The sequence below is a fragment of the Treponema socranskii subsp. socranskii VPI DR56BR1116 = ATCC 35536 genome (assembly GCF_000468115.1).
In the GTDB taxonomy this organism is placed as follows: Bacteria; Spirochaetota; Spirochaetia; order Treponematales; family Treponemataceae; genus Treponema_D; species Treponema_D socranskii.
This window is the reverse complement of sequence record NZ_AVQI01000006.1, coordinates 56,968-103,039: the sequence shown is the minus strand read 5'-3', so window position 1 is coordinate 103,039 and position 46,072 is coordinate 56,968. Positions and strand designations below refer to the sequence as shown.

Here is a 46,072-nt window from a genome sequence, read left to right as displayed (position 1 = left end):
AAAAAATCCTGCGCACTGCTCGGATTTTTTCGCTCTTGTCTTAACACCCTCAATCATATAAAATCGAAAACGTATTTTTGAAAATATGATTTTAATAATTAAGGATGACGTATGAACAGCACGCTTGCCGAATTGAAAGCGCGGGGATTTTATTCTCAATGTACCGATATCGATTCTCTTTCTTCCCGCATGGACTCAAGTCCCATTACTTTTTACGTCGGCTGCGATCCGACGGGGCCGAGTCTCCACATCGGGCACATGGTTCCGTTTTTTGCGCTGCGGCATTTGCGTTCTGCGGGAAATATCGGCATCGCTCTCATCGGTGGCGGGACTGCGCGCATAGGGGATCCGAGCGGCAAAACGGAAATGCGTAAAATGCTTTCGTATGAAGAGCTCGACAAAAACGTCGCGCGCATAGAAAAGCAGCTCGACGCCTTTATCGGTTTCGACGGCAAGACGGCGTTTTCGGACAACAATAAAAATTGGCTTGCGGATTTGAACTATATCGATTTTTTACGCGATATCGGTTCCTGTTTTTCCGTCAACAAAATGCTGTCGTTCGAAGCCTACAAAATGCGGCTCGAGCGGGGGCTTTCGTTTATCGAATTCAATTATCAGCTTTTGCAGAGTTACGACTTTCTCATGCTGCACAAACGGCACGGCTGTATTTTGCAGATCGGAGGCGATGACCAGTGGGGCAATATCACTGCGGGTGTCGATTTGATCAGGAGAAAGCTCGGCGGCACGACGGAAAAAAATATCGAGCACGAATGCTTCGGTTTGACCTTTCCGCTCATCATGCGTGCGGACGGACAAAAGATGGGCAAGAGCGAACACGGCGCGGTATTCCTCGACGCTTCGCTCACGAGCGTGTACGATTTTTTCCAATATTGGCGGAATGTCGCCGATGCGGACGTGCGCAAATTCCTTTTGCTGTTTACGTTTTTGAGTATCGAAGAAATCGATAAAATCTGCGCAGGCAATATCAACGAAGCGAAGGAGCGGCTCGCATACGAAGCGACCGCCGTAATTCACGGCAAAGCCGAAGCCGACAAAGCGCTTTCAGGCGCAAAGGCCGCATTCGGAGGTGAAGGCGATAAAGCGCACATGCCGACGGCGGAAATCGCAAAGCAGGCGATCGAAGAGGGGATCGGAATTGTAGATCTCTTTGCAATCGCACAGCCCAGTACGTCGAAGAGCGACAACCGCCGCCTCGTCGAGCAGGGGGGCGCGCAGGTAAACGGACGAGTCGTAAAAGACATTCATACGGTCATCACGATGAAAGAAGCGGATGAGGACGGCGAGTTTATTTTGAAAGCGGGCAAAAAGAGGATCATCCGTGTCATCGTAAAATAAAGCGACGAGGAGCGGAACGTGCGAACGCCGCGCGATGTTAAAACAGCATCAACTGTGCGCTTGTTTGTTTATTTTCAAAAGCCAACAAATGCGAAAATATTTTATCGGGATTCATTTCGATGCCGTTTGCTTTACACCGCGTATAGCATTCGCTTCGCGAATCGCAATAAATACACCCGTGCGTACAGCCGCGGTATAAGTTCATTCCGTTTTTAGCCGATAAAATTCCTTTTGCTTGAACAAAGTGCATTTGCTGTTCCTGAAAATCCGGTCGCAGGGTATTTCATTTTTCTCTGTATTTTTTCAGCGCCTTTTTTAAGCACTTGATTGCCCAGTCGCAAATAAAAGCCGGTTTGTTATGTGTAAATCGGTTCTCTAAGCGGTAGAAGGGAGTCGCCTTCCGGTCGCGTGCCTCCTGCACGCTCCCTACAGGCCGGCTCATTCGCTTTCGGCGGCATCCCTGCCGTCTTTTCGCGGCACCTGCCGCTGGAAGTCGGAAGGTGAAAAACGCTACAAGCGTTTTTCTTGCATAATGGAACTCGCAAATCCTGTGCACTGCTCGGATTTGCGAGTTCTTCGCGCCTTGCTCGGCGCTCATTCGCTTCGACTCCCTTATCTAAAAAACGTACATTATATTTAAAACAAAAAAGAGTCTGCAACTCGCAAACTCTTTTCTTCAGCGGTAGAAGGGAGTCGAACCCTCGTCTCCAGCTTGGAAGGCTGGGGTAATGAGCCGTTATACGACTACCGCAAAAGTGATACCACTATATCGAAAACGGCGGATCGTGTCAACGGCGCGTGTTTATGTGTGTCGAATCGCCTCCGATTCTGCACGACAACTTTTCGTCTGTACTCGCGGCTGTCAAAACGCTGCGCTTACGCCAAATGAGACGTAAGCCACGATTTGAACGCTTCGTAATCGTTTTCCATCGGGACGGCGTTGTCGGGGAGCTGCATCACTTGCATGAGCCTGTCGGGCATGGGCGGCTCCCTGCCGCAGGCTTTGGCGACGGTTTCGCTGAACTTTGCGGGATCGGCGGTTTCGAGGACGATGCCGACACTCTTTTTTTCCGCAACGAAGCGCGCCCAATCGGGGACGTTCGGCGTGAGGCCGGGCTTTTCGCTCGAGCCTTTGAGGCCGCCCATGAGATTTTTCATGGAGCCGCTTCTAATGTCATCCCACGCTTTCCATGCGATAGCTCCGTGCGGATCGGTGATGTAACCCGTTTTCGCATGGCATGAGCGGATAGCGTTCATAATACCGTCGTTATCGAGCCAGTAGGACGCAAAGAGGCGGCGCACTTCTTCGAGCGGATACATTGCGGCGATGCGCTCGTAATTGCTCGGAGCGCCGACGTCCATCGCGTTTGCGTACGTTTCGACGGACGCTCGTGCGTGGTACTCGCCGGTGGCAATCCAGTCGGGAATCGTGTGATTCGTATTCGTCGCAGCGACGAAACCGGTAATCGGCGCTCCCATTTCGCGTGCGATAAGACCTGACGTGAGATTTCCAAAATTGCCCGACGGAACGGAGACGATGACGGCAGGGTCATCGATTTTGTTGTCAAGCTTCGCCCTATCGCGTGCGGCAAGCGAGGCGTACATATAATAAAAACTCTGCGGCAAAAGGCGCGCGATGTTTATAGAATTTGCCGAAGAGAGCCGAAATGTTTTTCGCAATTCGGCATCGGTAAAGGCTGTTTTGACGAGCTTTTGGCAATCGTCGAAAGTACCGTGCACTTTGAGCGCGCGCACGTTTCCGGTAAAAGTCGAAAGCTGTTTTTCCTGCAGAGCACTCACTTTTCCTTCGGGGTAGAGAATCGTCACGTCGAGGCCGACTACGTTGTGAAATGCGCTTCCGACGGCGCTTCCCGTATCGCCCGAAGTCGCGACGAGAATGTGGAGCGCGCCGTTTTCGGTTTTATTAAAAAACGACATCACGCGCGCCATAAAACGCGCACCGAAATCTTTAAACGCGCATGTCGGTCCGTGAAAGAGTTCGAGGACATACGTGATTGAATCGAGGGGGACGAGTTTCGGCGAAAACGGATATGCATCTTCGATGATGCCTTGCAGCTCGTCGTCGGGAATTTCACCTTCGACGTAGGGTTTTGCCATATTGAATGCGATATCGCGGAAACACGGGGCGGGCGTTTTATTGATAAGCGCCCGATCGATGTGCGGAAACGCTTCGGGCATATAGAGGCCGCCCGTTACGGGATTCATGCCGCTCATGACGGCGGTTCGAAAATCTACTCTGAGGCTTGTATCTCGCGTATCAGTGTACTGCATACCATCTCCTATAAAAAAATTGCATGATGTTTCAACATCCGAATAAAAATTAATAATAGGGCATCTTTAAACGATGAAGTTTTTAGAACTGCCCGCTATCGATTTTACCTTCACATTCCGTAGAGTATCGCATGCACGGTTTGCGAAGCGATTTTTTTACGGCACGCTTCCGCGGCGAGAGATTGCGATGCTCCGGTTTCTGACGCCCGCTGCTGCGTTTTATACAGTACCTCTCCGTTTTGCATGTCGATGCACGCAACGTCCGCGACGAGCGTGCACACGTATGTGCCGTCATCTTTACGTTCCGAAGGCGCGGTGAATTTTATCGAACCCGATACCATAAAACCTGCCGTATTTCCGACGATGGCGCGCGTCGCTTTATAAAGAGACGCGATGTTTTGATTCAAGTAATTCGGAGAGGAAATGGGAGAGTTTCCCGATCGGACGCCGGAATTGATAAAATCTCTCAGAATGTAGCGCGAATTGGTAAGCGCACGGCCTTTATCGTCGAAATCGAACACGTAGAGAATGCCGCTTTTTTTTGCCAAATCGGTTCGGACTTTGTAAGGTGCCGTAACGCTCGCGGCACGGGCGGCTTTGACGGTTTCGGGATTCGAATTGACGGGCGTCGGATAAAAGGTTACGGCTTCGTCGAATGAAAACGCCGGCACGCCGGGCATAAATTCGACGTGTCCGTTTTCGTCAGTCGTCAAAACGATTTCATCGTAGACGATCGAATCGTCCGTACGCGATGCGGGGTATGAAACCGTAATCGGCATACCGGAAACTCCTTTTTCCGCGGCGTCTTTTACGAAGAGCGTATACGCCGACGAAAACGGGGAGTGTTTTACGGTTTGCTTGGGAAAAGAAACGACGTTCAAAGCGATGTCGGAAATTTTCGTTAAAAATTCGTTTTGTTCGATATCGGCCGGATCCGGCGTTTCCGCCTCTTGCGCGGTCGGTGCGGGAAAATGTTTGTCCGCCGTTTTTACGGATTTGGCCGATGCGTGTGCGCTCGATAAAAACGCCGAAAAAAACACCGCAACGGCGAAACTCTTGTTTTTTAAAATAACCATAGGGTTCCTTATTGAAATTATTAATTTAAAATCGAATGCACAATATATCTGAAAACAGAATTTCGTTCAAAAAGCTTGACCGCAACCAAGCGGACGGGCTATCGCCGATTATGAACTGATAATTTCAAAACTTGTCATTCATCTGTATAGTATATCGTTTTTTTGAAAAAATCTCAAGTTTCGCATCTTATCGCATCGCATCCACATTGTATCTTGTAAAATCCAACCGTATTTTTAAAAGTGTCCCCTTGCCTAAAACGTTCCGGCTATCTACAATGAGTATACTATGAGAAGCACGCGCGCGGTCGTCTATAAAAACAATCTGATACACAACCTTTCCGTCATTCAATCGTTTATTAAAGACAGCAATACGAAAATCTGCGCTGCGGTCAAAGCGAACGGCTACGGCTCCGGTGCGGTGTTTGCGGCAAAGACGGCGCTCGCTTCAGGCGCATCGTTTTGTGCGGTTGCGACCGTCGACGAAGGGATCGAACTCCGTGAAAGCGGTATCGCTTCTCCGATTTTGCTTTTGAGTCTATGCACGCCGGACGAAATGAAAGACGCCGTTTTGTACAAGCTTACCCCTCTCGTGTGCGATGAAGCGTATGCGGAACTTTTCAACGCAGCCGGCGGAAAATACGCTTCGGGAAAATTTTCCGTGCACATTGCAGTCGATACCGGCATGCGCCGCATAGGATGCTCCGTCGATGAAGCTTCGCTCTTTGCAAAGCGCATCGTAAACTTGCCCCACCTTGCACTCGGAGGAGTGTGCACGCATTTTTCTTCGGCCGATGAAACGGATGAGGTATCTCGACGATATACGGATGAGCAATTTTCGGATTTTATGCGCGCCGTCAAATCGATCGAAGACGAAGGCATCGATCCGGGCATCAGGCACTGTGCGGCGTCTGCGGCATTGCTCGATCGGCCGGAAATGCAGCTCGACATGGTGCGGCCGGGGATCCTCATGTACGGCTATTTTGACGGAAGCGTTGACGGCGCTTACTGCGCCTCTCGGGGAAAGCCGTGTACGCTCGAACCCGTGATGGCTCTTGAAAGCGAAGTCGTTGCAATCAAATCGATAAAAAAGGGGGAGGCGGTTTCGTATAACCGTACGTGGACGGCCGAATGCGATACCGTCCTTGCAACGCTTCCGATCGGCTACGCCGACGGATTGCCGCGGAGGTTGTTTCCCGGACTGTGCGTCGCGATCAGCGGAAAAAATTATCCCGTCGTCGGACGCATCTGCATGGATCAGTGTATGGTCGATGTCGGCTCCGACGGCGTGCATCGTTGGGATAAAGCCGTCATATTCGGCCCTGAAAATTCCGGTGCGCTGCAGACGGCAGCGGACATCGCAAAAATTTCCGGCACGATCTCGTATGAGATTTTGACGGGCATCGCAAAACGCGTGCCGCGCGTAGAAGTGTAGCGCGGAAAATCTTGTTTGTGTACACGATTATGGTGTATACTGATAACGGCGGAGGATGCGGAAGGTGTTATCATTTGAGTGGGATCCGGATAAAGAAAAGCACAACATTGAAAAACATAACGGGATCTCATTCCGAATAGCGGTTAAAGTTTTTTCCGACAACAAACGTATTGAAAAATATGATTCACAGCATTCAACATTCGATGAAGAGCGATGGAATGTAATCGGTATGGTTGATGATATTCTTCTTGTTGTTTATACGGAAGTGGATGAAAATAGAGTCAGAATTATTTCTGCGCGTCCTGCGGAAAAGGAGGAAATCGATGAATACTTTAATAACTATGACACTCGATGAAGTGAAAAAAAATCCGCTTACCGAAGAGGAAAAGAATGTTATCCGCCGCGCAGCAGCGCAGGTTCGTGCCGGTACTGCAGAAGACGATCCTGATTGCCCGAAGCAGACTAAAGAGGAACTCGCAAAATTTCGTCCATGGTATGAAGTTCATCCCGAATGGTGCGAAGCGAAAAAAAACGGAAATTCATTTGCAGATCGATACCGATGTTCTCGAATGGTACAAATCGCAGGGCAGGGGATACCAAACAAAGATGAATGATGTTTTGCGTGCTCATGCGTTTTTACAAAGAGGTGCGGAACATTAACAAAGATTCATAACGCGCTTCGCATCGGCGGCAAGGTAAAAAGAGCCTGAAACGAGCAGGACGGCGGAAGCGGCTTCGGCTTTTTCGAATGCGCTTTGTACCGCTTTTTCAAAATCGATTTCACAAGTGAACGAAAGGTGCGCGCTTTTACAGGCGGCCTCTGCGCGCTCTATGTCGCCGTGTTTTGTAAATCCCGGTTTTGTCAACGTAATCGAATGAAATGTGCCGCGGAAAAGGCCGGCGATCGCTTCGACATTTTTGTCGGCTGCAAGCGCAAAAAGCAGATGGCGGGGGCGGGACGGAAAAAGAGCGATAAGGGTTTGCATCGTGTTTTCCATACTTGCAACCGTATGCGCTCCGTCAAAGACGACGGTCATACTGCGGTAAGTGAGGATTTCAAAGCGTGCGGGGAGGCTTGCGTTTGCGAGCCCTTTTTCGATAGCCGCTTCGCCGACGGCGGGCAGTGCCGTTTTCATCGCGAGAGCGGCTTGAGCCGCATTTTGTGCCTGTACCGAACCGAGCATGCGCAATGTCGTCTGCACGGGGCGGGAAAACAGCGGGCTTTCGAAACATAGGTTCATGCGGTAATCATTCGTGTACGAAATTTCTCGAAATCGTATCATATCGTCTACAAAAGTGCACGATGTACCAATGTTTTGAGCGGTTTTTTGAAACACTCGGTAGACAGAATGCGTCGTTTGATGCGAAACGATGACGGGGATGCGCGGCTTTATGATGCCCGCTTTTTCGGCGGCGATTTTTTCAATCGTGTCACCGAGATATTCGGTGTGTTCGAGTTCGATCGGCGTAATGCAGCAGAGTTTCGGCGTGACGACGTTTGTCGCGTCGAGCCTCCCGCCCAATCCGACTTCAAATACGTTCCAATCGGTGCGCGCACGGCGAAAGCACAAAAACGCGTAGAGTGTCGCAAGTTCGAACCACGTAAGGGTACGCGGGATTTTTTTTTCGTGTTCGGCCGACTGCACTGCATGCATCAGTTCCGCTGCAGCGTCACTGTAGACGGCATCGTCGAAAAAGCCGCCGGGTGTCGCGATGCGTTCGCGGAAATCGCTCACGTGCGGAGAAGTGTAGAGGCCGACGGAAAAGCCGGCTTCCTGCAAAATGCATGCGATCATCTTTGAAACGGAGCCTTTACCTTTTGAACCGGCTATGTGAAAGCACGGGGATGAGGCTTCGGGATGGCCGAGACGTTCGCAAAAAAAATGCATGGTGTCGAGCCAAAACATATTTTTTTGCGGAAGTTTTTCGAAATTGATAAATGAATCGAGCCACTTTTCAAAGCTGCGCGTCGCGGGTGCATTTTCCATGACGGCGAGTATAGCACGGATTTGTCCGAGAGCACAGGGGCTGTCTCAAAAGTCGGTTACTTTTAAAGTGAAATCGTCCGAAACGTCTCGATCTCGCGGTTTGCAAAACGCGAGATTTGTGCTATTGTTGTTTTACTATGAAATTATGCATACACAATGCGACGGTGCTGAACGGCATTTCGCAGATGGGCGACTGCGCCGTTTTAATCGACGGCGGAAAGATCGCCGATATATTTTCCGAAACCCGTTTTCGTCAAAAGACATTCGATAAAGACGTCGCCCTTATCGACGCGCACGGCATGTACATCGCACCCGGTTTAATCGACACGCATATACACGGATTTAAAGGGCACGGTACGGACGATTGTACGACCGAATGCATGCTCCGTATGTCGGACGACCTCGCAGACTACGGCGTCACCGCTTTTAATCCGACGATGTATCCTTCCGACGAAGCGACGATGATTTCCTCGATCAAAGCGATCGTGCGCGCTATGGGAAAGGAAAGGGGCGCGAAGATTATGGGTATCCATCTCGAAGGCCCCTTTATTTCGCCGTATAAACTCGGCGTACAGCGTCCCGAAACGGTAAGGAGCGTAGACCTCGATTTGATGGAGCGTTTGTGGAAAGCGTCCGAAGGGCACATCGTCAATATGACCGTCGCCCCGGAATTGAAAGATATGCGGCGCCTCGCGCTTATGTGCATCGACAAGGGGATCGTGCTGCAAGCGGGACACACCGACGCCGCTTACAGCAATATGGTCGAAGGTATGCAGGCGGGTATTTTTCACGCGACGCATTTTTTCAACGCAATGAGCCAAATGCATCACCGGAACCCGGGCGCGGTCGGCGCGGTGCTTATTCATCAGGAAATGACATGCGAAATCATCGCCGACGGCGTGCACGTACACCCCGACCTTTTTAAGCTTTTGCAAAAAGATAAAACGAGCGATCAGATTGTCCTCGTTACGGACGCACTCACTCCGACTGAAGAGACGGGAGAGCATCTTACGGCGAACGGCGAAGAAGTCGTTTTCAAAGACGGCTGCTTTCATCGAAAGTCGGACGACGTTATCGCCGGTTCCGCGCTCACGATGATACGCGGGTTGAAAAACCTCGTATCTTTCGGCTTTCCTTTGAGTGATGCGGTAAAGTGCGCATCGACGAATCCCGCACGCATTATGAAGTATGCAAAAAAAGGCATGCTCGTTCCCGGTTACGACAGCGACGTCATCGTCTTCGATAAGGATTTTTCGCTGCGATTCGTGATGGTGCAGGGACGTACGGTAAAGAATGTATTTTAAGGTATTAATTTTTAATAATCAATAATAGGAGCTTAGTATGCGTGTTATCATCAAAAAAGATTACGATGCGTGTTCGGCGTGGGTTGCGCAGCACATTGCGCGGCGCATTGTCGATTATAATCCGAGCGAATCGAATCCCTTTGTGCTCGGGCTTCCGACGGGCAGTACGCCTATCGGAACCTATCGGGCGCTTATCGAATTATATAAAGCGGGAAAGGTTTCGTTTAAAAACGTCGTCACGTTCAATATGGACGAATACGTCGGTCTCGACGACAAACATCCGCAAAGCTATCATTATTTTATGTTCGACAATTTTTTTAATCACGTCGATATCGATAAAAAAAATATTCACATATTGAACGGGACGGCACAGGACAAAGAAGCCGAATGCGCCGCTTATGAAAAAGCGATCGAAGCTGCCGGCGGTATACGTCTTTTTTTCGGCGGTATCGGAAGCGACGGACACATTGCGTTTAACGAACCGGGTTCCTCCCTCGCATCGCGTACGCACGTGGCGACGCTGACGAAAGAAACGGTCGGTGCGAACGCGCGGTTTTTCGGCGGTGATCTTTCGAAAGTTCCGACGCAGGCGCTGAGCGTCGGTGTCGGAACTATCTGCGATGCGGATGAAGTCGTCATCATGGCGACGGGAAGGGTAAAAGCTTCAGCGGTCGCGCAGGGCGTCGAAGGGGCGATTTCTCACCAATGGGCGGTAACGGCGCTTCAGCTGCATAAAGATGCCGTGATCGTCTGCGACGATGAAGCGGGCGAAGAGCTGAAAGTGAAAACCGTGCGCTATTTTGCGGAAATCGAATCGCATATCGAAGAGAAGGCGCTGTGACGGATTTGTGCGTTGCGCCGTTTTTGGAACGCTTCGGATTTTCGCTTACGATGTTGAAAAATCACGTGCAATCTCCTTGCCGTATGTGTCTTTGCAGCGACTTGACTCGGATATTTACCGACAACGGCTGATTGTATGGGACGCAGTTCATTGACGAGATGCCGCTGATTTTCTACGGCTGTCAGTGGCTGATTTTACCGTTGACAGCAAGTGCGTATTTCTTTATACTCGAAAAATACGCGGACGATTAGCTCAGCCGGTTAGAGTACCTGGTTTACACCCAGGGTGTCGGGGGTCCGAATCCCTCATCGTCCAAACACTGACCGTTTAGGTCTATCCGAGATCTGCCGTTTTCGGACAGTTTTTTTATAGGGCAAGCTTCAGCACTTCGATACATTCTTTCGCATCAAGCCCTGTATAGTGTCCGACTTTTACCGTATCGCCCTTTGTTGCACGAAGAGCCATCTCTTCAAAGTGCGTATCGCCTATATCGAATTCGCTCAATCTCGTTCTGAGTTTCATCGATTTGAAAAACGCTTCAAATTCATCGGCTAATATATACGCCGCTTCGGTCGAATCGTAATCATAGCGGTCGACGCCGAATACCCTTTGAGCAAGCTGCGCCGGTTTTTCGGGCTTTTTTTTCGCCATATAGCGTATATACGCCGTCAATACGAGCGCCATGCCTTCGCCGTGCGTAATATCGTACTGCGCGCTCAGCTCGTGTTCGATTCTGTGCGACGCCCAATCCGACAGACGTCCGAGTTCGAGAAAACCGTTGTGAGCGACGCTTGCAAGCAGCTGCACTTCGCTTCGTGCATGTATGTCGTGCGGATTTTTTACGAGCCGCCGTGCATTCAGCAGCAACGCTTTTAAAGCGCCTTCTATCATATAATCGGTCGCATCGACGTGATCGACGGAAGTAAAATACCGTTCGACGAGGTGCGAAAGGATATCCGCACAGCCTGCGGCTGTTTGAAAGGGGGGAAGATCGAGGGTGTATTCGGGATTCATAAAAGCGAATTTCGGTATGAGTATGTCGCTTTCGACGCCAAGCTTCAACAAGCCGTTCGACAAAATAGCGGCATTCGACGTTTCCGAACCGCTTGCGGGAATAGTCGTAATGACGCCTATCGGAAGCGCTTTTTCGGGCTGCGCTTTTCCTGAAAAAAAATCCCAGCAGTCGCCGTCATACGGGATACCGAGGGCGATCGCTTTTGCCGTATCGATTGCGCTTCCTCCACCTACTGCGAGTATAAAATCGATCGAGCGCTTTTTGCCGAAGTCGGAAAATTCCCTTACGAGCTCTATTTTCGGATTCGGCACGACACGCGGACATTCGAAAAGCTCAGCTCCGATTTTCCGGCACGCGCTTTCGACGATGTCGTATATGCCGAGCGCTTTCGGCAATCTTCCTCCCGAAACGAGCAAAAGAGATGTCACTCGATACTCATGCAAAAGAGAGAGCATTTTTTCTTCGTTCGTTTCGCCGAAAATCATCCTTGCAGGATTTTTCCAATCAAAACCGATCATATTCGCATCCTGAAAATCACTGTGTCGTACGGCAATAATGCACGTCGATATTATGCGACTGCAAAATCTGTTTCCATTCGTTCGGAAGCGGCACGTCTGCGACGACCGCATTCAAACTCGCGAGGTCGGCTATGATATAGTCCGCGCTGTCCGAGAATTTCGTATGATCGGCTAAAAGATAATGCAGACGCGATTGTTTGATGAACATTTTGCGTACTTGGCATTCGTTGGAGCTGTTGTCTACAAGACCGTGCTGCGCATCGACGGCGGAACTGCTGATAAAGCATTTGTCGGCGAGATAGTGCGATACGGAGTCGGTCGCTTCATAGCCGACGAACGAACACGCCCGTTTTCGGTAATTGCCGCCGATACCGATAAGCTTGGTTTCCAAACTGGGATATTCGTTATAAGCGCTGAAGATGAGGAGAGAATTCGTTATGATCGTTACGGGCATATCGGCATCGAAAAGCTTTTTTGCAAATGTAACGCAGGTTGTGCTGCTGTCGAGCATTATCGTATCGTTTTCACTTATAAAATGCGAAAATGCATAGTCGGCGATATCCTGCTTTTCTTTTAAAAGCAAAGTTTGGCGGATGCGGATCGGAAGCCCTCTGTCGTCGAGCGACGAAAGATAGGCGCCGCCGTGTATTCTTTTTATTTTACCGTCCGTTTCCAAATCTTTCAGATCCCGCCGTATCGTTTCTTCGCTGCAGTCCAGTTTTTTGCTCATTTCGGAAACGAGGATCGAACCGGATTGCAGAATTTCGGCTTTTATTATTTCTTTTCGTTCAAAAGCAAGCATATATCTATAATACCACATATAACCATACAAATCAATAAAATCGGAGCAAATTTACGTGCGATTTTTTTTGATAAGAGCGGCATTTATCGGATAACATCGCTATTTTTCGACAAAAAACAATAAAATCAAAAAAAATAAAATATTTTTGTTGCTATTTTGTGATTTAGGATATAAAATATCGGTAAAAGCGGTAATTAATAATGTAATTACCACAAAAAACAACATACAGCCGCAGGAAACGATTGTATGAAAGGAGGTTTCTTTATGGATAATTCGGAAAGGAAAGGCAGCTTTATCGGATTGCTGCCGCTCGTAATTTTCCTCGTGATGTATTTTATCATGGGGATTGCAACGGGGAGTTTCGACAATTTTCCGCTTATGATCGGTATTTTTATCGCGAGCGCCATCGCGTTGTACTTAAAGAGCCCCGCAGCAAAACCGATGTCCTTTGCGGACAGAGTGCTTCTCTTTTGTAAAGGAGGCGGCGAAAGCACTTTGATTTTGATGGTCGTCATCTATATGCTCGCCGGTGCATTTTACGGAGTGGCAGGAGCCATGCACGCGACCGATACCGTAACGAATATCGGTATTTCGATTCTTCCGCCGCGGATGATTTTGCCGGGTCTTTTCGTTATCGGCTGTATTTTAAGTTTTGCGATGGGTACTTCTATGGGGACGGTGGCCGCTCTTATGCCGATCGGTGTCGACATCGCCCAAAAGACGGACGTTTCGATCCCTCTCGTGTGCGGTATCGTCGTCGGAGGAGCCATGTTCGGTGACAACCTCTCGTTCATCTCCGATACGACGATCGCGGCGACGATCACGCAGGAAGTTCCGATGCGTGCGAAATTCAAAGCGAATATCATCATGGTTTTGCCGGCGGTCATCATCACGATCATCGCTTTGGCACTTTATCCGATCGATGCGGCAAACATCGCCGTTCCGGGAAAAATCAACGTTATCAATCTTATCCCCTACGTTTTGATCATTGCGCTGTCGCTCGCCGGAATGCATGTCGCTCCGGCTATGACCATTTCCGTTCTTTCAGGCGTTATCATCGGTATCTTCCATAAAGATTTTACGTTCGTCAAATCTTTCGGCATCGTTCATACGGGCATGACGTGGATGCAGGATATGGCCGTCATCGCAGTCTTTGTCGGAGGTCTCGTCGAAATCATGAAATATTTGGGCGGTATCGATTGGCTCCTCGATAAATTCTCAAAGAGCATGAAATCGAAAAAAGGCGGGGAATTGAGTATCGCCGCTCTCGTAACGCTCGTCGACATAACTACGACAAACAATACCATTTCCATCATCGCGTGCGGACCGATCGCAAAAGACATATCGAAAAAATTCGACATACATCCCGAGCGGACGGCGAGTATTCTCGATATCTTTTCGTCGGCAGGCAACGGTATTACCCCGTATGCGGGACAGCTTCTTACTGCCGGTGCAATCGCGGGTATTTCACCGGTTTCAATAATACCGTTTGCATGGTATCCTCTGTTGATGTTTGTTTTCGGCGTCGTCTTTATCATACTCGGAATCGGAGAGCCGAAAGCGAAAAGGGTATAAAAACATTACGAGGCGATTGAAACGCTGGTTAAACGCGCTTTCGCTTTAATCGGCGTTCTCGAAAATGCGCCTCGCGTTTTACGCGCGAGCTCGGATAAAAGAGTACGCGCATGAGAGGTTCGAATGGCGGAAAAATACGCAAAACATTTTTTACTCGACGTACGGACGGCAATCGAATATGCGCGAGAGGTGCTCGACTATTTTGAAGCGGACGAAGAGCTCGGCTGCACGGAAATCGGTGACGGCAATATCAACTACGTGTTCAAAGTGTTCGGAAAAACGAGCGGCAAGTCTCTCATCATAAAACAGGCGGACACGCTGCTCCGCTCATCCGGCCGTCCGCTCGATATGCACCGGAACAAAATCGAAGCGGAGATTTTGAAAATCGAAAAATCGCTTGCGCCCGGCTTCGTGCCCGAAATCTATCACTATGACGAAGCGATGTTCGCGCTAGCCATGGAAGATATTTCGGCGTATAAGAATTTGCGCAAAGAGCTTGCCGCGGGGAAAATTTTTTCGGCATTGAGCGATGAGCTTTCGACCTTTCTTGCGGATACGCTCCTTCCGACGACGGATTTGGTTATAGGACGGGATGAAAAAAAAGAGCGCGTCAAGCTTTTTACGAATCCCGAGCTCTGCGATATTTCCGAAGATTTGGTGTTTACCGAACCGTATTGGGATTATAAAAAGCGTAACGTCGTCATACCGGAAAATGCGCATTTCGTAGAAAAAGCGCTGTACGAGGACAAAGCGCTGCACGCGTGCGTCGCGCGCCTCAGGGACGATTTTATGAATCACGCGCAGGCGCTCGTTCACGGAGACTTGCATTCCGGTTCCATCTTCGTAAATGAAGGCGGCATAAAAGTAATCGATCCGGAATTTGCGTTTTACGGACCCATGGGTTACGATGTCGGAAACGTCATCGGTAATCTCTTTTTCGCGTATGCGAACGCGTATTGGACGAAGCCTGAAAATGCGGAATTTTTGTCGTGGCTGCAAAAGACGATTGCGGACGTTTTCGATTCGTTTAAAACGAAGTTTGAAAAAAAATACGATGAGCTTGTCGAATTCCCTCTGTATAAAAACGAGCGCTTTAAAAAAACGTATACGGAAAGCTTGCTTGCCGATTCGGCGGGCTATGCGGGAACGGAGATCATCAGGAGAGTCGTCGGGGACGCGAAAGTGTCGGAAGTGACTTCCGTGACGGATATCGCGCTGAAAGTACCTCTTGAAAGGAGTCTCATCCTGCTCGGAAAAACCTTTATAAAGCGGACGGACGATATGAAATCGGGAAGCGATCTTGTGCAGGCGGCAAACGATATCTTCAACTGCGCGAAACGAGGTGAACTATGAAGCGGTGCGATTTCGATTTGCCCTTTTTGCTGAGATACGAAAACGTCGCGTGGTACGAAAACGGAAAAGTGCGCATATTGGACAGACGCATCTATCCTACGGAAATAAAATTCGTCGAATGCGCTTCGTATCGGGAAGTTGCACAGGCGATCGCCGATATGGTTACGCAGAGCGCAGGCCCCTATACGGCAGCCGGCATGGGTATGGCGCTTGCGGCTTACGAAGTAAAAGACAAAAACGCCGCTTCTCAGCTCAATTTTTTGCGCCAAGCGGCGCACGACATATCGCATGCAAGACCGACGACGGCAAACAGGATGAGTATCGTCACGGATGGCTGCCTCAAAGCGGCCGAAAGCGCTCTTGCGGGCGGAAAAAACGTGTGTGAGGCGATCTTCGAGCGGACAATCGATTCGCTTGAGCGCCGCTACGGCACGATGGAAAAAGTCGGCGAATACCTCGCTTCTCTTTTTCCGAAAGGCGGAACGGTACTTACGCAGTGTTTCGGCGAAACGATCGTCGGTATGATGCTGCGTGCGGCGAAAAAAAGCGGCAATGAGTTGAAACTCTACTGTGCGGAAACGCGGCCCTACCTGCAGGGTGCGCGCCTTACGTCGAGCTGCTGTTATGAAATGGGTTTCGATACGACGGTCATCACGGATAATATGGTCGCCTACGCGATGCAAAAAAAAGGCATCGACGTCTTTACGTCGGCGGCAGACACCATCGCTCGCGACGGACACATTGCAAATAAAATCGGCACGTTTCAAATCGCGATTTTGGCAAAGCACTTCGGCATTCCGTATTTTGTGACGGGCATACCGGACGCGGATAAAATGACGATGCGCGATATCGTCATCGAAGAGAGAGACCCGTCCCTTGTGCTGAGTTCGGGCGGAAAGGCGAATACGCTTTCGGGCGTCAAAGGGATCTACCCTTCGTTCGACATCACGCCTCCGCATTTGATAAGCGGCGTCGTAACCGATAAAGGCGTCTTTACGCCCTATACGCTGAACGACTATTTCAACACGAAAACGGATGAGTATTATTGATTAGTAAAAATGCGCGCCGCAGTCGGCGGAAGCAGGGAGATTTATATGAAAATTCTAATACGGGTACCGTTTGCACAAAAAAAAATCGATGAACTGCGGGCGTATTTCGATGAAATCGTTCTCGATCCATGGACAAAAACCGGCGAACGATTTTATGAAGATAAAATGCTGGAAACGCTTTTGTCCGTAAAACCGGATGCACTTATAACCGAGCTCGACAGGATTACCGAAAAAGTGCTCACCGGTTACGGTGGTCTTGCGTTTATCGGCGACTGCCGCGCATCTCCTGCAAATGTGGATATCGAAGCTTGTACGCGTCATAAAATACCCGTTATCTGTACACCCGCCCGAAACGCACAAGCGGTTGCCGAAATGCTTGTCGGTTTGCTGATTACGTATTTTCGAAACATCATTCCGTCGGTTCAATGGATAAAAGACGGAAAATGGATGACAGGCACGACTCCGTATTATCTGTGGATGGGAAACGAATTGTGCGGAAAAAAAATAGGATTTGTCGGTTTCGGTGCCGTCGGTAAAAGCGCCGCAAAAATTTTAGAAGCTTTCGGCTGCGATATTTCGTTTTACGATCCGTATGTCGATGCTGCCGAACAAAATTATACAAAATGCGATTTGGATGCGATATTTGCAAATTCGGATATCGTATCGATTCATTTGCCTGTTCTCGACAGCACTAAAGGTATGATAGACGCGCGATTGTTTTCCGAAATGAAATCGAATGCCGTCTTTGTCAATACGGCGCGGAGTGCGGTAGTCGATGAAAAAGCGCTGAAATGCGTTTTACGTGAAAAGAAAATACGGGGAGCGATACTCGATGTACTCGCGCAAGAACCGCCCGGAGACGAAATCCCCGAGTTTGCAACATTCGATAACGTTTTGCTGACGCCGCATATCTGCGGAGCGACCTATGAGGTATCCGATCATCAAGCGGATATCATAACCGAAAGAATTATCAAATGGTTTCGAAAAGAAGATTTGAACAGGATCGTGTTCAATAAAAGCGTTTTGCAAAAAGAGGGATAGCCCATGCCGGAAAAAAATTATGTAATCGTCGATATCGGTACGGGGAATTCCCGAGTCGCCCTTGTCTCGCAAGACGGAACAATTTATGATTTAATTTCATTTGAGAACAAGTATTATAAAGACCTCCTGTATGACGATGCACGATATTTTAATCCCGCAGAATGGAAAGCGCATATACTCGGTGCATGTAAAACGCTTTTAAAAAAACACGATAATTTGACTATAGCGGCCGTATCGTCGTCGGGTGCAAGAGAGAGCATCGTATGTTACGATGAAAACGCAAATGCTTTTTTGGGCTTGCCGAATATCGACAATCGCGGCCGTAAATGGATGGATGAAATACCCGATAAAGCGTATATTTATAAAAAAACGGGAAGATGGGTAACGGAAGATTTTCCCGCGGCAAAGATCATGGGCGTCAAAAAGATGCACGAAGATGTATTTGCCCGAATAAAAAAAATAACAAGCGTTTCCGAGTGGATCGCCGAAATTTTTACGGATAAAATCCTCATCGAACCGTCGCAGGCATGCGAAACGCAGCTGTATGATTTGGACGAAAAGCGGTGGTCGGAAAAGCTTTGCGCGCTCTATAAAATTCCGAAATCGATTTTGCCGGAAATTCGTTTTGCGGGAACAAGTCTCGGTACCGTTTCCGAAAAGATACAAAAGGAATTGGGCATTGCTTGCGATGTCGAATTCATCGTCGGAGGAGCGGATACGCAGATCGCAGCAAAAGCGGCGGGTATTTTCGCCGACGATGTCTGCATAGTATCGGGAACGACGTCGCCGATTATACGGATGACGGCGGAAAAATATCACGATGAAAAAGAGCGCTGCTGGACAAATGCGAATCTCGGCGGTGAAACGTACATAGTCGAAACGAATCCCGGCGTTACCGGCAACAATTATCAACGTTTTAAAAATATGATGTTCCCCGAACTTTCGTATGAGAAATTGGATGAACTGATGTCGGAGAAAAAGCAATTTTTGTGTACGGCTTCGTTTTCATCGCTGGCGTTTTCTCAAAAAAGATCGCTGAAAAAAGGAGGTTTCGTATCGAGAGCGCCTTTCGATGCGCATTTGGATAAAATCGATTTATGCTATGCGGTACTTGCCGATATCGCCTGTTCGATCTGCGAACAATACCGAAACCTATGCGAAATAATTCCGCATAAAAAAGATTATATACTCGGCTGCGGCGGAGGTTTCCGTTCCGAGCTTTTGCGACGAATGATTTCGGGGCTGACGGAAAAAAAATTGGTTTTGCACAAAGGCTTTGCACAGGCGACCGTACTCGGATGCGTTGCATTGTGCAATGAATATTTCGGCACGGAAAATATACACGATAAAAACGACATTTCGGTTTTCGATCCGGCTGCTTTCAATACCGAAACGATACGGCGATATTACGAAGCGTGGAAGGTAAACAGAGATCAGCTCAATCCGTCTGATTGAGTTAATTAAATATATTATTTATGGAGGTATGACAGATATGTATGACAAAGAGCGCAAAGCCATCGTCGACTTCGGTAAGCGTTTGATTACGGAGCATCTCACATCGGGGACGAGCGGGAATATAAGCATTTTCGATCCGGGAAAAAAACTCATGATCATCAGTCCGTCGGGTATTCCGTATTTCGATACGAAAGAAAGCGATATCGTCGTAGTCGACCTCGGCGGAAAAATCGTCGAAGGGAACAAAAAGCCGTCGAGCGAATGGGCGCTGCATGCGGCAATGTACGAGGCGAAACCCGAAGCGGGGGCTGTCGTGCACACGCATTCGATGTACTGCACCGTACTTGCGTGTCTTCATGAGCCGATCCGCGCAGTGCACTATGTCGTCGCGGACGCGGGTACTTCGGAAGTTCCGTGCGCTCCGTACCGAACCTTCGGTACGATCGAATTGGCAAAAGCTGCAAAAGACGCGATCGGAAAAAGCGACGCGGTTCTTTTGGCAAATCACGGGATGCTCGCCGTCGGAAAAGATTTGCCCGCCGCTTTCGGTTTGGCGCGCGGCATGGAATTTTGCGCCGAAGTGCAGTACCGAGCGATGTGTGCGGGAAAACCCTTCGTGCTGCCGGACGACGAAATGGAGCGGGTGATCGAAAAATTCAAAGGTTACGGACAGGTAAAAAACAGATAGGTTCAAGGCTCTGTCCGAAACGAAAACTTTCGAACGGAACCGGACAAAACAGACGCGGAAACGCGCGGTACGGGTTCTCCCGCTTTCATCGGCGTTTCCCGATCACTCCATCGGATTTTTTACGTCGCTTCGAAATAAAAAGAGATCCTGTATTTTCAGCGAATACGAAGTGCTTGCTTCGTTGCGCTGTTCGGCTTCGCTTACGAGCGGAATGCTGAATGCGTGACTTGCAGGCGTGTAACCGTTTGCACTTACTTCCACAGTAAACGTAAAGTATTTGCTTTCGCCGACTTTGTCTGCTTTAAAAGGTTTGACCCAAAACGAATACGATCCGTTTGTCGCCGCGTATGTTTTGCACGGATTTGACCACGTTTTGTCGATCATATCGGCGTTGCGCTCTTCGTATTTGAGCGTGATCGTACAATCGATAAGCGGCTCAAAAGACGCGCCGTCGAAAACGATTCCCGAAAAAATGGGAAAATTGAACGAAATCTCAGGCTTTTCCGAACGTGCGTTCGGCACAAGATCTTTGTGATACGGGCGTTTTACGGAATTGATTGCGCGCATGGCTTCGATAGTGAGCGCGTCGATATCGGCTTTTATCTGCGGCATCGGGATGTTCATCGTATGTACGATACCGCGTCCCGAAACGACGTAGCGCGGAGGAATGCGGTTGAGCACATAGCTTACGACATCGATTCGGCAATCTTCGCAGTCGCAGGTAAGCCATGACGGCTTCGTTTCATTGAGCCGCTCGTACATGAGATTGACGCGCGATGTTATCAATTCTTCCATTACGTTGTGAACTTTCATATTTCTCCCGTATTTTAAAAATCGTATTTCATTTTATTAATATTAATTTCCGCCTTTACGGGTATAGGATGCAAGTCCTCCCGAAAGCAGAATCGCGCGGCTGCGCTTGCTTAAATCGTTTACGCCGTTGATTTTTTTTCCGTTAACGGCTATGTCGAACGGACAGCCGGTTTTCAGCGCTTCGGCGATATTTCCGATTTCAAGCGTATCGCTCTGTTTGATTATATCATAATCGGCGGGATTTGCAAATTCCATCGGAATGATACCGTAGTTTACGAGATTCGCTTTATGGATCCGCGCAAAGCTTTTTACGATGACCGCGCGCACTCCGAGGTACATGGGGCCGAGGGCTGCGTGTTCGCGGGAAGAACCCTGTCCGTAATTTTCGCCCGCGACGATAAAGCAGCCGGAAAAACGCATACGTTCGGCACGCTCGTAAAAAGTTTCATCGATGCGCGAAAAAGTGAATTTGCTTATCTCGGGGATATTCGAACGGAACGGAAGCACTTTCGTTCCCGCCGGCATGATGTCGTCGGTCGAAATATTGTCGCCCGCTTTCAGCAGCACCGGCAATTTGAGAGAAGGTGCGCACGGAGGGCAGGGCGGACATTTTTTTATGTTCGGCCCGCGGAGCACTTCGACTTTTTCCGCTTGTTCCTGAGGAAGCGGGGGGATGAGAAGCCCCTCGTCTTTCGCCGCTTTTTTAATAATTTTTGCATCGAGCCGCGCGTCGTTTCCGTCGAGAAGGCTTACGCGGCGAGAGTGCACGTAGGCGCGGTCGGTATATGAAAGCGTTTCGGCTTCGGTAAACACGCCTGTAACCGCGGAAGCGGCGGCGGTTTCGGGGGAGACAAGGTAGAGCTTTGCATCGGCCGTTCCGCTTCTGCCTTTAAAATTGCGGTTGAACGTGCGAAGCGATACGCCTCCGCTGTTCGGTGCAAATCCCATACCGATGCACGGACCGCACGCGCTTTCGAGGATGCGGAAGCCCGCTTCGATGAGCGTACCGAGAATACCCGCTTTTTCAGCCATCATGAGCGTCGCACGGCTTCCCGGCGCTATGCCCGCTTCGACTCCGGGTGCTATATGTTTGCCTTTGACGATCGCTGCGACCGTTTCCAAATCATCGAGGGAGCTGTTCGTACATGAACCGATGACGACCTGCGTTACCGGTTTTCCCGAAAGATTTTTTACCGGAACGACGGCGTCAGGAGAATGCGGCTGGGCGGTGAGCGCGGACAGTTTTGTCAAATCGATTTGGATGATTTTATCGTATTCGGCGCCGATGTCGGCTTCGAGCTTTGTCCAATCTTTTGCTCTGCCCATCGATGCAAGAAAGGTTTTCGTCTTTGCGTCCGACGGAAAAACGGAACAAGTTGCGCCGAGTTCCGCGCCCATATTCGTAATCGTCGCGCGCTGCGGAACGGTGAGCGTTTCGACGCCCGAACCGAAATATTCGTAAACCGCACCGACTCCTCCTTTTACCGTTTCCCGCCTCAGCACTTCGAGGATGATGTCTTTTGCGCTGACTCCTTTTCGAAGGCATCCGGTAAGCTGCACGCCGAAGATTTTCGGCATCGCCAAGTGAAAGGCGCCGCCCCCCATTGCGACGGCGACGTCGAGTCCGCCCGCTCCGATCGCTATCATGCCGATACCGCCACCGGTCGGCGTGTGGCTGTCGCTGCCGAGCAGCGTTTTACCCGGCTTTCCGAAACGCTCCAGGTGTACTTGATGGCAGATGCCGTTTCCCGGCCGTGAAAAATAAAGACCGTATTTTTCGGCGACGCTCTGCAGGTAGCGGTGGTCGTCCATATTTTTAAAATCGGTTTGCAGCGTATTGTGGTCGACGTAGGAAACGGAGAGTTCCGTTTTGACGCGGGGAACGCCGATCGTTTCGAATTGGAGGTAAGTCATCGTTCCCGTCGCATCCTGCGTCAGCGTTTGATCGATGCGGATCGCGATATCGTCTCCCCGTCGTATCGCCTCTCCCGGTACGAATCTCGTGTCGGGACATGCGTCGGGAATGATGTGCGCCTGCAATAATTTTTCCGTGAGTGTTAAGGACATAGCGTTACCTCGATATTTTTACACGGGACGTATTTTAGCAAATTTCGTAGTTCTGTTCAACGAGGCGCTTTTACATTGTGTTTTATCTCAAACAATAGTATAATTGAGCAGTTTCCGTGTTCCGCACGCGGCTTGTATTCAATACCGTATTAGGAAAAAGTGTGCATGAAAAAGACAAAGAAAAATGTTTTGCAAAAAGAACAAAAGCTGCAAAAAATTCTTGAGCTTGAAAAAAAACTTGAAGAAATCCAAGATATCGATGTGCTGCTCGAACGTATTCTCACCGAAACGCGCGCTATCGTCCGAGCGGACGCGGGTTCCATCTACGAAATCGAAGACGATAAACTGCGCATAAAATATGCGCAAAACGATACGCAGCTGAAAAAACTCAAGCCGGGAGAAAAGCTTCCGTATCTCTCCTTTTCCGTTCCGATCAATGAAAAGTCGATTTCCGGCTACGTTGCGCTGTCGGGAGAGCCGGTCAATATTCAGGATGCCTATCAAATTCCTTCCGACAAACCTTTCGTCTTTAATAAAAAAACCGATATTTCGACCGGATATCACACAAAATCAATCTATACGCTGCCCCTTAAAATGCAGTCGGGAAAACTGCTCGGCGTCATGCAGCTCATAAACGCACAGGACGAATCGGGAAAGCTCATCGGCTTCGATGAAGATGCAGTGCTCTATATTACGCACTTTGCATCGAACGTTCGCCAAGCGCTGCAAAATACGTATCAGACGAATTTGATGGTGCAGCGTATGCTTAAGATGGCGGAGTTCCGCGATCCGAAAGAAACCTATCCGCACGTTATGCGCGTCGCGGAAAACTCGCTCGAAATATACGACCGCTGGGCATTCAATCACAATGTTCCCGAACACGAAAAACATCGTTTCCGTGACTGTTTAAAAATCGCCGCGAAATTTCACGACATCGGCAAAGTCGGCATTCCCGATGCGGTGCTCCACAGTCCGAAGCGCTACGGCCCCGATGACGAAAACCGCGCCATATTGAAAGGGCACACGTGCATCGGAGCGCAAATTTTCGGCGACGGCTCATCCATGCTCGACTTGATGTGCCGTGACGTTGCACTGCACCATCACGAAGCGTGGAACAAATCGAGCGCGGGTTACCCCGGCAATATCGATTACCACGCGTATAAAATCGGAGAACCGCTTTTTCCTGCCGATGCTTTGGGAGGGGATGCGATCCCGCTCGCCGCGCGCATCATAAGCGTCGCCGACGTGTTCGATGCGCTCAGCCATCGCCGATCGTATAAAGACGCGTGGCCGATCGAAAAAGCGTTTGAAGAGATCGAAAAAGGAGCGGGCACGCAGTTCGACCCCGAAATCGTCGCCGCATTTTTACAGGTAAAAAGCCGTATTTCTGCGATCCTGCTCGCTTATCCCGACGAAGACTCGTGTCCTGAAGAGCACGGCAAATCGGTTTGAAAATATCCGGCAGCGGAACGCCGTAAAATCGAACACAATGCCCGCTGCAAAACGCATGAGATGTCATTTTTGCAAATACTTTGCGAAAGAGCCGTATCGTTTACGGATGCGAGTGCGATCGTTCGCGGATCAATTCGATTATCTTTTTATCGAAGCACGCGGCAAAGAGCGCGAATTCTTTTTTGCCGTAGACGTTTTTTTTATTGCCCGTAAGACCCGCCTCTGCAAGCTGCATATTGAAATTCCTGTCGGCAAGTTTTTTTTTCGCACTCTCTTTTGTATAGCACGTACCGCGGTCGTTTAAAACGCACAAGCCCCGTTCGGTAAGCTTTGCTGCAAGCGGAATGTCTCGCGTGACGATCATGTCGCCGTGTTCCGCACGCGAAGCGATACAATCGTCGGCCGCTCCGGGCGTGTTTTCACAAGTGAGCATTTCGAAAGACGATTTTTTATTAATTAATAATTTTTCATCGACGGGAACGGTGCGGTTCGCAACGAAAGTAACGGCAAACGAAAGAGATGCCGCTTTTTTTATGATGTAATCGCGTACCGATCGAGGGCAGGAGTCGGCATCCACCCACACGCGCACAACTTTCACTTGAGCGCCTTATCGATCCTGTCTATCATGCGGAGCGTAAGGCGTTCGGCTTCTTCATCGTCCGCCGAATCGCCGCCGTTTAAGAGTTTCGCGTTTTTTGATTTTTCTTTATATAATTCATCGACGAGCGTGATGCCGCTCATAATCGCTATTTCGACAGGTTTCGTCAAACCGCCCGTTTTTTTTATTTCTTCGGTGATGCGTTTATAATAGCCGAGCAGTTTTTCAAGGTAGGCCGATTCTTCGTTCGCCTTGATTGCAAAAGAAGAACCGAGCAAGTCGATTTGAAGGGAACCCATTTAGAAAATATCGAACTGTCCGTCATCTTCCGCTTTTTTCGGTTCGGCGGCACGGACGGGCGCGCTCTGGGGCGCTTTCGGACTTTGCGGCGATTTTGCAGCGGAGGCTGCGCTTCCGGCTCTCAGTACGGAATTTTCGATGGAATTGAGCCGGTCGAGCGCTTTTAATATGCCGTTTTCGATCTTGCTCTGATCCTGTTCGATAGAGGAAAGCCGCTCCGATTTGTCGGCAAGCGCATTTGTGAGCTCGGTACACTTGGTGCGCAGAGCATCGTTTTCCGACTGCAGCTGTGAGATTTTTTCCACAGCGCTTTCCACTTTTCGTTCAAGAAGAAGAATCTGATCGAGCGATATCATATTATGCCTTCAGTGCGTTCTTTGCGATGTCCACAACGGCTTTGAACGCCGCGGGATCTTCGATTGCCATATTTGCAAGTGCTTTTCGGTTGAGCGCAACTCCGGCTTTGGTACAACCGTCGATAAAGCGGGAGTACGAAAGCCCTTCATCGCGGACAGCCGCGTTGATACGTGCAATCCACAGCGCGCGGAAATTGCCCTTTCTGTCGCGTCTGTCGACGTAGGCATGGCGCAGCGCTTTTACGACCGCGTCTTTTGCGGCTTTGAAATTCGATTTTCTGTCGCCTCTGAAACCCTTTGCAAGCTTGAGGATTTTGATGCGGCGATTTTTACGTTTTGATCCGTCTATTGCTCTTGACATGTTTTAACTCCTGAAAATCAGCCGTACGGCAGCATCTGCTTTCTTACTTTTTTTGCAGAGTCTTCGGCCATAATTCCGGCAGCACGGAGCTGGCGTTTCCGTTTTGAAGAACGCTTGGTGAGAATATGGCGGAGGTTCATTTTTTTGTACTTGACTTTTCCGCTGCCCGTAAGCGAATAGCGCTTGGCGGCGGATTTTTTCGTCTTCATCTTAGGCATTCGATTTTACCTCACTTGTTGTTTTGGCTTTTCCCGAAATGGTCATCGACATAAACTTGCCTTCCATAGCGGCCGGTTTTTCGACGACGTATGCGGAAGTAAGCCTTTTCAGAACTTCCTGCAGGACTCCGTATCCGAGCTCGGTATGAGCCAATTCGCGGCCGCGGAAGCGGATCGTGATTTTGACTTTATTGCCTTCGTCGAGGAATTCCTGCACATGCTTGGCTTTCGTGTCAAGGTCACCCGGGCCGATTTTCGGCTGCATACGGATTTCCTTGAGCTTCAATACCTTTTGGTTTTTCTTGGAGTCGCGGAGCTTTTTTTCCATTTCAAACCGGTATTTGCCGAAGTCGAGTATTTTGCAGACCGGCGGATTCGCGTTTGGCGAAACTTCAACAAGGTCGAGGTCCTCATCCCTAGCCATTCTGAGCGCATCAATCGTAGGTACGATTCCTTTTTGATTACCCTCATCATCTATTAACCTGATTTCCCGTACGCGGATTTGTTCGTTAATCCGTAAACCCTTATTGTTGTTAGTATAGGCCAACTATCCTCCTTGTGTCTGAAAACACGTCTACCATGTAATGTAAGCACTATTATATAATAATTTATATCGAAATGTCTAGTGCTCGATTGCGCCGTATCGGATGCCGAAAAGCGCGGATCCACGTCCTCGCACCGAAAAGCGAGCCAAGCGATCCACAGCGTATTGCCGTTTTTACCGGTACCGTACGGTTGCGCATTTTTTTTAAACGATGTATGCTATCGTCATGTATCTTTTTTTGATTATGTTTATGTCCGTATCGCTTTTATGGTATCTTATACATGAAAAAGATAAAGCGGTTATCCCCGTTGCGCTCGGCGGTGCGCTTTCGGCGATTGTGTTTTGCGCATTCAAAGCGTTTTTTTCTTTTTCATACCGTACGCCGCGCGCGGGATTTTTCGTAAACTACGCGTATATTCTGCTCGCCTATACGCTCATCCCCGTTGCCGCCGTCTATCTTATCTTTTTAGTAATTTCGAAAGACGACAATGCGTTCCTCGCAAAATCTTATTTTCCGCTTTTATGCGCTTTTTTTTCGGTCTATTTGCCGTATACGGTGCTCGCCGGCAGCCGTTCGGCGTATTCGGCGTTCGAGCTTTTTTGCAAGCCCGTGCTGTACACGGCGATGCTTGCCTCGTCGGCGGTTTGCGTTTCGTTTCTTTATCGGACGAGTGCGGATGAAAAAAGGCTTCGAACATTGCTGGCGACGCTCATCGGTTTTCTCTTTGTACCGAGTGCGATCGAGACGGCATGGTTTGTCGGGTTTTCGTTTTTCGCATGGCTGCCGTTTTTTGTCCTGTACGTATTTTTTTCAGCTTGCGGAGCGGTGCGCTTTTTGCACGGCGATTTTCCGGAAAAAACCGTTTCGATTTTTTTGCCGAAAAAATCATCCGTCACAACTATAGTCGGCGGCGATTTGTGTGTAAGATTCGGTCGGCATCGTAAATAACGAAAAAGGCGTGCAAAACTTTTATGCTTTGCGCGCCTTTTTTCAAAAATTGATAATCCAAATGAAGCCTCAAAAGATTGAAATTTTTCGAGGCGCTCGATTATTATTTTTCTTTACCGTCACATTATTGTGCAGCTTTGATCGCATTCATCGCTTCGATCGCGTGTCCCGCGCTGCCGAGCACGTTTTTGTTTTTGTGGGCATACATCGCTTTCAATTCGTCGCGTGCCGGTCCGAGATAGAGGCGCGGATCGAACACTGTAGGATCTTCGGCGAGCACACGTCTGACCGCCGCCGTCATCGCAAGCCGTCCGTCCGAATCGATATTGATTTTGCATACGGCGGATTTTGCCGCTTTGCGCAGCTGCTCTTCGGGAATGCCGACGGAGTCGGGAATCTTACCGCCGTATTTTTCGATCTCTTTGACATACTGCACCGGAACGGACGATGCGCCGTGAAGCACGATCGGAAATCCGGGAAGTTTTTTTTCAATCGCTTCGAGTACATCGAATGCGAGCGGCGGCGGAATCAAAACACCGTCAGCAGTGCGCGTACACTGTTCGGGCGTGAATTTGCATCTGCCGTGACTCGTACCGATTGAAATGGCAAGCGAATCGACACCGGTTTTGCCGACGAAATCCTGTACTTCTTCGGGCTTCGTATAGTGGCTTTCGGCAGCGCTCACTTCGTCTTCGACACCGGCCAATACGCCGAGCTCACCTTCGACGGTGACGTAGTCTTTTTGTGCGTGTGCGAAATCGCACACTTGCTTTGTTAATTTTACGTTTTCATCGTAGGGAAGCGCGGAACCGTCGATCATTACGGATGAAAACCCGCTTTCGATACAGTCTTTTGCGACTTCGAACGACGGACCGTGATCGAGGTGGAGCACGATCGGAATGTCGCAGCCGAGTTCGTGCGCGTATTCGACCGCACCTGCTGCAAGATGGCGGAGCATGTATTTATCGGCGTATGCGCGAGCGCCTTTTGAAACCTGCAGAATAACGGGCGACCGGGTTTCAACGCAAGCTTGGATGATCGCCTGCAGCTGTTCCATATTGTTGAAATTGTATGCCGGAAGCGCATAGTGTCCGGCCATCGCCTGCTGGAACAGCACTTTCGTGTTGACCAGTCCGATTTCTTTGTAACTGTGCATAGAAGACTCCTATATTTGCATATTCTTATAATATCGTCGTACTATTGTAAACGTTTTTAGGACGGGTGACAAGCGATTTTTTGACTTGTTGAAATAAGGTGCTATAATCTAAATGACGGTTGCTATTCACGGTTGTTGACTTTAAAAGTATAAAGTATACGATAACAGTTTATGCATTGCCTTGTTTTTGTTATAATCGATCGGATTAAATGAGGAATATGTATGACACAAAATGAACGGCGCGTTTTTTTAATAGACTGTCTTTTAAAGGAAAACCCCGGTTATCGCTCCGCGCGGATACCGGATGACGAGCGGGAACAAAAGAATTTGCTCCGTTCCCTCATGAACGTCCGACCGCCGCAAGATACGAGCGAAGAATTCCTGCGCATACAGGACGAGTATTTACGGGAAGCGATCCGAGAGAGCGGCATTACCGACCTTGCGCAGTTAAAGCCTCTCGGCGCACAAGGGAACGGAACTTTTTATCTGTGGCAGGGCGACATTACACGGCTCAAAGTCGACGCGATCGTAAACGCGGCAAACAGCGCTATGACCGGCTGCTGGCAGCCCTGTCACCTATGTATTGACAATTGCATCCATACATTCGCAGGCGTGCAGCTGCGCGCGGTGTGCGCCGACATTATGCGAAAGCAGGGACACGAAGAACCGACGGGAAGCGCAAAAATCACGAGCGCGTTCAACCTGCCGTGCAAATATGTGATCCACACCGTAGGGCCTATTGTGCAGGGGCGATTACAAAGAAAACACGAAGAAGAACTCGCGTCCTGCTACCGTTCCTGTCTTGAGCTTGCCGAAGCGCACAACGTAAAAAGTATCGCTTTTTGCTGTATTTCGACCGGAGTCTTTATGTTTCCGAATCGGCGCGCGGCGGAAATTGCGGTAGCAACCGTCCGAAAATACATCGAGCAAACCGGAAGCGGGATGAAAGTCGTGTTTAACGTATTCAACGACGAAGATTTTGCAATTTACAGCCTATATTTACAGCGGACGAATTGACAAAAGGAACAGCCGGATGATTTTGGAAACAAAGAGATTGACGCTTAGTCCGTGGAGAGAATCGGATGCACAAGACCTGTTTTACTATGCAAGTCATCCCGACGTGGGGCCGACAGCCGGATGGGCTGTCCATACGAGTGTTGAAAACAGCAGAACCGTCATCAGTAATATCCTCTCCGTACCGGAGTCATACGCGGTCGTACTCAAAGAGACGGGACAGCCTGTAGGCAGTATCGCCTTAATGATCGGCAAGTTAAGCAATATCGGCCTTCCCGATACGGAAGGTGAAATAGGGTTTTGGATCGGCGTACCGTATTGGGGACAAGGACTTATTCCGGAGGCGGTTCGCGAGCTGATGCGGCACGGCTTCGAAGATTTGAAACTCGAAAAACTGTGGTGCGGATATTTTGACGGAAACGATAAATCGAAACGGGCGCAGGAAAAATGCAGCTTCCGATATCATCATACGAAAGAAAACGTTCCCTGTGCTTTAAAAGGGGTTCTGCGGACGGAGCACTTTACCTGTATATCGAAAGAAGCGTGGTTGTTACAGGAGTAAAAAACATAATAACAGTTTGCCGAACATTCAAATTATTGTCTGCAAAATGCCGGCCGCCGAACCCGCTTTTTGGATTCCGACAGCAACATACTCATCGATAAGCGCGAAAAAAAAGTGCAAACCGAAACAGACTTGATTGCGGAATTGAACGGTTGGAAATCCGAAATTCGGATTTTATAAATTAAAGCCGAAATATATCTTTACCGCCGTAATTGTTTTTGCACTGATAGTCGGCTGCTCCATAAAGATCTCTGCTTCGAAAAACTTTTCTATTTTCTTACTCAAGCCACTGTATAAATGCCGTTTTATCCTCGCTGTTGTACCCTGCATTTTTATAGAAATTCAATGTGCTTTCTTTTTTTGTACCCGTCAAAAGCATCATCTTATAGCAATTGTTTTTAATCGCTATCTCCTTTGCATAATTGAGACATTCCGTTGCATATCCTTTTCCGCAGTATTCTTCATTCGTAACGACATTTTCAATAAACGCATACGGGCGCACATCCCTCGTCAAATTCGGAATGATCACACAAACACAGGACGACAGTATTTTACCGTTTATTTCATTGACGATGATATGATGATTCTTATCTTCAATAATTGTTTTCCATGTGTTTTCCAGACGGCTTGAATTTTCCGGAATATCTTTTTCATGTAAAAACAGATATAGGTTCAATAATTCATATAAATCTTCTTTAACCGCTTCTCTTACCATAATCACAACTCCCAAGCCGCTCTTCAGCCCGCCCCAAACGCAGTGAGGGAAACATCCGGAGAAAAAAAACGATGAACAATGACTTTCTTTTTATAATGGAGTCCCACAATAGTAATCCAAATGAATTCCCTTGGTTTCTAAATTCTTGAGACAGTCACGATAATAGCAATCATCATGTTCGGTATATATGGGATTGGGTACTTCAATGACCGCTAAATTATTATATGCCGGACATCTCCTGCCGCGATAGTCTTTGTCCAACCACTCGGGACTGACCCTGTAGCCTCGCCGATTCATCTCTGCCATAATGAGTCGGTGATAACAATAAAGCAGATAGGGTGAATAACGAAAAACATAATTGACAGTTGCATGCTGCCTGCCCCAGCCGTTTCCGCGCAAGGCACAACACTCCCTATGTTGTCCCAACAGCTGTTGGCGCGGCAATTCGCTGATCATATCTTGATGCCACAGTCTCATCCAACTCTCTCAATATATAACTTAGAGCAAAGTGCTCATGTGCTGCCCAAATTTTCCGATACTCTTTTGACCGATTCGATTCTCTCATAACGTGCGGCAAACTGTCAATCATTAGATAATAAAGTACACTTGTAATGATGCTGCGCAGCATATACGCCGTATATTGTTCAATTGGCAGCAAGCAGTCGTGTTTATTTTTCAGTCGTCCGCGGAGATTTGCGGTTATTGTCGTTGATAACACCGCTACAATACATCGCTAAAGTATATACCGTAGAAAACAGTAGATTTTTGTGCTATTTTTATATAAAAAGTACATTGCATGTATTTCATTAAACCGGAAATGACTGGAAAAGGCGTGGGACGGGAAATCGTATCATTGCTGGAAAATGACGCAAAACTGCACGGAATGAAAAAGCTTGTCGTTGATATATCCGATGAAAATGAAAAAAAGAAAAGGTGAAAAAACAGCATGCCGGCTTGTTAAATTTTTTATAGAAAGAGATTCAGGAAAAGATTATGGAATTTACAAATGAATCTTTACCGCTCATTGAACGGCTGAACGAAGCGCTTACGAAAGCGGATACGGTGTTGATAGGGGCAGGCGCGGGTCTTTCGACATCGGCAGGCTTTACCTATTCGGGCGAGCGCTTTGAAAAACATTTTTCGGATTTCCGCAAAAAATACGGCTTTACCGATATGTATTCGGGCGGATTTTATCCGTTTAAAACGCTCGAAGAATTTTGGGCGTATTGGAGCCGCTACATTATGATAAACCGCTATACCGACACGCCGAAACCGGTGTACGAAAATCTGCGCAAGCTGGCGGACGGTAAGAATTACTTTGTGCTGACGACGAACGTCGATCACTGCTTTCAAAAAGCGGGCTTTGATAAGACGCGGCTCTTTTACACGCAGGGCGATTACGGCTTATGGCAGTGTTCCGTTCCCTGCCACGACAAAACCTACAACAACGAAGAGGCCGTCCGCAAAATGGTCGAAACGCAAAAAGACATGCGCATTCCATCCGATTTGATTCCGTACTGTCCGAGATGCGGAAAACCGATGTCGATGAACCTTCGAAGCGATTCGACTTTCGTGGAAGACGAGGGTTGGCACGAAGCCTCCGAACGCTACGGCAACTTTATCGCGGCGCATAAAAACGAAAAAATCCTCTTTTTGGAATTGGGCGTCGGCTCGAATACGCCCGGCATTATCAAATATCCGTTTTGGCGCATGTGCGCCGACAACCCGCGTTCGCTTTACGCGTGCATCAATTACGGCGAAGCGTTCTGTCCCGAAGAAATCCGCGGGCGATCGATATGCATAGACGGCGATATTGCAAGCATGCTGGAAAAAATGCGGCGAAGCATGAAGCCCCGCTAGGCTTCATACAGCGAGTGGAGGGCGCGGTATACGCGGTTCGCTTTTTCTTTTTGCGCTTCGGTAAAGTCGGCGTTTACGTCGTCGCTTAAGAGTTCGAGCGATGAAAGGCTTTCGTTGAGCGCCGTGGCAAAGCCGCGCGACACTTTAAACCAATAGGTGCCGTTACCGTCGGTAAAGAGGCACACGAAGCCGTACTCTTTGCTCTTTTGTTTTGCGACCGCCACTCCCAGCACGATGTCGAGCGCATCGGAAAGGCGTGCGGATGCACCTTCGTCGGCAAGGCTTATGTTGAGTTTTTTGTCGAATTTGTTTTCCGGCATAGGAGAAAGCGAAATCGATTTTGCAAGCTTTAAAGCAAGTTCGAGCTTTTCACCGTCGAGCAGCGTATAGCCGTTTTCAAAGAGTATTTTGCAGCGGAGTCATCCGACCTGTTTTACAAGGTTTTCGTCGGTTTCGCTTTTTGCCGCCTTGATAAAATTTTCGTAGGGCAGAAGCGCGGTTTTTTTGCCCTTGATTTTTTTCAGTTCGAACGTTTTTCCGCCGAACGAAACGCACTCTTCGTCTTTTATCTCTTTAATAATTTTTTTCGGTTTTCCGTTTTCGTCTTTCGCCTTTTGTTTCGGGGAAAGGATATCCGTTTCGTACGCTTTGCTTTTCCGCGTGCATTTTTTTTCAAGTTTTTCGCGCAGCGAGGGATCGATCGCGTCGAGCAGTGTCCTCGTCAAGGGAGAGACGCTCATGGCAAACATGCGCGATGTGCGTACGATTTCCCCCGCGACGATGTACAGCGGATCGGTTCGGAACATGCTGCTTCCCGGATGGATGCAGATGTGTTCGGTCGTCAGCGTTTTGTAATTGTCTTTTCCTTCGCGCACGCATACGAACTGCATCATACCCGCGGCTATGCAGCACAGATAATCGCTCATCGCTCCGCCTCCGGTGATCGGGATCTGCATATCGGTGACGATCTGCGAAAGCTGTATGTCTATGTTTTCGATTTCCGCCATAACGCGTTCGTCAAGAAAACTGTTTTTGCAAAAGCGCGCTTTATTCGAAGCGCCGCGGTACGCGCGAAAGATGTGCAGGTAGGAAACGAAGTCACCCTGTACGTCGCGGAACGCGTGATGCGCTCGTCTCGCTTCAAGTTCTTCTCCGGGAGGAAGTACGAAGGGGGAATTGGCCGAAAGAAAAGAGGCTGCGACGAGCGCTTCTTCGAGAACGGATGGATATTTCATAATCGCTTCGACGATGATGCGGCTTATCCTCGGTTCGAGCGGAAATTCGACCATGAGTTTTCCGACTGAAGAGAGCGTATTGTCTTTCGTTATCGCTTTCAGCATGACGAGCGTTTCGACCGCGCCTGCGATTCCTTCACGGGAAGGCGGGGAGAGAAAGTTGAAATCGTAAAAATTCGTAATGCCGAGTTCGGCCATGCGCAAAACGACTTCGCTCAAATCGGTGCGGTAAATCTCTTCGGTCGTGTACATTTCACGCGTTTCGTAATCTTTGCGCGGATAGAGGCGGTAACAGCTGCCGGGGCACGTGCGTCCGGCCCTTCCTTTTCGCTGATTGCACGACGCTTTTGAAACGGCCGTTTCGACGAGGCTCGACGTGTACGTGTGCGGATTGTAAAAATTGAGCTTCGCCAGTCCAGAATCGATGACGGTCGTGATGTCGCCTATCGTAACGGACGTTTCCGCGATATTCGTGGAAATTATTATTTTCTTTTTTCCGAACGGGGGAGGAGCGAAAACGCGCTCCTGCTCTTCTTTCGGAAGCCTGCCGTAGAGCGGCAGCGTGTGGATTTTCCGAGCGAAGGGCGAGCGGTCGAGGCGGAAAAGGCAGTCTTTAATAATTTTTTCTCCCGGCAAAAAAATCAAAATGCCGCCATCGATTCTGTTGTCGAGAACGCGCTCGACCGTGTTTTCGATTTTCGTTAAAAGCGCGTCGCATGCGGCGTCCGATACGGTGCTTGCCGAGACGGCAGGCGGATCGTAGACGAGGGTGACGGGAAAGGTAACCGTGTCGATCGTGACGATGGGGCATCCGTCGAAGTAGGACGAAAAGGCTTCGGCGTTCATCGTTGCCGACGAAACGATGACTTTGAAATCTTTGCGTTCGGTCAAAACACGTTTTAACAATCCGAGTACGAAGTCGATATTCAAACTCCGCTCGTGCGCTTCGTCGACCATAATGACCGAATACTTGGACATCCACGGGTCGAGCTTCATTTCCTGCAGCAAAATGCCGTCGGTCATTATTTTAATCCTCGTCGTCGCGTCGGTTTTATCTTCGAAGCGCATTTTGTATCCGACCAGTCCGGGATAGGTCGTGCCGAGCTGCTTTGAAATGAATTCGCTTACGGAAAGGGCGGCGATCCGTCTCGGCTGCGTTACCGCGACGATGCCCGTTTCGGCGTAGCCCGCTTCGTAGAGGATGACCGGAATCTGAGTCGTTTTGCCGCTGCCGGTCGGGCTTTGCACGACGATCACTTGGTTGTGCGCGAGCGTGTCCAGAATGCGCTGCTTTTGTTCGTATACAGGAAGCGATTTGTAATCTATAGCCATGTTTTTCGTACCCGTGTGTTTTCCATGATGATCTTCCGCGCGGCGATGTAGCGCATCCACTCCCGCCGTCCCGCGTTTCCCAGATATGCGATAAAATCGTCGTCAAGATATTTTATGACAAATTGATATGCCGTCGTGATGTACGTCGTTATGTAGTGCGCTTTCGTTTCGTGCAGAATTGCGATGCCGCCTTTTTCTTTTTTATAATAGATCACTTTGTATAAAAGTCCGTCGCCCGTATATTCGTGCGGAGCATCGGGCGTGTCGAAGGCGGGCTTTGTACGCTGCGCGCTTATCGTATTGCCGTTCGCGTAGAGTATGAGCTTTGAAAAACGCCGCTCGGATTTTTTTCCGATAAACTCGCGCTCTTGTACGATGTGCGGGTGATTTGCCCAAATGATGTCGGCTCCGCAGTCGAGCAGTTTGTAATAATACGCGCGCTGCGAAGCGGAGACGCTCCGGATGTATTCCGGAACGTTCGCATGAATCGAAAGGATAAAAATATCGCACTGGTTTTCCGCTCTGATGCGCCGTATACGGTTTCCGAACGCTTCCCTCGCATCGGGCGCGGGCGGCACGTAGTTCATGTATTCGATATAATCTTTTTCGTTCAGCACTTCCGTTACCGCGCAAAAGATAATCGTCCATCCGTTTTTTTTAATAATTTTATACCCGATGGCATCTCCGCCCGATTTTTTTAATCCCGAAAAAAAGACTTCGCGCTTCGTGCCTTTGTGTGCGCTCTCCGTTTTTTCCGCCCACTCGCGCGTATGCTTCATCCCCGAAAGTCCCTGATCGTTCGAGTGATTGTTTACGAGAGAAAAGACGTTAAAACCCGCGCTGATCGCCGCTTCGGGATATTCGGAGTGCATATTGAAGCGCGGATAGCTTGCACAGGGGATGCTGTCGTCGACCGGAGCTTCGATGTTTGCAAATGAAAAATCGCACGAGAGGGCGAGCGGGGCGATGTCTTTCCAGATGAGTGAATAATCGCTCATCGAATAGTTCGGCTTATGCGCCATGATATCGCCTGCAAACAAAAGCGTGAGGTTGTGCTGTATCTCTTCGCGATCGTTTTTTTCGCTTCCGAAAGAAGGTGCGGAATTCTCTTCGGCCGAAACGGAAAGGTTTTGCCCGCTCGGCGTTTCGGGCGCTTCCGATGCGGGCCTTTGCTTCGGAACAGTCTTACACGAAGCGAGGACGATGATGCAAAAAAGCAGGTAAAAGCTGTTCCTGATTTTCATTTATACGGCGCTTCCCGCCTGTACGAGCGTGATCGCCGCCGTTATGACGATATCTTCGACCGAACAACCGCGGGAGAGATCGCTTATCGGCTTGGCAAATCCTTGCAGAATCGGGCCGTACGCATCCGCATGGGCGAGGCGCTGCACGAGTTTATAGCCGATATTTCCGGCCGAAAGGTTCGGGAATACGATCGTGTTCACTTTACCTTTTACCGGAGAGCCGGGAGCTTTTTTGTCGGTGACGGACGGGATAAGCGCCGCATCCGCCTGCAGTTCTCCGTCGAGCAACAGGGACGGCGCTTTTGCGTGCGCTTTTTGTACCGCTTCCTGTACCGTGAGAACCGAAGGCTGAGCGCCGCCCGAACCCTTTGTTGAAAAGGAAAGGAGTGCGATGCACGGGTCGCAGCCTAAAAGCGCTTTGCACGATTTTCCCGCAGCGACTGCAATGTCGGAAAGCTGTTCGGCATCCGGTTCGGGAACGACCGCGCAGTCGGAAAAAATCATCAAACCCTTATGACCCCACGACGAATCGTGCATATCCATGACAAAGCACGAAGATGCCGTTTTGCTTTCCGTGCCGATAACTTTTAATCCCGCGCGGAGGAGAGCTGCCGTCGACGAGCGCGCGCCGCTTACCATGGCGTCGGCATAACCTTTTCTCACCATCATCGCACCGAAGCTCAAATAATCGGAAAGCATATACGCTTTGCCCGCCGCAGCATCGCCCACTTCGGGAAGATTCGTTTTTTTGTTGATCTTTCCCTGCCTGAGTTCAAAATAGGTTTGACCGAAATCGTCGAGCCACGGAGAGGTTGCGGGGTCGATGATGTCGATGCCTGCGAGCGAAACTTTAAGCGATTGTGCCGCGCTTTCGATTTTTTCACGGGAGCCGAGAAGCGTCACTTTTTTTGCGATTTTTTTTGCGACGATTTTTGCGGCCGCTTTGATCGTACGCTCTTCATCGCCTTCGGGAAGCACGAGCGACTTTTGATATGCTTTCGCTTTTTTGATCATCTCGGCTGTAAAATCGATGCCGCTCTTTGCCGCACTCTTTTTCGCTGCCGGTTTTACGGCTGCTTTTGCCTTTACCGGCGTCTTTTTTGCAGCGGATTTTTTAGCGGAAACTTTTTTTACCGTTTTTTTCGTGCCCGCTTTTTTTTCAGCCGTCTTTTTTGCCGTTTTCGAAGCTGCCTTTTTAACAGTCGTTTTTTTTGCCGCTTTACCGGCGCTTGTCTTTTTTACCGCCGTCTTTTTTGCAGCGGATTTTTTTACAACAGCCATATTTCCTCCTTATATGCCCTTACAGCAAAGAGCGCTGCTTCGGTATTACCACAATTACTATAATAGAATATGCGCTTTTATAATAAACCCTCGCACATAAAATAGCAAGGGATAGTCAATTTATTAATAAAGGGGAAAAAATTTTGTGCCTTTGTCTCCGTATGTCATTGAGTGCCGTATTGACCGAGCAATTTTTTCACGTTAAAGTGTAGCCATGTTCGATGTAAAAGATATAGATCTGTTCGATCTCGAAGAAGAAGCGTTCGATACCGTCATCGAGGGCGATATCACGTTTACGGGAAGTATCCGCTTTGCAAAGCCGTTTATGATCCGCGGCAAAGTAAAGGGCAGCATCGATGCGACGAGCGATTTGGTTATAGACAGCGGCGCATCCGTCGAAGCGGACATAAAGGCGCTCCGCGTGCTCGTTAAAGGAAAAGTGAAGGGCAACGTTGCCGCAAAAAAAATGGTATTCGTTACGGCGACGGGTTCGCTCGACGGCGATATCACGGCGGAACAGGTGGTGCTTGAACCGGGCAGCACTTTTACCGGCAAATGTACAATGGTAAAATAGTATGCAGCGATTTTTACGACGATCGATTATATGGACATTGGCGATTGCCTTTGCCTTTCCGCTTTTTTCTCAAATCTCGGACGGAGCCGAGCCGTCTCCTTCTCCTCAAACGGCACCCGCTCCGCAATCGCCTGGACTGCAAGCAGTACCTGGAGACGCTCTCGTTCCCGCACCTCAAGCGCAAAACGAAGTGCCTGCTCCGCAATCGCCGCAGACTCCCTCTGTGCAAGCCGCTCCGTCTCAGACGCCTTCCGTGCAGCCGGTGCCTCCCGCACAGGCGCAGCGCAGACAAAGCGCGCAAAAACGTGATGCGCTCGTCCTCTATCAAAACGGCGACTATGCGGCGGCGATTCAAATCTGTGAAACGGAAATCGCACGTAATCCGTCGCGCATCGAATCTTACGTGGTTTTGTGCTGGTCGCTCGTTCGAAACCGGCAATACGCGGAAGCGGAGCAGCGTGCTGCGGACGGACTTGCCGTCAGCCCCTACGATCTGCGTCTCATTGAAATATTGGGTGAAGCGAAATATTATCTCGGAAAAAATAACGGTGCGCTCGAACAGTTTCAGCGCTATGTCGCAAATGCTCCCGAAAGCGGCTCCCGTGTCGGGGCGGCATATTATTTTATGGGTGAAATCTATATCCGCCAAGCGCGCTATCAGCACGCGGATATTTCGCTTTCCGCTGCGGTAAAAAAGGAACCGCTGCTCGACCGCTGGTGGACGCGGCTGGGTTATGCGCGCGAAATGGCGGGCAATTATTACGAAGCGGCCGAAGCTTACGACGAAGCGCTCCTGCTCAATGCCGCTTCTTCCGACGCGCAAAACGGCAAAGCACGCATCGCATCCCGTCTGCAATGATCGCCAAGGTATACGTTGCCGCAAATCATCTTTGAAACTTTGGGCTGCCGCCTCAATCAAATCGAAAGCGAGTCGGCGGCGCGTTTTTTTGTCGATTCCCGTTTTTCCGTTTCCATGATACCTCCGACGGCTGCAAGCGAAGTTCTTCGCGATGTGCTTGTGTGCGTCGTAAACACGTGTGCGGTAACGCAAAAGGCGGAGCAAAAAGCGCGGCGCGAAATCCGATTGCTTTTGCAAAAGTGTCCGGCTTCTTCCGTCATCGTTACGGGCTGCTATGCGCAGCTCGCCGCGGATAAAATCGCCGAACTCGCCCCCCGAGTCGCAGTCCTTCCGGGTCTCTGCAAAGACAGGCTCGCAGACGTTCCGTCGCTCCTTTCGGATTTTATCGAAACGCACGAAATATTTTCCGCAGAAGATTTTTCGAACCTCCTTACGTCGACGCTTTTTGCCGATACGAAATCGCATGCGGGAAAAGCCGAAGCATCTTTCCGTTTGGCGACCGATACCTTTCTTGCGCATTCGCGTTCATCCCTTAAAATACAGGACGGCTGCGACAGCGCCTGCTCGTACTGTGCGATCCGAATCGCTCGGGGAAAATCGGTTTCGCTTCCGGTGCGCGACGTGCTTTCCCGAATCGCTTCTCTCAAAGCGGAGGGACAAAACGAAATCGTTTTTACGGCGGTCAATATCGCCCAGTACCGCGGAGAATACGACGGCGCGTATTATACCTTCGCCGACCTCCTCGAAAAAGCGCTCGATGAAACGAGCGGCGTTGCATTTCGCATATCGAGTATGTATCCCGAACTCGTCGACGACCGCTTTTGCCGCATCGTCAAAGACGAGCTCGTGCGCCCTCATTTTCATCTTTCGGTACAGAGCGGAAGCGATGCGATTCTCGCCGCCATGAACAGAAGCTACCGTGCTGACGATATTCTCCGATCGGTTTCAATGTTGAGACGGGCAAAAGGCAACGCATTTTTTGCATGCGACATCATCGCAGGTTTTCCCGGCGAAAGGGATGAAGATTTTTCGAAAACGCTCGAACTCTGCCGCGCGTGCGGCTTTGCATACGTTCACGTCTTTCCGTTTTCCCCGCGCCCGGGAACCCGCGCTTTTTCGATGACGCCGAAAGTTCCTTCGGCGGCCGTGCGCGAGCGGGTGCGTCTGCTTTCCGATTTCGCCCTGCAAAGTAAAATGTCCTATATCGAATCGATTTGCGGCACGACCGTGCGCGCGATTGCAGAAAACGCAAAAGAAGGCGACGGAGTTTTTCATATCCGAGCGGTAACCGAAAATTTCATCCATTGCAGGGTTCGTTGTACGGGCATCTCCGTGCCGCGTCCGGGAAGCGATATCCGTGTGCGCATCCTCACGCCGTGTATCGATGCGATACGGCGGGGCGATGAACTTGAAGCGGAAGCCGAACTCGTAAGATGAGACTGCGCTTTAGAGCGATTTACAAAAATCGGCATTCGGGCTATACTTTCTTTCGTTTTCGGGATATAGCGCAGCCGGTAGCGCGCTTGCTTTGGGAGCAAGATGTCGGGCGTTCGAACCGCCCTATCCCGACTAACGGAAACCGTGCAAGCGGATACTCGGAAAATTGCAGGTTTTGAAAATCATTAAATGATCGCACATCCTTTTACCGCATCTGCTCTTCGAGCCTAAAGTAGGCGTACCGATCTTCATCGTACGGATAATCCCAGCTGCCCGCAAAGCGTACTTTTTCGCCGCCGAATCCGGTTTTGAAAAGATAGAGTCCCGCCATCGGATTCGATGCGTCGTCGTTCGGCGGAATGCCCATGAGGTCGTAGCGCGTACATCCCTTACTTCGCGCAAAGCGTATCGCTTCCCACTGGAGTCCGTAGTTCGGCATGAGCTCTCTCAATTCCGTACCGGAACCGGCATACATATAATACGCATTGCGTCCCGAAAGCGCGATGACGATTCCCGAAAGAAGTTTGCCGCCCTTCGATGCGGTCATGATGTGGAACTGCGGAAGCGGAGCGGGGGCGGCGAGCGGTATGATCTCTTTTTTTATCGATTCGATTTTTTTTCGCGGCGGCGGTTCGTGAAAGGTATTTTCCTGAATGCGCTTGTGCGAAAACAAGATATTGAAATACTCTTCGCTTTCATAATAAAAACCTTTGCGCTTTGCCGTCTCTTCGTACAGCGCGTACCAATCGTGCAGTATATCGATGCCGCCGACGGCAAAATCGATGCCGCTCCGGTACGAGCGGCGTATGCAGTTCCGCGTCGTCGCCCTCATGCGGGAGAGGATCCGTTCGGGCGTAAGCGATAAATTGATAATGACGGTGTCGGGTGCAAGGTGATTTCCCGGCGCTTTCCGCAGTTTATGCGTTTTCGTGCCCCAGTTGAGCGCAAGCTGTGCCGTCTCCGGCTTGACGATTTCTTCCCCGCCGTATTGACTCCGCCATGCCAAATCGCAGCGCAGGCAAATGCAGTTTTCCGGAACATGGGGACGGAGGGCGAGCGCGAGCTCTTCGAGAAGCGTGCCTCTCTGTTCGGCCGGCAGCGCAATCGACGGAGCTTTCGGCGCGTATGCATAACAGCTGCCGTCGTGACGAGATCGAAGGAGCGCCAAAAACGGAAAGGTGTACACGGATGACGACGCATCGTCCGTAAAAGTCACCGAAAAAAAATACGGTTTCTGTCCGGCGCATTTTTTAAATGTCCCCCAAAACGCCGTTTGAAAAAGATTGTCTTCGGGCGGAAACGCTTCCGGAGATACCTGTTCGATCGCAACCATAAAGGCTACCATAACAATTAAACGCAAAAGGCGCAACGCCGGCTTCAGTGCAGACGGATTGTATATTTTTTTGTTTTTGCGATATACTGGTGTGAGAGAAAAAATCCGATTGTGTCGAGTGCGGCCAGATCGGTGTTCCCTGCGTTACAGGAATCCGTATGAAAAAGAAAGTATTTGTATGCTGTGCCGTGCTCGTTGTACTGGGCGCGGCTTTTGCCGAAAACGCCGAGCCGGAAAGTCCGTGGGATTTTTCGATTACAACCGATTTTGCCTATTATCCGAAAAGCGATACCATCCCTTCAGCGGGGGGGGGGACATTTTGCGCCGCTGACCGGTTTGTACGGCGGAGTGAAGCTTAGCGTAACGGGAACGGCAGGCTATACGATTCCCGTTCCCTTCGGAGATAATCCGTTGGTAAGCGGAAACAAACTCAGAGTATACGGGCAGTTTGAATTAAGCCCCGTATCGATCGCACCGGGCGTGGGAGTGAGTTTTTCGCCCATCGCTTTTTTAAGTTTTTCCGCCGGCAGTTCAATCGGTATCGGATGGACGATTAAAACCGGCTCTCTTAAGCTTCAGGGAATTGCGGCATGGAATCCCATAGCGGCTGCATACGACGATCGTACCTTTCAGAGCGCATTTTGGGAGGCATGGTTTCAGAGCGCTTTTATGTTCGATTTTGCCGCGGTCAACCCCGGCGATTGGAACCACCTTGTCGCTTATGCGGCCTATACATTAACCTATCAAGGCATCACTTCAGGCGGCGAAAACGGGAACCCGTGGCTGTACCAGCTTGCAGGCGAAAAAATAAACGGCTGGCAGTATTCGGTAAGTTTTATTGCCGCCTACCGAATGCCGCTGATATTGCAAACGGTCGGTGTGCAAACCGAATTGGGCGGTCAGCTGAACGGTAAAAAAGATTTCGCGGCCCGATATCATTCGATGAATCCGAATTTTACGACCATATCGATAAGCCCGATTATGGTATTTGAATTTTCCAAAAAAGACAGCCTTACCCTGCAGTTTAAATTTGCAAGCCGCCGCAGCTATACCGAAAAAGCCTCCGCTGCAAAAGACGTTTTAACGGGCTTACGGCAAAGCGGACGCGAATGGTATTTTAATCGCATCGCACTCAGTTACAGGCACGGCTTTTAATTTTTCTTTTAATCACGAGTTTTAGATTTATCGCCCGACACGGACGAAGGAGCATACGAATGGAACAAAATAAAAAGGCAATCGGAAAAGTCGTCTTTCAATATCCCCTGTCGGTATGTATTGCAATATACCTTATATGTTATGCGTTTCGCCTGTGGGAATATTTGACGCTCAAAACGGACGAAAGCGTTATCGGTGAAAACTTTATTCATAAAGTGTGCGGTATCGTTGTAATTTTCGTCGTGCTTTTCGTATCGGGCTTGCATTGGCGGGATATAGGTTTTACGTGCGCCAATCGGCTGAAAAACATCGGCTTGGGTTTTGCTTTGGGCTTTGTTTTTTATGCGTTCGTATATGCGGCCGAGTGTATCGCACTGTATGTGCAGGGAGCGTCTCCTTTTTTGACGATAGCTTCCGGCAGTTTTTTGCTGATAAAAAAAACCGAGTTTATAAGCGTGGGAATCGGTTTTATTCTTTTATTCAATATCCTCAACGTATGGATGGAAGAAGGTTTGTTCCGCGGACTTTTTACGCGGATTTTGCGCGAACGATATGATTTTAAGGCGGCTGTTTTTATAAGCGCTTTGCTGTTCGGCCTATGGCATATAGCAATGCCGGCACGTGCGTTTATAGAAGGGCAGATGAAGTTCGCTCCGATGCTGCTTTTGAGCGCGGGGTATGTAGCGTTCTCATTCGTCTACGGTTTGAAGATGAGTTTTTTATACAAGATGACCGGCTCTTTGTGGGCGGGTATGGCAGACCACTTTTTTAACAATACCGTTATCAATATAGTTCACGTTGTGTCGAGCAGGGGAAGCGATCATTTGCAAATCATACGGATTGTAACGGCACAGTTCCTGTCCTTTATCTTTGTGTATATTCTATATCTGCGTAAACGGAAAAACTTGCCTTCCGTATTTTGATGCCATATATTCTTTGCGATATACTACCGAATTATGCGCGATATTCAATTCCGATTTGCCGAAGTCGACGGTACGGTTTTCGGAAAGCTGTTCGATCGGCGCTCCCCGAAGTTGACGCCGCCGTTTTTTATGAGTACATTATACATACGGCTGTTGCGGAAAACGTCTGCGGTTTTCGGAAAGCGGCCGTAATCCAAATTGAGGCATACGATGGCGGAAGAACAAAATTGCAATAACGAATGCAGCTCGTGCGGCAAAAGCTGCGAGCAGCGGGATTTTCGCGCAAAGCTGCACGAAGGCAGCAGCGTCAAAAAAGTGATCGGCGTTTTAAGCGGGAAGGGAGGTGTCGGAAAGTCGTTCGTCACCTGTCTTTTAGCCTGTGCTATGAATCGTAAAGGAAAACATACTGCAATCCTCGATGCCGATATAACCGGTCCTTCGATCCCCGAAGCTTTCGGTCTCTCTTCGGCACGCGCCGAAGGAGATGAACGGATAATTCATCCGGTAACGACGGACGGCGGCATTCAGCTCATGTCTATGGACTTTCTCCTTGCGAGCAATACCGATCCCGTCATCTGGCGGGGGCCGGTCATATCCGGCGCGGTAAAGCAGTTTTGGACGGATGTGATTTGGCGCGACGTCGACTATATGTTCGTCGATATGCCGCCGGGTACGGGCGACGTGCCGCTCACGGTATTTCAATCGCTTCCGGTCGACGGCATCGTCGTCGTATCATCTCCGCAGCAGCTCGTGCGCGTCATCGTCGAAAAAGCGGTCAAGATGGCGCAGATGATGAAGATTCCGATTTTGGGGCTTGTCGAAAATATGAGCTATGTCAAATGTCCGAAGTGCGGCGAAGTCATCAACGTGTACGGCAAAAGCAATATCGAAGCGATCGCAAAAAACTATAACCTTCCGGTGCTCGCGAAGATTCCGATAGAAGAACAGTCGTCCGCTGCAATCGATTTGGGAACGATCGAAGACTTAAACGTCGATTACGTCGATCGGGCTATCGATATGATACTCACTCTGTAAAAGCCGAGCGTACGTTTTTTCTTTAAAATAAAAAAAGGGGCCGCAAGGAGGATACGACCCCTTTAAACTTTTTGTATGCCGATATAAACAGTAGTGTTTTCCATAAACTTCGGTTTTTCGAAGCTCTCTTTAAATCAATTTCGTTTTGCAAGTTTTTTTTCGATATCGCTTTTCGTCATCTTTTTTGCGTTGTACTGCAAAAGCGAATAGCCTGCCGTATTGACTTTTTTGATCCACGCGACATAGCTTCCGCCGCTTTGGAGTGCGTCCGCTTCGTCGAGCAGCTTTGCGCTTTCGGCTTCAAGGGCTTTGTCGTCGAACAAAAACTGCGAAAGAAAAATCTTCGCAAAATACGTTTCAGCATCAGTGCGCGCATCCCTTACCGCGCGCTCGAAATACTCTCCCGCTTTCGCTTTGCTCCCGCCGCCGATGGCCGGTGCGAAATAATACCACTGTGCGATATTCGTGAGCGCGTATGACATGGCGGGGTCTTCATCGAGCGCTTTTTGATAATACTTTTTTACGGCGATGCCGTCGTGCATGATGACGCCGACCGTCGCATAGCTCAAATTGCACGAAAGCATATCGGCCGCCGTACACCACAGCCATTTGTTTATCGCTTCGTTTTTGTGCGCTGAAAAATACGCGTCGTTTTTATCGTACTGCATGCGTATGAGCGATTTGAGAGAGCCTTCCATCGACGGAATTTGCCGCATATAATTGTACTGTTCGAGGATTTTAAAATTTTCGAAGATCAATTTTTCTTCATCGGAAAAAGAAGCAAGCGCGCTGTCGGAAAAATGCTCTGCGGCATAGGATTCGATTTTTGCAAGCGCGCCCTCGGGGGAAGCGCTGGAAGCGAGGTTCATACGCAGCGTCATAAAGCCGTCGATTTCCTTTTGTGCATCGGCTGA

General features: G+C 49.4%; 45 protein-coding genes, 3 tRNA genes and 3 pseudogenes (1 of these 51 cut by a window edge). 28 read left to right on the top strand and 23 right to left on the bottom strand.

Annotation, left to right across the window (positions count from 1 at the left end; translation table 11 throughout):
• Positions 1–111: 111 nt before the first annotated feature.
• Positions 112–1,356, top strand: a complete 1,245-nt coding sequence (gene tyrS / locus HMPREF0860_RS01095) for a tyrosine--tRNA ligase (RefSeq protein ID WP_021329952.1) — start codon at positions 112–114, stop codon at positions 1,354–1,356.
• Positions 1,357–1,498: 142 nt separating this feature from the next.
• Here the strand turns inward: tyrS and HMPREF0860_RS14065 are convergent.
• From HMPREF0860_RS14065 to HMPREF0860_RS01070, 4 genes and pseudogenes are all read right to left on the bottom strand, one after another.
• Positions 1,499–1,606: pseudogene (locus tag HMPREF0860_RS14065) on the bottom strand (radical SAM protein); the annotation flags it as partial.
• A 428-nt stretch (positions 1,607–2,034) separates the two neighbouring features.
• Positions 2,035–2,107 (bottom strand) — tRNA-Gly (locus tag HMPREF0860_RS01080).
• Between the two features lie 125 nt (positions 2,108–2,232).
• Positions 2,233–3,648 carry a threonine synthase gene (thrC, locus tag HMPREF0860_RS01075; protein ID WP_021329974.1) on the bottom strand — a complete coding sequence of 472 codons (1,416 nt, stop codon included), beginning with the start codon at positions 3,646–3,648 and terminating at the stop codon, positions 2,233–2,235.
• A gap of 110 nt (positions 3,649–3,758) precedes the next feature.
• Positions 3,759–4,724, bottom strand: a complete 966-nt coding sequence (locus tag HMPREF0860_RS01070; RefSeq protein WP_021329988.1) for a hypothetical protein — start codon at positions 4,722–4,724, stop codon at positions 3,759–3,761.
• Positions 4,725–5,010: 286 nt separating this feature from the next.
• Here HMPREF0860_RS01070 and alr point away from each other — a divergent pair, with 286 nt between their 5' ends.
• From alr to HMPREF0860_RS01055, 3 genes are all read left to right on the top strand, one after another.
• A complete protein-coding gene (gene alr / locus HMPREF0860_RS01065) occupies positions 5,011–6,156 on the top strand; it encodes an alanine racemase (protein WP_021329986.1) in 1,146 nt (381 codons plus the stop codon).
• A gap of 64 nt (positions 6,157–6,220) precedes the next feature.
• On the top strand, positions 6,221–6,511 hold the full coding sequence (locus HMPREF0860_RS01060; protein WP_021329909.1) for a BrnT family toxin: 291 nt from the start codon (positions 6,221–6,223) through the stop codon (positions 6,509–6,511).
• A gap of 35 nt (positions 6,512–6,546) precedes the next feature.
• Positions 6,547–6,816, top strand: a complete 270-nt coding sequence (locus HMPREF0860_RS01055) for a BrnA antitoxin family protein (protein WP_162146982.1) — start codon at positions 6,547–6,549, stop codon at positions 6,814–6,816.
• On the opposite strand, the gene HMPREF0860_RS01050 is transcribed toward HMPREF0860_RS01055, so the two are convergent.
• Positions 6,813–8,144, bottom strand: a complete 1,332-nt coding sequence (locus HMPREF0860_RS01050) for a bifunctional folylpolyglutamate synthase/dihydrofolate synthase (protein ID WP_021329895.1) — start codon at positions 8,142–8,144, stop codon at positions 6,813–6,815. The genes HMPREF0860_RS01055 and HMPREF0860_RS01050 overlap by 4 nt on opposite strands.
• A gap of 137 nt (positions 8,145–8,281) precedes the next feature.
• On the opposite strand from HMPREF0860_RS01050, the gene nagA reads away from it, so the two are divergent.
• From nagA to HMPREF0860_RS01035, 3 genes are all read left to right on the top strand, one after another.
• On the top strand, positions 8,282–9,448 hold the full coding sequence (gene nagA / locus HMPREF0860_RS01045; protein WP_021329925.1) for an N-acetylglucosamine-6-phosphate deacetylase: 1,167 nt from the start codon (positions 8,282–8,284) through the stop codon (positions 9,446–9,448).
• 37 nt (positions 9,449–9,485) lie between these two features.
• Entirely contained in the window at positions 9,486–10,289 is an 804-nt protein-coding gene (nagB, locus tag HMPREF0860_RS01040; RefSeq protein ID WP_021329901.1) for a glucosamine-6-phosphate deaminase, read from the top strand.
• Between the two features lie 241 nt (positions 10,290–10,530).
• Positions 10,531–10,604 (top strand) — tRNA-Val (locus HMPREF0860_RS01035).
• A gap of 51 nt (positions 10,605–10,655) precedes the next feature.
• On the opposite strand, the gene HMPREF0860_RS01030 is transcribed toward HMPREF0860_RS01035, so the two are convergent.
• Both HMPREF0860_RS01030 and HMPREF0860_RS01025 read right to left on the bottom strand, forming a co-directional pair.
• Positions 10,656–11,822, bottom strand: coding sequence for an iron-containing alcohol dehydrogenase (locus HMPREF0860_RS01030; protein ID WP_021329973.1), 1,167 nt, complete (start codon positions 11,820–11,822; stop codon positions 10,656–10,658).
• 16 nt (positions 11,823–11,838) lie between these two features.
• Positions 11,839–12,624 carry a DeoR/GlpR family DNA-binding transcription regulator gene (locus HMPREF0860_RS01025; protein WP_021329965.1) on the bottom strand — a complete coding sequence of 262 codons (786 nt, stop codon included), beginning with the start codon at positions 12,622–12,624 and terminating at the stop codon, positions 11,839–11,841.
• Between the two features lie 264 nt (positions 12,625–12,888).
• On the opposite strand from HMPREF0860_RS01025, the gene HMPREF0860_RS01020 reads away from it, so the two are divergent.
• The 6 genes from HMPREF0860_RS01020 to HMPREF0860_RS00995 all read left to right on the top strand — a co-directional run bounded on the left by HMPREF0860_RS01020 (position 12,889) and on the right by HMPREF0860_RS00995 (position 19,785).
• Complete coding sequence (locus tag HMPREF0860_RS01020) at positions 12,889–14,199, top strand: Na+/H+ antiporter NhaC family protein (RefSeq protein WP_021495403.1); 1,311 nt, start codon at positions 12,889–12,891, stop codon at positions 14,197–14,199.
• A 123-nt stretch (positions 14,200–14,322) separates the two neighbouring features.
• Positions 14,323–15,552: an S-methyl-5-thioribose kinase gene (mtnK, locus tag HMPREF0860_RS01015; protein WP_021329968.1), complete on the top strand. Its 1,230-nt coding sequence runs from the start codon at positions 14,323–14,325 to the stop codon at positions 15,550–15,552.
• Positions 15,549–16,601: an S-methyl-5-thioribose-1-phosphate isomerase gene (locus HMPREF0860_RS01010; protein WP_021329941.1), complete on the top strand. Its 1,053-nt coding sequence runs from the start codon at positions 15,549–15,551 to the stop codon at positions 16,599–16,601. Before mtnK ends, HMPREF0860_RS01010 begins: the two co-directional genes overlap by 4 nt.
• Positions 16,602–16,646: 45 nt before the next feature.
• The gene (locus HMPREF0860_RS01005) at positions 16,647–17,642 is read left to right on the top strand and encodes a 2-hydroxyacid dehydrogenase (protein ID WP_038080749.1); all 996 of its coding nucleotides are present in this window, start codon (positions 16,647–16,649) and stop codon (positions 17,640–17,642) included.
• Positions 17,643–17,645: 3 nt separating this feature from the next.
• Complete coding sequence (locus HMPREF0860_RS01000; RefSeq protein ID WP_021329954.1) at positions 17,646–19,097, top strand: FGGY-family carbohydrate kinase; 1,452 nt, start codon at positions 17,646–17,648, stop codon at positions 19,095–19,097.
• A 28-nt stretch (positions 19,098–19,125) separates the two neighbouring features.
• A complete protein-coding gene (locus tag HMPREF0860_RS00995; RefSeq protein WP_231364314.1) occupies positions 19,126–19,785 on the top strand; it encodes an L-fuculose-phosphate aldolase in 660 nt (219 codons plus the stop codon).
• 102 nt (positions 19,786–19,887) lie between these two features.
• Here HMPREF0860_RS00995 and HMPREF0860_RS00990 read toward each other — a convergent pair whose 3' ends face one another.
• Together HMPREF0860_RS00990 and HMPREF0860_RS00985 are read right to left on the bottom strand one after the other, a co-directional pair.
• Positions 19,888–20,598, bottom strand: coding sequence for a late competence development ComFB family protein (locus HMPREF0860_RS00990; RefSeq protein ID WP_021329893.1), 711 nt, complete (start codon positions 20,596–20,598; stop codon positions 19,888–19,890).
• Between the two features lie 42 nt (positions 20,599–20,640).
• Positions 20,641–22,665: an aconitate hydratase gene (locus tag HMPREF0860_RS00985; RefSeq protein ID WP_021329942.1), complete on the bottom strand. Its 2,025-nt coding sequence runs from the start codon at positions 22,663–22,665 to the stop codon at positions 20,641–20,643.
• Between the two features lie 165 nt (positions 22,666–22,830).
• On the opposite strand from HMPREF0860_RS00985, the gene HMPREF0860_RS00980 reads away from it, so the two are divergent.
• Complete coding sequence (locus HMPREF0860_RS00980; RefSeq protein ID WP_021495413.1) at positions 22,831–24,117, top strand: HD domain-containing phosphohydrolase; 1,287 nt, start codon at positions 22,831–22,833, stop codon at positions 24,115–24,117.
• A gap of 100 nt (positions 24,118–24,217) precedes the next feature.
• Here the strand turns inward: HMPREF0860_RS00980 and HMPREF0860_RS00975 are convergent, their stop codons facing one another.
• From HMPREF0860_RS00975 to infC, 6 genes are read right to left on the bottom strand one after another with little or no spacing between them, the layout of a single operon-like run.
• On the bottom strand, positions 24,218–24,715 hold the full coding sequence (locus HMPREF0860_RS00975; RefSeq protein ID WP_021329910.1) for a DUF188 domain-containing protein: 498 nt from the start codon (positions 24,713–24,715) through the stop codon (positions 24,218–24,220).
• Positions 24,712–25,014: a cell division protein ZapA gene (gene zapA, locus HMPREF0860_RS00970; RefSeq protein WP_021329982.1), complete on the bottom strand. Its 303-nt coding sequence runs from the start codon at positions 25,012–25,014 to the stop codon at positions 24,712–24,714. The genes HMPREF0860_RS00975 and zapA overlap by 4 nt, the downstream gene beginning before the upstream one ends.
• Positions 25,015–25,371, bottom strand: coding sequence for a cell division protein ZapB (locus HMPREF0860_RS00965; RefSeq protein ID WP_021329984.1), 357 nt, complete (start codon positions 25,369–25,371; stop codon positions 25,015–25,017).
• A gap of 1 nt (position 25,372) precedes the next feature.
• Complete coding sequence (gene rplT, locus HMPREF0860_RS00960) at positions 25,373–25,732, bottom strand: 50S ribosomal protein L20 (RefSeq protein ID WP_021329928.1); 360 nt, start codon at positions 25,730–25,732, stop codon at positions 25,373–25,375.
• A gap of 17 nt (positions 25,733–25,749) precedes the next feature.
• A complete protein-coding gene (rpmI, locus tag HMPREF0860_RS00955) occupies positions 25,750–25,950 on the bottom strand; it encodes a 50S ribosomal protein L35 (protein ID WP_016520365.1) in 201 nt (66 codons plus the stop codon).
• Complete coding sequence (gene infC, locus HMPREF0860_RS00950; RefSeq protein ID WP_021329991.1) at positions 25,943–26,497, bottom strand: translation initiation factor IF-3; 555 nt, start codon at positions 26,495–26,497, stop codon at positions 25,943–25,945. Before infC ends, rpmI begins: the two co-directional genes overlap by 8 nt.
• A gap of 223 nt (positions 26,498–26,720) precedes the next feature.
• Between infC and HMPREF0860_RS00945 the strand changes: the two genes are divergently transcribed.
• The gene (locus HMPREF0860_RS00945) at positions 26,721–27,443 is read left to right on the top strand and encodes a hypothetical protein (protein WP_156002049.1); all 723 of its coding nucleotides are present in this window, start codon (positions 26,721–26,723) and stop codon (positions 27,441–27,443) included.
• Between the two features lie 124 nt (positions 27,444–27,567).
• Here HMPREF0860_RS00945 and HMPREF0860_RS00940 read toward each other — a convergent pair whose 3' ends face one another.
• Positions 27,568–28,599, bottom strand: coding sequence for a class II fructose-bisphosphate aldolase (locus HMPREF0860_RS00940; protein ID WP_021329976.1), 1,032 nt, complete (start codon positions 28,597–28,599; stop codon positions 27,568–27,570).
• A 222-nt stretch (positions 28,600–28,821) separates the two neighbouring features.
• Here HMPREF0860_RS00940 and HMPREF0860_RS00935 point away from each other — a divergent pair, with 222 nt between their 5' ends.
• Complete coding sequence (locus HMPREF0860_RS00935; protein WP_021329938.1) at positions 28,822–29,616, top strand: protein-ADP-ribose hydrolase; 795 nt, start codon at positions 28,822–28,824, stop codon at positions 29,614–29,616.
• 16 nt (positions 29,617–29,632) lie between these two features.
• Positions 29,633–30,175, top strand: coding sequence for a GNAT family N-acetyltransferase (locus HMPREF0860_RS00930; protein WP_021495405.1), 543 nt, complete (start codon positions 29,633–29,635; stop codon positions 30,173–30,175).
• Positions 30,176–30,452: 277 nt separating this feature from the next.
• Here HMPREF0860_RS00930 and HMPREF0860_RS00925 read toward each other — a convergent pair whose 3' ends face one another.
• Together HMPREF0860_RS00925 and HMPREF0860_RS13485 are read right to left on the bottom strand one after the other, a co-directional pair.
• Complete coding sequence (locus HMPREF0860_RS00925) at positions 30,453–30,890, bottom strand: GNAT family N-acetyltransferase (protein ID WP_021329907.1); 438 nt, start codon at positions 30,888–30,890, stop codon at positions 30,453–30,455.
• A 90-nt stretch (positions 30,891–30,980) separates the two neighbouring features.
• On the bottom strand, positions 30,981–31,367 hold the full coding sequence (locus tag HMPREF0860_RS13485) for a TIGR02328 family protein (protein WP_081670677.1): 387 nt from the start codon (positions 31,365–31,367) through the stop codon (positions 30,981–30,983).
• A 316-nt stretch (positions 31,368–31,683) separates the two neighbouring features.
• Between HMPREF0860_RS13485 and HMPREF0860_RS13480 the strand changes: the two are divergent.
• Together HMPREF0860_RS13480 and HMPREF0860_RS00920 are read left to right on the top strand one after the other, a co-directional pair.
• Positions 31,684–31,815, top strand: a pseudogene (locus tag HMPREF0860_RS13480) (GNAT family N-acetyltransferase); the annotation flags it as partial.
• A 68-nt stretch (positions 31,816–31,883) separates the two neighbouring features.
• Positions 31,884–32,750: an SIR2 family NAD-dependent protein deacylase gene (locus tag HMPREF0860_RS00920; protein ID WP_021329940.1), complete on the top strand. Its 867-nt coding sequence runs from the start codon at positions 31,884–31,886 to the stop codon at positions 32,748–32,750.
• Here the strand turns inward: HMPREF0860_RS00920 and HMPREF0860_RS00915 are convergent.
• The 3 genes and pseudogenes from HMPREF0860_RS00915 to pta all read right to left on the bottom strand — a co-directional run bounded on the left by HMPREF0860_RS00915 (position 32,747) and on the right by pta (position 37,593).
• Positions 32,747–35,317: pseudogene (locus HMPREF0860_RS00915) on the bottom strand (helicase-related protein). The gene HMPREF0860_RS00920 and the pseudogene HMPREF0860_RS00915 sit on opposite strands and share 4 nt — an antisense overlap.
• Complete coding sequence (locus HMPREF0860_RS00910; RefSeq protein ID WP_021329922.1) at positions 35,308–36,561, bottom strand: CapA family protein; 1,254 nt, start codon at positions 36,559–36,561, stop codon at positions 35,308–35,310. The pseudogene HMPREF0860_RS00915 and the gene HMPREF0860_RS00910 overlap by 10 nt, the downstream one beginning before the upstream one ends.
• Positions 36,562–37,593, bottom strand: coding sequence for a phosphate acetyltransferase (gene pta / locus HMPREF0860_RS00905; RefSeq protein ID WP_038080741.1), 1,032 nt, complete (start codon positions 37,591–37,593; stop codon positions 36,562–36,564).
• A gap of 463 nt (positions 37,594–38,056) precedes the next feature.
• Between pta and HMPREF0860_RS00900 the strand changes: the two genes are divergently transcribed.
• From HMPREF0860_RS00900 to HMPREF0860_RS00885, 4 genes are all read left to right on the top strand, one after another.
• Positions 38,057–38,416 carry a bactofilin family protein gene (locus HMPREF0860_RS00900; protein WP_021329904.1) on the top strand — a complete coding sequence of 120 codons (360 nt, stop codon included), beginning with the start codon at positions 38,057–38,059 and terminating at the stop codon, positions 38,414–38,416.
• Between the two features lies 1 nt (position 38,417).
• The gene (locus HMPREF0860_RS00895; protein ID WP_021329898.1) at positions 38,418–39,275 is read left to right on the top strand and encodes a tetratricopeptide repeat protein; all 858 of its coding nucleotides are present in this window, start codon (positions 38,418–38,420) and stop codon (positions 39,273–39,275) included.
• A gap of 15 nt (positions 39,276–39,290) precedes the next feature.
• Positions 39,291–40,712, top strand: a complete 1,422-nt coding sequence (gene mtaB, locus HMPREF0860_RS00890; protein ID WP_021329919.1) for a tRNA (N(6)-L-threonylcarbamoyladenosine(37)-C(2))-methylthiotransferase MtaB — start codon at positions 39,291–39,293, stop codon at positions 40,710–40,712.
• A gap of 59 nt (positions 40,713–40,771) precedes the next feature.
• A tRNA-Pro gene (locus HMPREF0860_RS00885) sits at positions 40,772–40,844 on the top strand.
• Positions 40,845–40,917: 73 nt separating this feature from the next.
• Here HMPREF0860_RS00885 and HMPREF0860_RS00880 read toward each other — a convergent pair.
• Positions 40,918–42,045, bottom strand: a complete 1,128-nt coding sequence (locus HMPREF0860_RS00880) for a lipid II:glycine glycyltransferase FemX (protein ID WP_162146981.1) — start codon at positions 42,043–42,045, stop codon at positions 40,918–40,920.
• A 158-nt stretch (positions 42,046–42,203) separates the two neighbouring features.
• Between HMPREF0860_RS00880 and HMPREF0860_RS00875 the strand changes: the two genes are divergently transcribed.
• From HMPREF0860_RS00875 to HMPREF0860_RS00860, 5 genes are read left to right on the top strand one after another with little or no spacing between them, the layout of a single operon-like run.
• Positions 42,204–42,404, top strand: coding sequence for a hypothetical protein (locus HMPREF0860_RS00875; RefSeq protein ID WP_021329911.1), 201 nt, complete (start codon positions 42,204–42,206; stop codon positions 42,402–42,404).
• On the top strand, positions 42,394–43,200 hold the full coding sequence (locus HMPREF0860_RS00870; RefSeq protein ID WP_021329979.1) for a hypothetical protein: 807 nt from the start codon (positions 42,394–42,396) through the stop codon (positions 43,198–43,200). The genes HMPREF0860_RS00875 and HMPREF0860_RS00870 overlap by 11 nt, the downstream gene beginning before the upstream one ends.
• A gap of 59 nt (positions 43,201–43,259) precedes the next feature.
• Positions 43,260–44,123, top strand: coding sequence for a CPBP family intramembrane glutamic endopeptidase (locus tag HMPREF0860_RS00865; RefSeq protein WP_021329902.1), 864 nt, complete (start codon positions 43,260–43,262; stop codon positions 44,121–44,123).
• Between the two features lie 33 nt (positions 44,124–44,156).
• A complete protein-coding gene (locus HMPREF0860_RS13705) occupies positions 44,157–44,315 on the top strand; it encodes a hypothetical protein (RefSeq protein ID WP_021329981.1) in 159 nt (52 codons plus the stop codon).
• Positions 44,316–44,333: 18 nt separating this feature from the next.
• The gene (locus HMPREF0860_RS00860; RefSeq protein ID WP_021329946.1) at positions 44,334–45,158 is read left to right on the top strand and encodes an Mrp/NBP35 family ATP-binding protein; all 825 of its coding nucleotides are present in this window, start codon (positions 44,334–44,336) and stop codon (positions 45,156–45,158) included.
• A 134-nt stretch (positions 45,159–45,292) separates the two neighbouring features.
• On the opposite strand, the gene HMPREF0860_RS13105 is transcribed toward HMPREF0860_RS00860, so the two are convergent.
• Positions 45,293–46,072, bottom strand: the 3' portion of a protein-coding gene (locus HMPREF0860_RS13105; RefSeq protein WP_156002046.1) for a hypothetical protein. Its footprint extends 78 nt past the window's final position; the window shows 780 of its 858 coding nt (coding positions 79–858); its start codon lies beyond the right edge, outside the window; it ends in the stop codon at positions 45,293–45,295.

Coding starts and splice junctions, on each gene's coding strand:
- tyrS (WP_021329952.1), top strand. CDS start 112: ATGAACAGCACGCTTGCCGAATTGAAAGCGCGGGGATTTTATTCTCAA.
- thrC (WP_021329974.1), bottom strand. CDS start 3,648: ATGCAGTACACTGATACGCGAGATACAAGCCTCAGAGTAGATTTTCGA.
- HMPREF0860_RS01070 (WP_021329988.1), bottom strand. CDS start 4,724: ATGGTTATTTTAAAAAACAAGAGTTTCGCCGTTGCGGTGTTTTTTTCG.
- alr (WP_021329986.1), top strand. CDS start 5,011: ATGAGAAGCACGCGCGCGGTCGTCTATAAAAACAATCTGATACACAAC.
- HMPREF0860_RS01055 (WP_162146982.1), top strand. CDS start 6,547: ATGTTATCCGCCGCGCAGCAGCGCAGGTTCGTGCCGGTACTGCAGAAG.
- HMPREF0860_RS01050 (WP_021329895.1), bottom strand. CDS start 8,144: ATGGAAAATGCACCCGCGACGCGCAGCTTTGAAAAGTGGCTCGATTCA.
- nagA (WP_021329925.1), top strand. CDS start 8,282: ATGAAATTATGCATACACAATGCGACGGTGCTGAACGGCATTTCGCAG.
- nagB (WP_021329901.1), top strand. CDS start 9,486: ATGCGTGTTATCATCAAAAAAGATTACGATGCGTGTTCGGCGTGGGTT.
- HMPREF0860_RS01030 (WP_021329973.1), bottom strand. CDS start 11,822: ATGATCGGTTTTGATTGGAAAAATCCTGCAAGGATGATTTTCGGCGAA.
- HMPREF0860_RS01025 (WP_021329965.1), bottom strand. CDS start 12,624: ATGCTTGCTTTTGAACGAAAAGAAATAATAAAAGCCGAAATTCTGCAA.
- HMPREF0860_RS01020 (WP_021495403.1), top strand. CDS start 12,889: ATGGATAATTCGGAAAGGAAAGGCAGCTTTATCGGATTGCTGCCGCTC.
- mtnK (WP_021329968.1), top strand. CDS start 14,323: ATGGCGGAAAAATACGCAAAACATTTTTTACTCGACGTACGGACGGCA.
- HMPREF0860_RS01010 (WP_021329941.1), top strand. CDS start 15,549: ATGAAGCGGTGCGATTTCGATTTGCCCTTTTTGCTGAGATACGAAAAC.
- HMPREF0860_RS01005 (WP_038080749.1), top strand. CDS start 16,647: ATGAAAATTCTAATACGGGTACCGTTTGCACAAAAAAAAATCGATGAA.
- HMPREF0860_RS01000 (WP_021329954.1), top strand. CDS start 17,646: ATGCCGGAAAAAAATTATGTAATCGTCGATATCGGTACGGGGAATTCC.
- HMPREF0860_RS00995 (WP_231364314.1), top strand. CDS start 19,126: ATGACAGATATGTATGACAAAGAGCGCAAAGCCATCGTCGACTTCGGT.
- HMPREF0860_RS00990 (WP_021329893.1), bottom strand. CDS start 20,598: ATGAAAGTTCACAACGTAATGGAAGAATTGATAACATCGCGCGTCAAT.
- HMPREF0860_RS00985 (WP_021329942.1), bottom strand. CDS start 22,665: ATGTCCTTAACACTCACGGAAAAATTATTGCAGGCGCACATCATTCCC.
- HMPREF0860_RS00980 (WP_021495413.1), top strand. CDS start 22,831: ATGAAAAAGACAAAGAAAAATGTTTTGCAAAAAGAACAAAAGCTGCAA.
- zapA (WP_021329982.1), bottom strand. CDS start 25,014: ATGGGTTCCCTTCAAATCGACTTGCTCGGTTCTTCTTTTGCAATCAAG.
- HMPREF0860_RS00965 (WP_021329984.1), bottom strand. CDS start 25,371: ATGATATCGCTCGATCAGATTCTTCTTCTTGAACGAAAAGTGGAAAGC.
- rplT (WP_021329928.1), bottom strand. CDS start 25,732: ATGTCAAGAGCAATAGACGGATCAAAACGTAAAAATCGCCGCATCAAA.
- rpmI (WP_016520365.1), bottom strand. CDS start 25,950: ATGCCTAAGATGAAGACGAAAAAATCCGCCGCCAAGCGCTATTCGCTT.
- HMPREF0860_RS00945 (WP_156002049.1), top strand. CDS start 26,721: ATGTATCTTTTTTTGATTATGTTTATGTCCGTATCGCTTTTATGGTAT.
- HMPREF0860_RS00940 (WP_021329976.1), bottom strand. CDS start 28,599: ATGCACAGTTACAAAGAAATCGGACTGGTCAACACGAAAGTGCTGTTC.
- HMPREF0860_RS00935 (WP_021329938.1), top strand. CDS start 28,822: ATGACACAAAATGAACGGCGCGTTTTTTTAATAGACTGTCTTTTAAAG.
- HMPREF0860_RS00930 (WP_021495405.1), top strand. CDS start 29,633: ATGATTTTGGAAACAAAGAGATTGACGCTTAGTCCGTGGAGAGAATCG.
- HMPREF0860_RS00925 (WP_021329907.1), bottom strand. CDS start 30,890: ATGGTAAGAGAAGCGGTTAAAGAAGATTTATATGAATTATTGAACCTA.
- HMPREF0860_RS13485 (WP_081670677.1), bottom strand. CDS start 31,367: ATGAGACTGTGGCATCAAGATATGATCAGCGAATTGCCGCGCCAACAG.
- HMPREF0860_RS00920 (WP_021329940.1), top strand. CDS start 31,884: ATGGAATTTACAAATGAATCTTTACCGCTCATTGAACGGCTGAACGAA.
- HMPREF0860_RS00910 (WP_021329922.1), bottom strand. CDS start 36,561: ATGAAAATCAGGAACAGCTTTTACCTGCTTTTTTGCATCATCGTCCTC.
- HMPREF0860_RS00900 (WP_021329904.1), top strand. CDS start 38,057: ATGTTCGATGTAAAAGATATAGATCTGTTCGATCTCGAAGAAGAAGCG.
- HMPREF0860_RS00895 (WP_021329898.1), top strand. CDS start 38,418: ATGCAGCGATTTTTACGACGATCGATTATATGGACATTGGCGATTGCC.
- HMPREF0860_RS00880 (WP_162146981.1), bottom strand. CDS start 42,045: ATGGTTGCGATCGAACAGGTATCTCCGGAAGCGTTTCCGCCCGAAGAC.
- HMPREF0860_RS00875 (WP_021329911.1), top strand. CDS start 42,204: ATGAAAAAGAAAGTATTTGTATGCTGTGCCGTGCTCGTTGTACTGGGC.
- HMPREF0860_RS00865 (WP_021329902.1), top strand. CDS start 43,260: ATGGAACAAAATAAAAAGGCAATCGGAAAAGTCGTCTTTCAATATCCC.
- HMPREF0860_RS13705 (WP_021329981.1), top strand. CDS start 44,157: ATGCGCGATATTCAATTCCGATTTGCCGAAGTCGACGGTACGGTTTTC.
- HMPREF0860_RS00860 (WP_021329946.1), top strand. CDS start 44,334: ATGGCGGAAGAACAAAATTGCAATAACGAATGCAGCTCGTGCGGCAAA.